Source organism: Sphingomonas sp. LC-1, from assembly GCF_025371035.1.
Taxonomy (GTDB): domain Bacteria; phylum Pseudomonadota; class Alphaproteobacteria; order Sphingomonadales; family Sphingomonadaceae; genus Sphingomonas; species Sphingomonas sanguinis_E.
Genome location: NZ_JANZXB010000015.1, coordinates 1 through 56,848, shown reverse-complemented (window position 1 = coordinate 56,848; position 56,848 = coordinate 1). Strand labels below are relative to the sequence as shown.

General features: G+C 65.2%; 50 protein-coding genes and 1 tRNA gene (1 of these 51 cut by a window edge). 22 read left to right on the top strand and 29 right to left on the bottom strand.

Annotation, left to right across the window (positions count from 1 at the left end; all coding sequences use genetic code 11):
* Positions 1-598, bottom strand: the 5' portion of a protein-coding gene (locus NZL82_RS17570; RefSeq protein WP_261271043.1) for a fumarylacetoacetate hydrolase family protein. It extends 548 nt beyond the left edge of the window; 598 of the gene's 1,146 nt are visible here — the first part of the coding sequence; it begins with the start codon at positions 596-598; its stop codon lies off the left edge, out of view.
* Positions 599-802: 204 nt separating this feature from the next.
* Between NZL82_RS17570 and NZL82_RS17565 the strand changes: the two genes are divergently transcribed.
* Positions 803-1,186, top strand: a complete 384-nt coding sequence (locus tag NZL82_RS17565; RefSeq protein WP_261271042.1) for a hypothetical protein — start codon at positions 803-805, stop codon at positions 1,184-1,186.
* Positions 1,187-1,254: 68 nt separating this feature from the next.
* Here the strand turns inward: NZL82_RS17565 and NZL82_RS17560 are convergent, their stop codons facing one another.
* Both NZL82_RS17560 and NZL82_RS17555 read right to left on the bottom strand, forming a co-directional pair.
* Positions 1,255-3,045: an IlvD/Edd family dehydratase gene (locus NZL82_RS17560; protein ID WP_261271041.1), complete on the bottom strand. Its 1,791-nt coding sequence runs from the start codon at positions 3,043-3,045 to the stop codon at positions 1,255-1,257.
* A 13-nt stretch (positions 3,046-3,058) separates the two neighbouring features.
* A complete protein-coding gene (locus tag NZL82_RS17555) occupies positions 3,059-4,153 on the bottom strand; it encodes an aldose epimerase family protein (protein WP_261271040.1) in 1,095 nt (364 codons plus the stop codon).
* A 183-nt stretch (positions 4,154-4,336) separates the two neighbouring features.
* Here NZL82_RS17555 and NZL82_RS17550 point away from each other — a divergent pair, with 183 nt between their 5' ends.
* From NZL82_RS17550 to NZL82_RS17540, 3 genes are all read left to right on the top strand, one after another.
* Positions 4,337-5,647, top strand: a complete 1,311-nt coding sequence (locus NZL82_RS17550) for a sugar MFS transporter (protein WP_261271039.1) — start codon at positions 4,337-4,339, stop codon at positions 5,645-5,647.
* A 149-nt stretch (positions 5,648-5,796) separates the two neighbouring features.
* Positions 5,797-6,411, top strand: a complete 615-nt coding sequence (locus NZL82_RS17545) for a DUF1826 domain-containing protein (protein WP_261271038.1) — start codon at positions 5,797-5,799, stop codon at positions 6,409-6,411.
* Positions 6,408-7,589 (top strand): DUF1624 domain-containing protein, encoded by a 1,182-nt coding sequence (locus NZL82_RS17540; protein WP_261271037.1) that lies wholly within the window; start codon positions 6,408-6,410, stop codon positions 7,587-7,589. The genes NZL82_RS17545 and NZL82_RS17540 overlap by 4 nt, the downstream gene beginning before the upstream one ends.
* Here the strand turns inward: NZL82_RS17540 and NZL82_RS17535 are convergent.
* The 7 genes from NZL82_RS17535 to cpdR all read right to left on the bottom strand — a co-directional run bounded on the left by NZL82_RS17535 (position 7,586) and on the right by cpdR (position 12,784).
* Positions 7,586-8,953, bottom strand: a complete 1,368-nt coding sequence (locus tag NZL82_RS17535; RefSeq protein WP_261271036.1) for a copper resistance protein B — start codon at positions 8,951-8,953, stop codon at positions 7,586-7,588. The genes NZL82_RS17540 and NZL82_RS17535 overlap by 4 nt on opposite strands.
* Positions 8,950-10,758, bottom strand: coding sequence for a copper resistance system multicopper oxidase (locus NZL82_RS17530; RefSeq protein WP_261271035.1), 1,809 nt, complete (start codon positions 10,756-10,758; stop codon positions 8,950-8,952). The genes NZL82_RS17535 and NZL82_RS17530 overlap by 4 nt, the downstream gene beginning before the upstream one ends.
* A 48-nt stretch (positions 10,759-10,806) precedes the next feature.
* Positions 10,807-11,367, bottom strand: coding sequence for an RNA polymerase sigma factor (locus tag NZL82_RS17525; protein ID WP_261271034.1), 561 nt, complete (start codon positions 11,365-11,367; stop codon positions 10,807-10,809).
* Positions 11,368-11,377: 10 nt separating this feature from the next.
* Positions 11,378-11,809 carry a periplasmic heavy metal sensor gene (locus NZL82_RS17520; protein WP_261271033.1) on the bottom strand — a complete coding sequence of 144 codons (432 nt, stop codon included), beginning with the start codon at positions 11,807-11,809 and terminating at the stop codon, positions 11,378-11,380.
* On the bottom strand, positions 11,809-12,093 hold the full coding sequence (locus tag NZL82_RS17515; RefSeq protein WP_261271032.1) for a hypothetical protein: 285 nt from the start codon (positions 12,091-12,093) through the stop codon (positions 11,809-11,811). Before NZL82_RS17515 ends, NZL82_RS17520 begins: the two co-directional genes overlap by 1 nt.
* Positions 12,094-12,287: 194 nt before the next feature.
* A tRNA-Val gene (locus NZL82_RS17510) sits at positions 12,288-12,362 on the bottom strand.
* Positions 12,363-12,406: 44 nt separating this feature from the next.
* The gene (gene cpdR, locus NZL82_RS17505; protein ID WP_261271031.1) at positions 12,407-12,784 is read right to left on the bottom strand and encodes a cell cycle two-component system response regulator CpdR; all 378 of its coding nucleotides are present in this window, start codon (positions 12,782-12,784) and stop codon (positions 12,407-12,409) included.
* 100 nt (positions 12,785-12,884) lie between these two features.
* Between cpdR and NZL82_RS17500 the strand changes: the two genes are divergently transcribed.
* Both NZL82_RS17500 and NZL82_RS17495 read left to right on the top strand, forming a co-directional pair.
* Positions 12,885-13,739: an N-formylglutamate amidohydrolase gene (locus tag NZL82_RS17500; protein ID WP_261271030.1), complete on the top strand. Its 855-nt coding sequence runs from the start codon at positions 12,885-12,887 to the stop codon at positions 13,737-13,739.
* A gap of 348 nt (positions 13,740-14,087) precedes the next feature.
* Positions 14,088-14,342 carry a hypothetical protein gene (locus NZL82_RS17495; RefSeq protein WP_261271029.1) on the top strand — a complete coding sequence of 85 codons (255 nt, stop codon included), beginning with the start codon at positions 14,088-14,090 and terminating at the stop codon, positions 14,340-14,342.
* 16 nt (positions 14,343-14,358) lie between these two features.
* Here NZL82_RS17495 and NZL82_RS17490 read toward each other — a convergent pair whose 3' ends face one another.
* The 4 genes from NZL82_RS17490 to NZL82_RS17475 all read right to left on the bottom strand — a co-directional run bounded on the left by NZL82_RS17490 (position 14,359) and on the right by NZL82_RS17475 (position 18,006).
* Entirely contained in the window at positions 14,359-14,985 is a 627-nt protein-coding gene (locus NZL82_RS17490; RefSeq protein WP_261271028.1) for a hypothetical protein, read from the bottom strand.
* A gap of 203 nt (positions 14,986-15,188) precedes the next feature.
* Positions 15,189-15,728: a cytochrome b gene (locus NZL82_RS17485; protein WP_261271027.1), complete on the bottom strand. Its 540-nt coding sequence runs from the start codon at positions 15,726-15,728 to the stop codon at positions 15,189-15,191.
* A gap of 4 nt (positions 15,729-15,732) precedes the next feature.
* Positions 15,733-16,506, bottom strand: a complete 774-nt coding sequence (locus NZL82_RS17480) for a SapC family protein (RefSeq protein WP_261271026.1) — start codon at positions 16,504-16,506, stop codon at positions 15,733-15,735.
* 75 nt (positions 16,507-16,581) lie between these two features.
* Positions 16,582-18,006 carry an FAD-binding oxidoreductase gene (locus tag NZL82_RS17475; RefSeq protein ID WP_261271025.1) on the bottom strand — a complete coding sequence of 475 codons (1,425 nt, stop codon included), beginning with the start codon at positions 18,004-18,006 and terminating at the stop codon, positions 16,582-16,584.
* A gap of 67 nt (positions 18,007-18,073) precedes the next feature.
* Between NZL82_RS17475 and NZL82_RS17470 the strand changes: the two genes are divergently transcribed.
* The 3 genes from NZL82_RS17470 (at position 18,074) to NZL82_RS17460 (ending at position 20,286) form a co-directional block, all read left to right on the top strand.
* Positions 18,074-18,520 carry a hypothetical protein gene (locus NZL82_RS17470; protein WP_261271024.1) on the top strand — a complete coding sequence of 149 codons (447 nt, stop codon included), beginning with the start codon at positions 18,074-18,076 and terminating at the stop codon, positions 18,518-18,520.
* A gap of 121 nt (positions 18,521-18,641) precedes the next feature.
* On the top strand, positions 18,642-20,057 hold the full coding sequence (locus NZL82_RS17465) for a DEAD/DEAH box helicase (protein WP_261271023.1): 1,416 nt from the start codon (positions 18,642-18,644) through the stop codon (positions 20,055-20,057).
* A gap of 7 nt (positions 20,058-20,064) precedes the next feature.
* The gene (locus NZL82_RS17460) at positions 20,065-20,286 is read left to right on the top strand and encodes a DUF1289 domain-containing protein (protein ID WP_261271022.1); all 222 of its coding nucleotides are present in this window, start codon (positions 20,065-20,067) and stop codon (positions 20,284-20,286) included.
* A gap of 97 nt (positions 20,287-20,383) precedes the next feature.
* On the opposite strand, the gene NZL82_RS17455 is transcribed toward NZL82_RS17460, so the two are convergent.
* A complete protein-coding gene (locus NZL82_RS17455) occupies positions 20,384-21,151 on the bottom strand; it encodes an enoyl-CoA hydratase/isomerase family protein (RefSeq protein ID WP_261271021.1) in 768 nt (255 codons plus the stop codon).
* 513 nt (positions 21,152-21,664) lie between these two features.
* Here NZL82_RS17455 and NZL82_RS17445 point away from each other — a divergent pair.
* On the top strand, positions 21,665-22,444 hold the full coding sequence (locus tag NZL82_RS17445) for an SDR family oxidoreductase (RefSeq protein WP_261271020.1): 780 nt from the start codon (positions 21,665-21,667) through the stop codon (positions 22,442-22,444).
* A gap of 69 nt (positions 22,445-22,513) precedes the next feature.
* Here NZL82_RS17445 and rarD read toward each other — a convergent pair whose 3' ends face one another.
* The 7 genes from rarD to NZL82_RS17410 form a co-directional block, all read right to left on the bottom strand.
* Positions 22,514-23,407, bottom strand: coding sequence for an EamA family transporter RarD (gene rarD / locus NZL82_RS17440; RefSeq protein ID WP_261271019.1), 894 nt, complete (start codon positions 23,405-23,407; stop codon positions 22,514-22,516).
* A gap of 45 nt (positions 23,408-23,452) precedes the next feature.
* The gene (locus NZL82_RS17435; RefSeq protein WP_261271018.1) at positions 23,453-23,683 is read right to left on the bottom strand and encodes a hypothetical protein; all 231 of its coding nucleotides are present in this window, start codon (positions 23,681-23,683) and stop codon (positions 23,453-23,455) included.
* Between the two features lie 139 nt (positions 23,684-23,822).
* Positions 23,823-25,136: a dihydrolipoamide acetyltransferase family protein gene (locus NZL82_RS17430; RefSeq protein WP_261271017.1), complete on the bottom strand. Its 1,314-nt coding sequence runs from the start codon at positions 25,134-25,136 to the stop codon at positions 23,823-23,825.
* 1 nt (position 25,137) lies between these two features.
* Entirely contained in the window at positions 25,138-26,145 is a 1,008-nt protein-coding gene (locus tag NZL82_RS17425; protein ID WP_261271050.1) for an alpha-ketoacid dehydrogenase subunit beta, read from the bottom strand.
* A gap of 178 nt (positions 26,146-26,323) precedes the next feature.
* A complete protein-coding gene (locus NZL82_RS17420; protein ID WP_261271016.1) occupies positions 26,324-27,619 on the bottom strand; it encodes a 3-methyl-2-oxobutanoate dehydrogenase (2-methylpropanoyl-transferring) subunit alpha in 1,296 nt (431 codons plus the stop codon).
* A 160-nt stretch (positions 27,620-27,779) separates the two neighbouring features.
* Positions 27,780-29,759 (bottom strand): sialate O-acetylesterase, encoded by a 1,980-nt coding sequence (locus NZL82_RS17415; protein ID WP_261271015.1) that lies wholly within the window; start codon positions 29,757-29,759, stop codon positions 27,780-27,782.
* Positions 29,760-29,852: 93 nt separating this feature from the next.
* The gene (locus tag NZL82_RS17410) at positions 29,853-30,710 is read right to left on the bottom strand and encodes an endonuclease/exonuclease/phosphatase family protein (RefSeq protein WP_261271014.1); all 858 of its coding nucleotides are present in this window, start codon (positions 30,708-30,710) and stop codon (positions 29,853-29,855) included.
* A gap of 182 nt (positions 30,711-30,892) precedes the next feature.
* Here NZL82_RS17410 and NZL82_RS17405 point away from each other — a divergent pair, with 182 nt between their 5' ends.
* Positions 30,893-33,001, top strand: coding sequence for a TonB-dependent siderophore receptor (locus NZL82_RS17405; protein WP_261271013.1), 2,109 nt, complete (start codon positions 30,893-30,895; stop codon positions 32,999-33,001).
* Between the two features lie 13 nt (positions 33,002-33,014).
* Here NZL82_RS17405 and NZL82_RS17400 read toward each other — a convergent pair whose 3' ends face one another.
* Together NZL82_RS17400 and NZL82_RS17395 are read right to left on the bottom strand one after the other, a co-directional pair.
* Positions 33,015-33,698 (bottom strand): Fe2+-dependent dioxygenase, encoded by a 684-nt coding sequence (locus NZL82_RS17400; protein ID WP_261271012.1) that lies wholly within the window; start codon positions 33,696-33,698, stop codon positions 33,015-33,017.
* A gap of 18 nt (positions 33,699-33,716) precedes the next feature.
* The gene (locus NZL82_RS17395; RefSeq protein WP_261271011.1) at positions 33,717-36,122 is read right to left on the bottom strand and encodes a TonB-dependent siderophore receptor; all 2,406 of its coding nucleotides are present in this window, start codon (positions 36,120-36,122) and stop codon (positions 33,717-33,719) included.
* Positions 36,123-36,149: 27 nt separating this feature from the next.
* Between NZL82_RS17395 and NZL82_RS17390 the strand changes: the two genes are divergently transcribed.
* The 4 genes from NZL82_RS17390 to NZL82_RS17375 all read left to right on the top strand — a co-directional run bounded on the left by NZL82_RS17390 (position 36,150) and on the right by NZL82_RS17375 (position 40,210).
* On the top strand, positions 36,150-37,655 hold the full coding sequence (locus NZL82_RS17390; RefSeq protein WP_314732900.1) for an HD-GYP domain-containing protein: 1,506 nt from the start codon (positions 36,150-36,152) through the stop codon (positions 37,653-37,655).
* Positions 37,656-37,689: 34 nt separating this feature from the next.
* Complete coding sequence (locus NZL82_RS17385) at positions 37,690-38,154, top strand: GNAT family N-acetyltransferase (RefSeq protein ID WP_261271009.1); 465 nt, start codon at positions 37,690-37,692, stop codon at positions 38,152-38,154.
* A 77-nt stretch (positions 38,155-38,231) separates the two neighbouring features.
* On the top strand, positions 38,232-39,851 hold the full coding sequence (locus NZL82_RS17380) for an NAD(P)/FAD-dependent oxidoreductase (protein WP_261271008.1): 1,620 nt from the start codon (positions 38,232-38,234) through the stop codon (positions 39,849-39,851).
* Positions 39,848-40,210, top strand: coding sequence for a reverse transcriptase-like protein (locus NZL82_RS17375; RefSeq protein WP_261271007.1), 363 nt, complete (start codon positions 39,848-39,850; stop codon positions 40,208-40,210). The genes NZL82_RS17380 and NZL82_RS17375 overlap by 4 nt, the downstream gene beginning before the upstream one ends.
* Positions 40,211-40,303: 93 nt before the next feature.
* Here the strand turns inward: NZL82_RS17375 and NZL82_RS17370 are convergent, their stop codons facing one another.
* The 3 genes from NZL82_RS17370 to NZL82_RS17360 all read right to left on the bottom strand — a co-directional run bounded on the left by NZL82_RS17370 (position 40,304) and on the right by NZL82_RS17360 (position 43,231).
* Positions 40,304-41,665 (bottom strand): chloride channel protein, encoded by a 1,362-nt coding sequence (locus tag NZL82_RS17370; protein ID WP_261271006.1) that lies wholly within the window; start codon positions 41,663-41,665, stop codon positions 40,304-40,306.
* Positions 41,666-41,743: 78 nt separating this feature from the next.
* Positions 41,744-42,439 (bottom strand): aspartate/glutamate racemase family protein, encoded by a 696-nt coding sequence (locus NZL82_RS17365; protein ID WP_261271005.1) that lies wholly within the window; start codon positions 42,437-42,439, stop codon positions 41,744-41,746.
* Positions 42,440-42,661: 222 nt separating this feature from the next.
* Complete coding sequence (locus NZL82_RS17360; RefSeq protein WP_261271004.1) at positions 42,662-43,231, bottom strand: Dps family protein; 570 nt, start codon at positions 43,229-43,231, stop codon at positions 42,662-42,664.
* 195 nt (positions 43,232-43,426) lie between these two features.
* Here NZL82_RS17360 and NZL82_RS17355 point away from each other — a divergent pair, with 195 nt between their 5' ends.
* A complete protein-coding gene (locus NZL82_RS17355) occupies positions 43,427-44,806 on the top strand; it encodes an alpha/beta fold hydrolase (RefSeq protein ID WP_261271003.1) in 1,380 nt (459 codons plus the stop codon).
* Positions 44,803-46,341 (top strand): GMC family oxidoreductase, encoded by a 1,539-nt coding sequence (locus NZL82_RS17350; protein ID WP_261271002.1) that lies wholly within the window; start codon positions 44,803-44,805, stop codon positions 46,339-46,341. The genes NZL82_RS17355 and NZL82_RS17350 overlap by 4 nt, the downstream gene beginning before the upstream one ends.
* 19 nt (positions 46,342-46,360) lie before the next feature.
* Here NZL82_RS17350 and NZL82_RS17345 read toward each other — a convergent pair whose 3' ends face one another.
* Positions 46,361-48,841 carry a glycoside hydrolase family 95 protein gene (locus tag NZL82_RS17345; protein ID WP_261271001.1) on the bottom strand — a complete coding sequence of 827 codons (2,481 nt, stop codon included), beginning with the start codon at positions 48,839-48,841 and terminating at the stop codon, positions 46,361-46,363.
* Positions 48,842-49,408: 567 nt separating this feature from the next.
* Here NZL82_RS17345 and NZL82_RS17340 point away from each other — a divergent pair.
* Positions 49,409-49,576, top strand: coding sequence for a hypothetical protein (locus tag NZL82_RS17340; protein WP_261271000.1), 168 nt, complete (start codon positions 49,409-49,411; stop codon positions 49,574-49,576).
* Here NZL82_RS17340 and NZL82_RS17335 read toward each other — a convergent pair.
* Positions 49,547-50,200 (bottom strand): PAS domain-containing protein, encoded by a 654-nt coding sequence (locus NZL82_RS17335; protein ID WP_261270999.1) that lies wholly within the window; start codon positions 50,198-50,200, stop codon positions 49,547-49,549. The two genes, NZL82_RS17340 and NZL82_RS17335, sit on opposite strands and share 30 nt — an antisense overlap.
* A 577-nt stretch (positions 50,201-50,777) precedes the next feature.
* Here NZL82_RS17335 and NZL82_RS17330 point away from each other — a divergent pair.
* The 4 genes from NZL82_RS17330 (at position 50,778) to NZL82_RS17315 (ending at position 56,772) form a co-directional block, all read left to right on the top strand.
* Positions 50,778-52,784, top strand: coding sequence for an AAA family ATPase (locus tag NZL82_RS17330; protein ID WP_207588954.1), 2,007 nt, complete (start codon positions 50,778-50,780; stop codon positions 52,782-52,784).
* A 38-nt stretch (positions 52,785-52,822) separates the two neighbouring features.
* Positions 52,823-54,148: an SIR2 family protein gene (locus tag NZL82_RS17325; protein WP_207588952.1), complete on the top strand. Its 1,326-nt coding sequence runs from the start codon at positions 52,823-52,825 to the stop codon at positions 54,146-54,148.
* Positions 54,145-56,340 (top strand): ATP-binding protein, encoded by a 2,196-nt coding sequence (locus tag NZL82_RS17320; RefSeq protein ID WP_207588950.1) that lies wholly within the window; start codon positions 54,145-54,147, stop codon positions 56,338-56,340. The genes NZL82_RS17325 and NZL82_RS17320 overlap by 4 nt, the downstream gene beginning before the upstream one ends.
* A gap of 192 nt (positions 56,341-56,532) precedes the next feature.
* The gene (locus NZL82_RS17315; RefSeq protein ID WP_261270998.1) at positions 56,533-56,772 is read left to right on the top strand and encodes an antirestriction protein ArdA; all 240 of its coding nucleotides are present in this window, start codon (positions 56,533-56,535) and stop codon (positions 56,770-56,772) included.
* The last annotated feature ends 76 nt before the right edge of the window (positions 56,773-56,848 follow it).

Genomic DNA, 56,848 nt, shown 5'->3' with positions numbered 1-56,848 from the left:
TGTTCCAGGTCGAGTCGGAGCGGACGCCGACCGGCATGCCCCAGCCTACGGTCGAGAGCACCGGCGACTTGGTAAAGATCTCCGCGTCCGGGCCGATCGCGACCTCCAGATATTGCGACCACAGCCCCTCGGCGATCAGCGCATCCTTGAGCTGCGCGGCTTCGGGCGAACCGGGCACCACCGAGCGGATATTGCCGCCCAGCGCCTGTTCCAGCGTCGCGCGGAGTTCGGCCGCCTTGCCATAATCGCCGCGCGCGCGCTCCTCGATCACCCGCTCCAGCGCGGAGACGGCGAAGGTCACGCCCGCCGCCTTCACGCATTGCAGATCGATCGGCGAGAGCAGGCGATGGGCCGCACCCTGTTCGGGTGACAGGTTCAGTTCGGTCAGTTCGCCCAGCGCCTCGCCCTGCGATGCATCGACCGTGCCGCCCGCCAGCAGCGCGGAGACGGTCGGTGCGACACGGCTCATGTCATAGGCCTTGCCGCCCTTGACCAATATGGGACAGGGACCTTCGCCCCGGTCGATCCGACCGACAAAACGCCCCTCGCGCCAGTCTTCCGGCAGCGCACTGATCAGGTCGGTGAATTCGATCGGCATATATCCTCTCCGCATACTTTGTTAGCGGTATCGATTGGTGTGGTTCGCAGGTCAAGGTCTCGTTCGAAACAGTCGCGGGCTTTGCCTTGGCTGTACCAAAGCCGGCAACATGGTTTGGCCTTACGCGGCGATTCGCATATGGTCGGTTTTGGTATTAATCCTGTCATCGCCCGGAATGCGATGGAAATGCGTCGGGAGAGCCGGATGACACCGGAAAAGGTCGAGGACGCCGCATTCGAGATCGCGATGGGCGATCATCACATCATCCATGTCCGGGCGCGCGGCATTTGGACGCCGGACATTGCGGACCGTTACTGGCCCGCCTTCCACCCTTTCCTGATCGAGTCTCGGGCGCATCTCGGCCATGCCAAGGCGCTGATCGACCGGCGGGGCGCACCGATCATGCCGATGGCGATGGTCGAGAAGATGCGCGAGGGCATCGTCATCTATTATGTCCCCGGCGACCGCCTTGCCCTGGTCGTCGATTCCAGTCCGCTCAAGTCGCAGGTGCGCCAAAGCTATCCGCTGGAAAATCTCGACGCCTTCCTGTCCTATGACGCCGCCCTGGCCTGGCTGGAGAATAGCTGACCGCTCAGTCAGGCCCGAGCGGACCGAGCGTTGGGGTATTCACTCGATCCGCTCGTTCTTGCCTGCTCTTAGTGGTTGTCGCGCGGAAGGCCTTGGGTCTGGGCGATACGCTGATACTTCTCAGCGCCCTCCAGGATTGCGCCGGTCGACATCTGGCCGACCACCGAGCGCTGGATTTCCTGCCACGGGGTCTGCGACGCGGGGTATTTATACCCGCCCGCCGCCGCCAGCACCTTACGACGCTCGGCCAGTTCCTCGTCGGAGATGAGGATGTTGGCGGTGCCCTTGTTCAGGTCGATCCGCACCCGGTCGCCGGTCTCGATTAGCGCCAGGCCGCCCATCGCCGCCGCTTCCGGGCTGGCGTTCAGGATCGAGGGGGACCCCGACGTTCCCGACTGACGCCCGTCGCCGATGCAGGGCAGCGAGTGCACGCCCTCGGTGATCAGATAGGCGGGCGGGCGCATGTTGACGACTTCCGCCGCACCCGGATAGCCGATCGGCCCCGCGCCGCGCATGAACAGCAGCGTCTGCGGCGTGATGCCGGTCGCGGGATCGTCGATCCGGTGGTGATAATCCTCCGGCCCGTCGAACACGACCGCCGGACCTTCAAAGGCATCGGGATCGTCGGGGTTGGACAGATAGCGCTCGCGGAATTCCTCCGAGATCACGCTGGTCTTCATCACGGCGGCGTCGAACAGATTGCCCGACAGGACGATGAAGCCCGCTTCTTCCTTGAGCGGCTGGGCGAAGGGGCGGATGACCTTTTCGTCCTCGATCGCCTTGCCACGGCAATTCTCGCCCATGGTCTTGCCGTTGACGGTCATCGCGCCCTCGTGGATCAGCCCCTGCTCGATCAGCTGGTTGACCACGGCGGGCACGCCGCCTGCACGGTAATAATCCTCGCCCAGATATTCGCCCGCCGGTTGCAGGTTCACCAGCAGCGGGATCTTGTGCCCCTCGGTCTCCCAGTCCTGCACGGGCAGGTCGACGCCGATATGGCGCGCGATGGCGGCCAGGTGGATCGGCGCGTTGGTCGAGCCGCCGATCGCCGAGTTCACCTTGATCGCGTTGTGGAACGCCTCCTTGGTCAGGATGTCGGAGGGCTTGAGGTCCTCGTTCACCATCTCGACGATGCGCTTGCCGGTCAGGTACGCGACTTCCTGGCGATCGCGATAGGGCGCGGGGATCGCGGCCGAGCCGGGCAGCGACATGCCCAGCGCCTCGGCCAGCGAGTTCATCGTGGTCGCGGTGCCCATGGTGTTGCAATAGCCGGTCGACGGCGCCGACGAGGCGACCAGGCGGATGAACTCCGCATCGTCGATCTCGCCCGCCGCCAGCATCTGGCGCGCCTTCCAGACGATGGTGCCAGAGCCGGTCCGCTCACCCTTGTGCCAGCCGTTAAGCATCGGCCCAACCGACAGTGCGATCGCGGGGATGTTGACGGTGGCAGCGGCCATCAGCGCGGCCGGGGTCGTCTTGTCGCACCCGATGGTCAGCACCACCGCGTCGAGCGGATAGCCGTACAGCACCTCGACCAGGCCCAGATAGGCCAGGTTGCGGTCGAGGCCCGCGGTCGGGCGCTTGCCGGTTTCCTGGATCGGGTGGACCGGGAATTCCAGGACGATGCCGCCCGCCTCGCGCACGCCCTCGCGCACCCGCTCGGCCAGCACCAGGTGGTGGCGGTTGCAGGGCGAGAGGTCGGAGCCGGTCTGCGCGATGCCGATGATCGGCTTGCCCGACTGAAGCTCCTCCAGCGACAGGCCGAAGTTCAGATACCGCTCCAGATAGAGCGCGGTCATGTCGATATTCTCGGGATTGTCGAACCAGGCGCGGCTGCGCAGTTTGGGCGTGTCGGTCATGTCAGGCTTTCGGTCAGCGAACGGTGGAGAAGCGGTAGATCATGGTATGCCGGTAGGGCTTGCCGGGATCGACGCGCGGCGAGACGAAATCGGGCTTGTTGGGCGAGTCGGGGAATTTCTGCGGCTCCAGCGCGATGCCGTCGCCCATGCGGTACAGATGGCCCTTCTTGCCGACATAGGTGCCGTCGAGGAAATTGCCCGTATAGAATTGCACGCCCGGTTCGGTCGACAACACTTCGAGCACGCGGCCCGACGCCGGGTCCTCGAGGCGCGCGGCCAGTTGCGGCGTGGCGGTCAGTCCCTTGTCGAGCGCGAAATTATGGTCATAGCCCTGGCCGTAGCGGATCTGCTGGTCATTGCCGTCGCGGATGCCGTCGGCGACGACGCGGGGCGCACGGAAATCGAACACCGTGCCCTGCACCGGCTTGCGCTCACCGGTCGGGATCAGCTTGGCATCGACCGGGGTATAGGCGGCGGCGGGAATGGTCAGCTTGTGGAAGGTCGCACCCAGGGCCGAGCCTTCGCCGTTCAGGTTGAAGATCGCGTGGTTCGTCATGTTGACGATGGTCGGCTTGTCGGTCTTCGCCTCGAACGCGATGGTCAGCGACCCCGCCTCGTCCAGCGAATAGGTGACGGTGGCATCGACCTTGCCCGGATAACCCTGATCGCCATCGGGGCTGGTCAGCGCCATGACGACGTTGGCGGTCGGGCCGTCCTTCATCGACACGATCCGCCACAGATGCTTGTCGAAGCCCTTGGTCCCGCCATGCAGCGAATTGACCTTGTCGTTCAGCGTCAGCTGATAGGGGCGCCCGTCGAGCGTGAAACGGCCACCGCCGATCCGGTTGGCGAAGCGCCCCACCGTCACGCCGAAGAAGTTCGGATGGTTCACATAATCCTCGGCCTTGTCATAGCCGAGCAGCACGTCGGCCAGCTTGCCCTCGCGATCGGGCGCCATCACCGACTGGAGCGTCGCACCATAGGTCAGCACGCGCGCCGACAGCCCGGCCTTGTTGGTCAGCGTCACCGACTCGACGCCCGTCCCCTCGACCGAATAGCCGGCGGGCGCACGCTTTGCCTCGCTCGCCAGAGCGGCCGTAGAAGTCATTGCGGAGGTTACCGCTACCAAAGTAAGAAAGCTCTTGATTGACGCCATCGACATGCCTCATCCCTCCGTCGCCCGACGCCATTGACGCGCCTTAGGCATCACTATAGTCAGACAAAATATCAGGAGCAAGCCGGTCGACGAACATCTTTTGATGATGATCACCGGTCCGTAGGAGAGGAATGCATGGCCGCACCCGTCACGTCCCGCGCCACCGGCGCACAGCCTGTCGGAGGAGGGACGACCAATTACGGGTCGGCATTGACCCTGCTGGCCAGCCTGTTCTTCATGTGGGGCTTCATCACCGTCATCAACGGGACGCTGCTGCCGCATCTGCGCAGCGTGTTCGAGCTGAGCTATTTCCAGGCTTCGCTGATCGAGAGCGTGTGGTTCATCGCCTATTTCTTCGCCTCCATCCCTTCGGCCAAGCTGATCGAGCGGATCGGGTATCAGAAGTCGCTGGTGACCGGCCTGCTCATCATGGCGGCGGGTGCGGTCGGCATGATGCTGGCGGCGTCGCTGCCCTCTTACGGCGTCACGCTGCTGATGCTGTTCGTGATCGCCAGCGGCATCACGCTGCTGCAGGTCGCGGCCAACCCCTATGTCGCCGTGCTGGGCCCGGCGGACACCGCGTCGTCGCGCCTTAATCTGGTCCAGGCGATGAACTCGATGGGCACGATGCTGGCCCCGCTGTTCGGCGCCTATCTGATCCTCGGCCGGTCGAAGGGCGGCACGGCCGAAGCCGGTAGCGCCGCGCTGACCCAGGCCGAACGCCTGGCCGACGCCCATGCCGTGGTCCTGCCCTATGGGCTGGTCGCGGTCGTGCTGGTCGTCCTCGCCCTTGTCATCGCCCGCTTCCCCCTGCCCGCCATGGGCTCGGCGACCAGCCGCGTCGCCAAGGAGGATCGCCAGAATCACTCGCTGTGGAAGCATCGCAATCTGGTGTTCGGCATCGGCGCGATCTTCATCTATCTGATCGCCGAGATCGGCGTGGGCAATTTGTTCGTGAACTTCGTCAGCCGCCCCGACATCGGCAACATGACCACCGAGGCCGCGGGCCGTTACCTGACCCTGCTCTGGGGCGGGATGATGGTCGGTCGCTTCGTCGGCTCGGCGATCATGCAGAAGGTGCCCGCCGGGACCGTGCTGGCCGTCTTCTCGATCGGCGCATTCATCGTGATGCTGGCGACCGTCTTCACCACCGGCACCGTCGCCATGTGGTCGCTGATCCTCGTCGGCCTGTTCCACTCGATCATGTTCCCGACCATCTTCACGCTCGGCATCCGTGGCCTGGGTCCGCTGACCGAGGAGGGTTCGGGCCTACTGATCATGGCGATCGCGGGCGGCGCGCTGGTCGCGGTGCATGGCTGGCTGGCCGATCATTACGGCCTGCAGGAGTCGTTCCTGCTGACGGCGGTGTGCGAACTCTACATCCTGTTCTACGCACTTTGGGGGTCGAAGCCGACCAACGCCTTCCCCGACGAAGACGCGGGCTGATCCGCGTCGCTTCGGCAGACGGACGGATGGGGCGGTGCCGAAAGGTGCCGCCCTTTTCCTTATGGACGTGCCCTTCCCTGACGGTCTTTCGCTCTCTGACGCCATCTGGTAATGTTACACCGTAACACTGATGACTGATGATGGCAGGCGTGATCCAGACCATAGAATTCGAAGCTCCCCGCACGGCCCCCATTTCGCCCGATCATGTGCGTATCGGCGGTGACGCCTCGATCCTCGGCAGGATCGACGATCCGGCCGTGACCCTCGCCATCTGGCAACGCGCCTCCCCGCTGACCCGCCCGACGCTGGAAGACTTTCCGGCCCTGCGTTTCGCCTGTGACATGCGATCGGTCGCGCACCGGATCGCGGAGGCGCTCGCGCCGCTGCCGCCGCGCGATTGGCATCACCTGCTCGCCGCCGACGCGCAGCATCTGGCCCTGCTTTATGCCGCGCTCACCGGGCAGGACCGGGTGGATGTCCGTGTCGAGCGGGTAACGGGCAATGGCTGCTGGAAATTCCATGCCGACTATGTCGCGCTTCGCCTGATCACCACCTATTGCGGACAGGCGACCCAGTGGCTGCCCCAGGGCGCGACGGCCGGCGCCGAGCCCCGTGCGCTGTCGGCCGGAGACGTCGGGCTGTTCAAGGGGTGCGAGCGCGCCGGCGACCAGGCGATCATCCATCGCTCGCCGCCGATCGCGGGGTCGGGCGAGGATCGGCTGCTGCTGGTCATCGATGCCGAATGGCCGGAGCGGGAGGGGTGACCAGCCTGACCATTCCCCATGACGCGGCCCGGACGGTCGCGCGCCCCGCCGCCGCGACCGCTCGGCTGACCGGCATCGATGCTGTGCGCGGGCTGGTCATGGTCATCATGCTGCTCGACCATGTGCGTGACACCTTCTGCACCCATTGGCAGGTCGGTGACCCGATGGACGCGCGGATCGTTGCCCCTGCCCTCTTTTTCAGCCGGACGCTGGCGTCGCTCTGCGCTCCGACCTTCATCGCGCTGACCGGCCTATCGGCGTGGCTCTACGGCCAGACGCACAGCCGCGCGGAGACGAGCCGCTTCCTGCTGACGCGCGGCCTGTTCCTGATGCTGCTGGAGGTGACCCTGGTCAGCTTCGCCTGGTCGGGGCGGTTGCCGCCGCAGACCCTGTGGTTGCAGGTCATCTGGGCGATCGGCGTGTGCATGATCGCGCTGGCGGGGCTGATCCATCTGCCGCGCATCGCGATCGCCATGATCGGGGGCGTGATCGTCGCGGGGCATAACCTGCTCGACCCCATCGTCTTGACCCCCGGCAGCCCCTGGTTCGAACCCTGGGCGATGATCCACCAGCGCTCCGCATTCGCCTTCATGGGGATTACGATCAAGACGAGCTATCCGGTCCTTCCCTGGATCGGCGTCATCGCGCTCGGTTATGCGATCGGCCCCTGGTTCCAACGCACTGCCGAAGAGCGGCGGCGCTGGTTGGCTTCGCTGGGCTTCGCCTTGATCCTTGCCTTCGTTCTGCTTCGGACGATCAACGGCTATGGCGATGTCCCCTGGGCGCCGGTGCCGGGGGATACGCTGCGCAGCGTCATGAGCTTTATGGCGCTGACCAAATATCCGCCATCGCTTCTGTTCCTGCTACCCACGCTGGGCGTCGCCGCGCTGCTGCTCGCATCGTTCGAGGGGCGTAAGGGCCCGGTGACGCAGACGCTGGCGATAATGGGCGGGGCGCCGATGTTCTTCTATCTGCTCCATCTCTACGTCCTGCGCATCCTGTATACCGGCGCGATCGCGATTTGGGGGCCCAATCACGGGGAGGTGTTCGGCCTTCCATCGGTCGGGGCGATGTGGCTGATGTACCTGCTGCTGATCGTACCGCTTTACGTCCCGACCAAATGGTTCGCCGAGTTGAAGCGCCGCCGCCGCGACCTGCACTGGCTCCGCTATCTCTAGAACCAGCTACGGACACCGAGCACCAGCGCTGCACCGCCCCCGCCGCCCGCGCCGTAGCGCCGCTCCCAGTTGACGCCGACATAGGGCGCGAATTCGCGTGCGACCTCGTAGCGGAGGCGCAGGCCCAGTTCGAGGCTGGAGACGCCCGCCGTGATCCGCTGCTCGGGGACGTCCTGTGCGGCCAGATTCACCTCGGCGCGAGGCTGCAGGATGGCGCGCTGGGTGATGCGCTGATCGATCCATGCCTCAGCCCGGCCATGGAGTTCGCCCTTGTCGGACAGGAACAGCGTGGCTTCGACGTCGAACCAATAAGGGGCAAGCCCTTCGACGCCCAGCACCGCATAGGTCCGCCGCGCACCGACGCCCACATCCTGCCGGACGCCCGCCTGTACGTTCCAATAGGGGTCGATCGCGCGGGAATAGAGCCCCTGCACCTCCGCGGCGCCGATCCGTCCGCCCAGCGTGCCCTCCCCCTCTGTCTTGACGACCAGCCGGTCGACATCGCCGCCGAACCAGCCCTCGCCATCCCAGCGATAGCCGTCGCGGCCGTCGCGCCATTGCACCTCGGCCAGATTGAAGAGAATTTGCGAAAAGCGCATGCCGCCATGCTCCATCCGCATCTGCCGATCGGCGGCCGCCATCGTGGCGGGATCGTAGAAGCGATCGGCCGCCCGGTCCCCGGGCGGTGCTGGCGGCGGCGCATGGCCAATGGCCTGCTGCGCGTCGGTCATGCCGGGCATGGCGCCGTGATCCATGACAATCTCAATGCCCATGGCGGCGCCCGGCTGGCAATGTCCCATCGCCGCATGCTCGGGAGGGCAGGCAGGCGCGGCGGCGGGCGCCATGCCCGGCATCGCGCCATGGTCTTGGCCCGACATTCCCCCCGCAGCGTCCGCCCCCGGCTGGCAATGCCCCATCGCCGCATGCTCGGGAGGACAGGCAGGCGCGGCGGCGGGCGCCATGCCCGGCATCGCGCCATGGTCTTGGCCCGACATTCCCCCCGCGGCGTCCACCCCCGGTCGGCAATGCCCCATCGCCGCATGCTCCGCCGAGCAAGCGGGTGCTGGCGATGGCATGGTCATGGGTGGCATCGCGCCGTGAGCCATGTCGTCATGCTCCCCGGTCGGGGTGGCCGCAGTCGGGCGGCAATGCCCCATCGCTGCGTGCTCCGCCGAACATGATTCGGTCCGGGCGGGCCGAACCCCACCGGGCTTGCCTCGCTTGGCCGGCGTCGGCGAACCACCGCGCCAGGGCTTGGGAGTGGCCACAGGCTTTGGCTTTGCCATGGGCATCGTCATGCCGGGCATGGCCATGCCCTGATGCTGCATCGTCGGATCGGCGAGCATCAGCATCAGCGCGATCATGCCGCCGCCTCCCCGTCGGCGTCCGGTCGCACGGTGACGACCTGCATCATTCCCGCATGCATGTGATACAGCAGATGGCAGTGAAAGGCCCAGTCGCCCTCGGCATCCGCCGTCAGGTCGAAGCTGGCCGTGCCGCCGGGCGCGACATTGACGGTATGCTTGCGCGGAGCATGATCGCCATGTCCCGTCACCAGCTCGAAGAAATGGCCATGAAGATGGATGGGGTGCGCCATCATCGTATCATTGACCAACGTCACGCGGACCCGCTCGCCCAGCCGGAACGGGATGGGGGCGGTCACCGCGTTCAGCTTCACCCCGTCGAACGCCCACATATAGCGTTCCATATTGCCGGTTAGGTGGATGGTCAGCGCGCGGGACGGCACCCGTCGATCGGGATTGGGGGCAAGGCTCACGAGATCGCGATAGGTCAGCACGCGGTGCCCGACATCGGCCAGCCCTTGCGGCGGCTCGCCCGTCCGGTCGACCGGCATCGGCGACACCGTCTGGACGACGGGCGTGCGCGGCAGGCCGGGCGCATTGGCGAAGTCGCGCATGTCGTGCTTCATCGCGCCGTGGTCCATCGTAGGCGCGGCGCCGGGCTGGCAATGCCCCATGGCGGCATGCTCGGGAGCGCAGCCGCCGCCCCCTCCGCCATGGTCCATCGTGGCCATATCCCCCATCCCCATATCCTTCATCGTCGCCAGCGGACGCGGGCGGAGCGCGGGCACGGCGGCGACCATGCCGGGGCGCGGGGCCAGAGTTCCGCGCACCATGCCCGAACGGTCCCACGCCTCCGCCACCAGCGTATAGGCGCGGTCCTCGGTCGGCGTGACGATCAGGTCATAGGTTTCGGCGACCGCGATCTGGAGTTCGTCGACCGCGACGGGCCGGACATTCTGCCCATCGGCCTGCACCACCTGAAGCGACAGGCCCGGTATCCGCAGGTTGAAGTTGGTCATGGCCGAGGCATTGACCACCCGCAGCCGCACCCGCTCGCCCGCCGCGAACAGGCCGGTCCAATTGTCCGCCGGACCATGGCCGTTGATCAGGTAGCGATAGGTCGAACCCGTCACATCCGACACGTCGCTGGGATCCATCCGCATCGCGCCCCAGCGCAACCGCTCCGCCAGCGGCTGGTCCCGCCCCGCCAGCAGGCCCGACGCCGTCTGCTTCTGATAGTTGAAATAGCCGCCCTGCAGCTTCAACCGCCGAAAGATCGCATGGGGGTGGAGCGGGCTGTGATCCGACAGGACGATGACATGCTCCCGATCGGACAGGATCGGATCGGGACCGGCGGGATCGATGACAATGGGGCCGTAATGCCCCTCCTGCTCCTGCAAGCCCGAATGGCTGTGATACCAATAGGTCCCCGCCTGCACGACCGGAAATTCATAGGTGAAGCGCCCGCCTGCCGGAATACCGGGAAAGCTGATTCCCGGCACTCCGTCCATCTGGAACGGCAGGAGCAGCCCGTGCCAGTGGATCGACGTCTCTTCATCCAGCGTGTTGACGACCGTGATCCGCGCCTTTTGCCCCTCACGCAGACGGATCAACGGCGCGGGCGTCGCTCCGTTGATCCCGATCGCATGATAGGGTTTGCCGTCGATCCGCATCATCTGCCGCGCGACGGTCAGGGTCACGTCCGGACCGGTCAGCATCTCACGCGGGTTCGTCATGGCGGCCGGTCCATGCGCCAGCCCGCCGCCATGGCTCTGTGCCCAGGCGGGCAGTGCCGCCAGGGCACTCAGCCCCATGCCGCCAGCCAGAATCTCACGGCGGCGGATCGAAATCGCGGTGTCGGTCATGCCCCTTATACGCGCGGGCTGGGCCGCCCCCTCACCCATGGCGGAAATTCAGGGAATGGCATCGCGCAACGCCGCGCGCGCACGGCGAATGCGAAGCTCGATCGCCTTGACGCTCAGGCCCAGCGCTTCGGCCGCCTCCATCTGGCTTAGCCCCTCGATCGCGCAGAGGATCAGCGGCACCCGCAACGCCTCGGGCAGGTCGTCCAGCGCCGCCAGCGTCCGCGCCAGCGAATCGCGCTCGATCGCCGCCGCTTCGGCTCCGATCCGGTCATCGGCAACCGCCGCGGCCGCCTCGACCGGCAAGACACGCGACAGCATCGCGCGCACCCGCCGCCGCCGGGCCCAGTCCCGGCATTTGTTGAGCGCGATCCGGCTGAGCCAGGCGCGGAGCGAGCGCGTCTCGTCGAAGCGTGCCAGCGCGTCATGCGCCGCGACGAAGCTCTCCTGCACCAGATCCAGCGCCTCGTCGGCGTCGCGGACATGCGCCAGGATCAGACGGTAGAGCGCCGCCTTCTGCCGCGTGACGATCGCCGCATAGGCGCCGGGGCGGCCGCTCCGTGCCAACGCCACCAGATCGCCATCGGCCAGTCCCGCCAGATCGCGGCTCACCCCGCCCGGCTCAATGGTCGCTATCGGTCAGCTTGGCCACGACCAGCCGATCGAAGGTCGCCGCCTGATCCGGGCGCAACTGCGCGCGCATGGCAAAGACATGCGCCAGCGTCGCCTTTTGCAGATCGCCCATGCTGTGATGGACCGCGTCGATCGCCTGGGTGACGCGCGGACCGTCGCGATGCTCGGCCTCAATCGCTGCCGCCAGCCGGGCATTGTCACCACGCAACCGCGCCTCCAGCGTCGCACGGGTGGCGGCGAACCGCGCCTCCAACCGGTCGAGCGCGACATTCTGTGCCGGATCGAGCGGGATCTCGTGATGAACCAGCGTGTGGAGATCGCTGGCCTGCGGCTCGGCGGGCATCAAAACCCGGCACCCGATCGCCACCCCCGCCAGCGCGGCGACAAAGGCGATGACCAACGTCAGGAGATTCTGTCGCATCACCGCCCCAGCAGCAATGTCGAGGGCGCCAGCCCCGCATCCAGCGCGACAAGTGCGACGGGCCGCTCCCGCGCCTCGATCCGCCCCGCCATCACCCCGCCCCCGGCCAGCCCCAGCAGCAACGCCGCGCTACCCGCGACGGCCATGCCCCGCAGGGAGGATGACCGGCCGGCCGGCACGTCCGCCCCGATGGCGGACGCCACCCGGTCCTCCAGCCCATACAGGGAATCCGGCGGCGCAAGGCTGGCCAACCGGGCAAGATCACGGTCGAAGGGATCGGTCATGATCCCATTATACGCAAAATCCCGCCAATCCCCTCATCCGCGTTTCGCGCAAGGGCGATCGCTCGTTGCCTTCGCACCGCTCCGGGGCTCAATGGATGCCATAAGACGGCAAGATACCGAAACCCGCCAATCGAAGCGGCCAGCTCGCCAACAACAAAAACCCCGCTAAGCCGTTGGCCTAGCGGGGTTTTCGATGGTGGGCGTGGCAAGGATTGAACTTGCGACCCCTGCGATGTCAACACAGTGCTCTACCACTGAGCTACACGCCCGCCGGAGGCCGGCCAATTAGCAGGTTGTTCAGGGCTGGCAACCCCTAAATTGCGCCATCGACCGAATCTGCGTGAAAAAGTCGGTCGACCTCCATCACCAGGTCGCGCAAGTGGAAGGGCTTGGAGAGGACGCGGGCGTTGGGCACGGCCTGACCGGCCTTCAGCGTGACGGCGGCAAAGCCAGTAATGAACATCACCCGCAGGTCGGGGACGATCGCGGCAGCGCGCTGGGCCAGTTCGATGCCGTCCATTTCGGGCATCACGATGTCGGTCAGCAACAGATCGAAGCGCTCATTCTCCAGCAGCGGCAAGGCCGCCGTCCCGCGATCGACCGCCGAAACCCGATAACCCGACCGGGTCAGCGCGCGGGTTAGATATTCGCGCATGACGTCGTCGTCTTCGGCCAGCAGGATGTGAAACATGTCGTGATTCCGATTCATCTTGGCGTCGAGCTTAGCGAAAAGCTGGTTAATATTTCCAGACCATTGCGCCCTTTCCCGGCCCGACCTACTGTCGCGCACAATGGCCAGCCAAAACCCCGGCGCATCTTTTCAAAGCCTTTGTGGACCGGTGGAGGGCCCGGTCGTGATTTCGGTGCCGCATGGCGGGCGCGATTATCCCCCCGCGCTGATCGAGGCGCTGCGCGTGCCGGTGTCGGCCGTGATGGGGCTGGAGGATCGATTGATCGATCGGGTCGCCCTGGCGGCACGTCGGCACGAACCGACGCTGGTCCAGAGGCTGCCCCGCGCCTGGATCGACCTCAACCGGGACGAGCAGGAACGCGATCCGGTCATTGACCTGGGGGCGAGAACACAGGGGCGCGCTTCGGCGAAGTTGCGCAGCGGCCTGGGGCTCGTGCCGCGCCGGGTCGCCGGGCATGGCGACATCTGGACCCGCCGCTTTACCGATGCGGAAATGATCGAGCGGATCGCCGCCGATCATCGCCCCTATCACCAGGCGCTCTCGGATGCCCTGGCGGAGGCCAAGGCGCAGTTCGGCGTGGCGGTGCTGCTCGACCTTCACTCGATGCCACCGCTGGGGGCCGCCGACCTCATGCCACGGATCGTCATCGGCGATCGTCACGGGTTGACGGCGGACACGCGCTTTGTCCGGCGGATCGAGGCCGAGGCGCGCGCGGCGGGCGTCCCGGCGACGCGCAATGCGCCCTATGCCGGGGGCCATATCGTACAGCGCCATGGTGCCCCGCGTCGGGGAATCCATGCGATCCAGCTGGAACTCGATCGTTCGCTCTATCTGGACGAAGCGCTCGAGGCGCCGGGGGCGGGCTTCGACGCGACGGTTACGCTGGTGCGCAATATATTGTCCGCCGTCAATGCCGAGGCGCTGGGCCAGCCAGTCGCGCTGGCGGCGGAATAGCCCAGATAAAAAAACCACCTCGCGCAAAGGGGGAGGAGCGCGAGGTGGCCAAGGTTCAGGGAGGAGACACGCTGAAAGCGTGTCATACGACATCGCGAAAGGGGGGACACGACGTCGTACAGGATATAAATAAGAAGGGGCCTATTTGGTTCAACCCCGCATCGCACAATTCGTCATTTTTTCGTCACGGGTGATGGCGGAGCCGGCGCGCGGCTTCCCTACATGAGGCGAGCGCCGGCGAATTCGGTCCGGAAAATCCGGAAGCTGCCCGTCTGCCGACGTCCATTGCTTGCCGCTCCCGGACGGGATTCGCTTGCTGCCGAATGGCCGATTCCCCAGTGTCAACCAATGCCGAATGACAGCGCTTACCAGGGTAGCGGAACCGCGGGAGGAAAGCTCGGCTGCGCGGTGGCAGCCATCACCGGCCTCCCCCTTCTTGGTGCCGCATTTATCTATGCTTCGATGGGGCATTGCATCCCGGAAGCGGATTGCATCGATGGCTGGAAGATGATCGCAGCCGCCGCAGCCATATCCGGGATCATTGGCGTCGCCGCGAGAGGCACGATCAATGCCTTCCTTCGCTATCGACAACGCGACCGTTGACGCCCAGAGGCGGTCGTTAGAATGCAGGCGGTTCAAGCGCCACCAGCTTCAATCTCGCGCGCTCCTCTGCGACGTTTATGTTCACCGCGCTACTGAAGGCGTCCAGCCTCCCGATTAGAGGGAGAAGGTTCGCGGCTCGGCTCACAACCCGATCATCGGTAAGTCCGCGCAAGAAGCGACTGGACTCGTCAACTCGACCGAGCAGTCCAGCGGCAACCCCGGCCTCGTAGCCCCACCAACTCAGCCCCAAGCGTTCGGGAGAACTCTCGGCGCGCTCGATCACGAACTCGGCAATGGCTTGGAACGACGGAAAGCGCTCGTCCATCAGGCAGGCGTTGATCTGTGCGGCCTGCGCGATCTCCCGCGCCGCCCCCTCAAACTGCTCTTCGGTCTCAAACTCCACGTGTAATTGCGACGGAACCGCCTCGTTCAAACTCATGAAGCCAGCGCCTATCCACAGCCAGTGAGCGGCGTTCATCAGTGACACGCTCTTTGACCATCTACTCGGGGTGAACTCCACGACGTTCAGCCACGAACCACGGTCTGCGAACCAGAGGCGAGATCGCCCCTGCTGGCGAAAGCCCAGCGGGGCTAACTGCTTCTTGGCAGCCGCCGCCATGATCCTGCTGTGGGTGTCGCCCATGCAGATGATGGTAGGCGGATGAGCGCCGCCGTTTCAACACCGAACAGACTAAAGTTCCCGTTCCGCAAACTACCACGAATGGACGTTCCGCTTACGCCCAAATCCGGCCATTTGGGCTGCTCCTGAGCAACGGATCATGGAGCGATGGTTCCCGACCACCCGATCCGTCGGGGACGCCGCCTCGTAAAGCCGGGTAAAGCAGCTCAGCCTATGCGAAAACCCATACGCGCCAGAAGACCGTCGCGCAGCAGATAGTGATGGCGCAGCGCCGCCGCGACATGGATCGCCACCAGCGCCAGCATCACCCAGCCCAATATCTCATGCGCTTCGTGACCGAACCCGGCGGCGGCCTTGCCGATCGGCAGGGGCGGCACGTCGAACAGGCCGAACCAGCTGACGGGACGCGGTACGTCGCGGCCGGACCCCATCGCCCAGCCGGTCATCGGCATGGCGATCATCAGGAAATAGAGCGTGGCGTGGAGCGCATGGGCGCTGCCCCGCGCCCAGACGGGAATCTCTGCGGGCAAGGGCGGCGGGCGGTGTCCCAGCCGCCAGACGATCCGCGCGGCGGTCAACGCCAGCACGGTCAACCCGATCGCCTTGTGCAGTGGAATCGTCCCCTGCAACAGGCTCTCATGGAGAAGCCCGATGGCCAGATTGGCCACGACCAGCGCCGCGATCGTCCAGTGAAAGACGATCGCGACCTGGCTGTAGCGCGGACTGGCGGCGACCGGTCCGCGCATCGGATCAGCCGACCGGCTGAAGCTGCGGCTGCGGCATCTTGCCCAGCTGCGCCTGACGGGCGAAGATGTCGCGCATCAGCGACAGCGAGAAGAGATGCGCATAGAGCAGCGGGAGCATGCCCGACTGGCTCATCTTGCGCAGCTGGTCACCGCGCAGGTCGACCAGCTTTTCCTCGTTGATCATCTGGAAGCCGCGATAGACGAAGGGCTGATCCGCGCCATCCGGCTGGATCGAGACTTCACCGTCCATCAGCAGACCCATTTCGGTCAGCTCGGTCATGAAGTTCTGGGTGCGGGCGCCCGCCTGTTCGAACGATTCGTTGAACGACAGGATGTTCTTGGTCAGCTCGCTGGGCTGGTTGCCGTCGAACAGGGCATCGCCCTCGTCGAACGCACCGATGGTCGGCGAGGTCGGATCGAAGCACAGCGACAGCTCTTCCGCTTCGGGACGCAGCCTGGCCAGCATATAGGGATAGCGGCGGATATAGGCCGGGACGTAGAAGTTCGTCTCGGTCAGGCGACCTTCGTCGTCGACAAAGACGTTGACGCCTTCGTTCAGGCCCATCAGCGCCAGCGGGATCGGCTGCTCACCGACCGAGAAGACGATCGGCATGAAACGCTGCACCAGCGGGAATTCGTCGACGGTGACGGGAATCGCGTGCTGACCGACGAGGAAGGGCGCCGTCTCCTGCGGACGAACCTTGTAATTGGCGTGCGCCTCGCTCGAAAGCGGCTCCAGGCCATTGTAGAAAAGGGGAAGGGACGGCGCGCTGGCCATGATGATCTCCAAAAACTCAAGTCACGCGAGCCCCCCGGCCGCGCGTCCTGGCCCCGTGTCTATGGGGCCGGAGCCTTATGCGCAAGCAATCAGCTTGCCCGGATTGAACAGGCCGTGCGGATCGAGCGCCGTCTTGATCGCGCGGATCGCCGCAACCCGTTCGGGCGAAAGGCGGGCCAGTTCGTCGCGCTTCATCTGGCCGATGCCATGTTCGGCGGAGATCGTCCCCCCCGCCGCCATGACCAGATCATGGACGAAGCGGGTGATGGTCGCGGCCTGCTCGGCATAGAAGCGGTCGCGATCGGTGCCGGGGGCGGCGCGGACATGGAAATGGATATTGCCATCGCCGAGATGCCCGAAGCCCGAGGCATGGGTGCCGGCGAAGCGCGCATCGCATGCCGCCGCCGCCTCCACCATGAAACGCGGCATCGCCTCGACCGGCACGGCAATGTCGTGCTGCACCGCCGGGCCCAGCGCCCGCTCGGCATCGGACAACGAATGGCGGAGAAGCCAGAAAGCCTCGCTCTGCGCTTGCGATGCGGCGATCACCGCATCGGCGGCGATGCCGTCGGCCAGCGCCCTGCCCAATTGCGTCTCCAGCATCGTGGCCGGATCGACGTCGGGGTCGCCCGTCACGGCCTCGATCAGGACGTGCCAGGGATGGTCGGTTTCCAGCGGACGGCGCGCACCGGGCAGATGCGCGACGGCGGCGGCCAGGCTTTCGGCGGGCATGATCTCGAAGCTCTCGATCATGTCGCTCGCCGCCTGCAACCGGCGGAGCAGCGCCAGCCCGGCCGCGGGATCGGCTAGGCCGACCCAGGCGGTCGCGCTGGCCGCGATCCCCGGTGCCAGCCGCAGCGCCGCCGCCGTGACGATTCCCAGCGTCCCCTCCGCCCCGATCAGCAACTGCCCCAGATCGTAACCGCGATTGTCCTTCTTCAGCGCCGACAGGCCGTCATGGAGAGTCCCGTCGGGCAGCACCGCCTCGACCCCCAACGTCAGTCCGCGCATCGTGCCGAACCGCAGCACCTGCGTCCCGCCGGCATTGGTCGACACCAGCCCGCCCACAGTCGCATTGCCCTTCGCCCCCAGGGTCAACGGGAAGCGTGCCCCCTCCCCCTCGGCGGCGGCGTGCAGATCGGCCAGGATCACGCCGGCCTCGGCCACCACCATGCGGGCGTCGGCGTCGATGCGGCGAATTCGGTTCATCCGGCGGGTGGAGAGGATCACCGCCGATCCGTCGCCCGGCGGGGTCGCCCCGCCGACCATCGAGCTGTTCCCCCCTTGCGGGACCAATGGCACCCGATGCTCGGCTGCCGCGCGCAGTACCGCCTGAACCTGCCCGGTATCGGCGGGCGCGAGAATCGCAGGGGCGTGGCCCGAAAAGCGACGGCGCCAGTCGACTTCCCACGGCGCGATCAGCGCGGGGTCGGTGACGATCCCCTTTTCACCCAAAATAGGCGACAGGGCATGGATCAGGGCGGTCTGGGCGGGGTTCATGATGCATCCGCCTAGGCCAGGTTCATAAAGCGTTCAACGATGGGTCTTATGAAGGGCTCTTGCTGACATGTTGCGCCGCACACGAAACCTCGCCGCCATCGCGTCGATGACGCTGACGACGCCCGCTCTGCTGGGGGCGGCGGATGTGCCGGTGCGTGTGCAATATGCGCAGATGATCGTGCGCGAGCATGTCGTCATCCGCGTGCCCCGCACGCCGATCCGCCCCGCTGCCCCGATCCGCTGGAAGGAGCGCAAGGGCCCGCGCTGTATCCCCGCCCAGCAACTGGCCGGGGCCCTGCCCGGCGACGAGGGGACGATCGACATCGTCCTGACCGGTGGCAAGCGGGTGCGCGCCAAGCTGGCCCGTGCCTGTCGGCAGATCGATTATTATTCCAGCTTCTATATCCGCCCTGGGCTGGACGGACAGATTTGCGCCGACCGCGACCCCATTCGCACCCGAGCCGGACAGACCTGCGAGATTCAGCGCTTCCGCCTGCTGACGCCCATCCGCTGACCGGGCCGCAATGCTCCCGATTCGGGAGAAAACTTGACTTTTCCCGCCAAATCCGCAAGCGCCCGAAAGCTGCTGGGCGAGCGCGGGGCGATTCCCATCCCGCCATATCTCGGAAAACTGCATGAGCTTTGCCGATCTCGGCCTCTCCGACGAACTCCTGAAGACGGTGAACGACGCCGGCTATACCGAGCCGACGCCGATTCAGGCCTCCGCCATCCCGTCCGTCCTGATGATGCGCGACATCATCGGCATCGCCCAGACGGGCACGGGCAAGACCGCCTCCTTCGTGCTGCCGATGATCGACATATTGGCGCATGGACGCAGCCGCGCGCGCATGCCGCGCAGCCTGATCCTGGAGCCGACGCGCGAACTCGCCGCGCAGGTGGCCGAGAATTTCGAGAAATACGGCGCCAACCACAAGCTTTCCATGGCGCTCCTCATCGGCGGCGTGTCGATGGGCGACCAGATCAAGGCGCTGGAAAAGGGCGTCGACGTGCTGATCGCGACGCCGGGCCGGTTGATGGACCTGTTCCAGCGCGGCAATATCCTGCTGACCGGCTGTTCGATGCTGGTCATCGACGAGGCGGACCGGATGCTCGACATGGGGTTCATCCCCGACATCGAGGAAATCTGCACCAAGCTGCCCTCGCAGCGCCAGACCCTGCTCTTCTCCGCGACCATGCCGCCGCCGATCAAGAAGCTGGCCGACAAGTTCCTGGACAACCCCAAGACGATCGAGGTGGCCCGCCCCGCCTCGACCAATATCAACATCAAGCAATGGGTCGTACCCGTCGCGCCGCAGTCGTTCGAGAAGCGCAAGCGGCTGCGCCAGCTGCTCCAGCAGGACGAGGTCCGCACCGCGATCATCTTCTGCAACCGCAAGACGACCGTGCGCGAGTTGAACAAGTCGCTCAAGCAGCACGGCTTCCGCTCGGGCGAGATTCACGGCGACATGGAACAGCCGCAGCGTCTGGCCGAGCTGGAGCTGTTCAAGCGGGGTGAGGTGAATATCCTCGTCGCATCGGACGTTGCCGCGCGCGGGCTGGACGTCAAGGGCGTCAGCCATGTGTTCAACTTCGACGCGCCCTGGCATCCGGACGATTATGTCCATCGCATCGGCCGCACGGGTCGCGGCGGTGCGACGGGCGTCGCCTACACCTTCGTCGCGCCCGACGATGCCGAGAATCTCGACAATATCGAGAAGCTGACCGGACAGAAGATCGATCGCCTCGAACTCCCCGCCCCCGCCGAGGAAGAGCGCGCGCCGCGCCGGTCTCGCCGCGATCGCGGCGCACGTCAGGCCGAGGCGGAAGCGCCCGCTCCCCAGGCCGAGGACGCGCCTGTTCCCCAGGCCGAACAACCCCGCGCCCGGACGCCGCGTCCGCGCCGCGAGGAACCCCGGTTCGAGGAACCGCGCGCACCGCGTGCCGAAACCCCGCACCGCGACCGTCGTCGCTCGGGCGGCGATGAGGCGGCGGACGATAATGGCTGGAACGGCCCGATCCCGGACTTCCTGAAGGTTTCGTTCGGACTCTGACCGTCCCATGTCGCTCGACATCATCAGCTTCGTCGAACCGCAACCGGTGGACCTTGCCAGCCCGTGCGTCCTGGTCTGCACGATGGACAAGGCCACCGGCTGGTGCCTGGGCTGCGCGCGGACGATCCGTGAAATCTCTAACTGGAGCGCCAAGCCCGCCGAGGAACGCCGCGCGATCCTGGCCGCGCTGCCCGCGCGCCAGGCCGAACTGGCGGCGCGCAAAGGCTGAGGCCCAACCGCGACTCCGCTGCTGATCCGCGCTTGCCGACAATCCCCCACCGCCGTTCAGGCTGAACGACGGGTGGGGGCTTCGGTGAATTGCCGTATTACCGTCCCACGAACCGCCCCGGTCGCCGCTCGGCAACTGCGCGCACCCCTTCGGCGAAATCCTCGGTCCGCATCAGCTTCGCCTGTTCGGCCAGTTCGTGATCGGTCGCCGCCTCGACCAGCGCCCGCAGATCGCCGCGCAGCGTCCGGCGGGTGGCCGCCACCGCCAGCGGCGCGGCCGCTGCGATCTCCTGCGCCAGAGCCAGCGCCGTTTCGTCCAGCGCCTCGGCAGACACAAGCTGATCCACCAGACCCCAGCGCTCGGCTTCCTCGCCGCGAATGCGTCGGCCGGTCAACAGCATCATCGCGGCGCGTTGCCGCCCGATCACCCGCTCCAGCACCGCCGAAATCCCGAACCCCGGATGCAGCCCCAGCGCCACAAAGTTCGCCACAAACCGGGCCTCGGGCGTGGCGATGCGGAAGTCGGCGACCAGCGCGAGGCCCAGCCCCGCGCCGACCGCCGCCCCCTGCACCGCCGCGACGATCGGGGTCGCCACGCCGAACAACCGCGCCGCCGCCATGTAGAAGGGGCTGCGCTCGCCCTCCGGCAAAGGATCGGCGACCGGGTTGGCGTTGACCAGATCGGCCCCCGCACAAAAAACCCTACCCTCGGATCGAAGAAGAATTGCCCGAACCGCAGGATCGGCATCGGCGGCATCGAACGCATCCGCCAATTGCGAAATGGTTCCCAGTCCCAGATGATTATTTGGCGGATTCCGTAGCGTTATGATCGCGACAGGTCCGTCATGGCGAATTTCCACATTCATACAGTCCTCATAGCGCGATAGTCTGGCACGACGCCACCACCATACCCGTTGCTCGAAAGTCACACCCGCCGCGCTTCGTACCGGAACCTATCATCAGGTGCTTGAGTGGCCCGGCAGGTCGGGACTAGATGACCTCCATGTCATGATGATCGGCCGGCACAGGTCGACATCGGGCATCTGGAGCCTGCGGGCTCCGTGCCGGGAGAGGATGCCGGGCGGCCCGATGGCGGGCCGCCCCTTCCTGCCTCCCAACCGTCTCGCCCCGCACATCCTTCGCCAACGCGCCGCACGGGCCGTTGAAGCAAATGTGCATCGTCCCCGGTATCGGTAGGATCGACAAAGAGGATCCGGGCATCGATCAGGGACCCATGGTCGCGATGGCCGAGAATCACCGCATGGCCCGGTCTGGAGGACGATGCGGCGGAACCCGCACCTCCGGCGGGGATTGCAACGGGCAGGTTTTACCGGCGGCCGGCTGAACGATGAGCCGCCGCCCCTGTTGGGAGCGCGGCCATGACCGACACCATCCTGATCACCGGAGCCTCCGCCGGTCTGGGCGCGGACTTCGCACGGGCGCTGGCGAAGAAGCCTGTGACGTTGGTCCTGACCGCCCGACGGACCGAGCGGCTGACCGCGCTGGCCGACGAATTGGCGCAGCGGCCGGGGGTGGAGGTGCAAGTCATCTCCGCCGATCTGGGCCATGCCGAGGGGGTCGCGACGCTGCTCCACGCGGTGGCCGATCGCGGCCTGCATATCGACACGCTCATCAACAATGCGGGCTATGGCGCATTGGGCGACTTTGCCGATGGCGATCTGGCGACGCAGACCGGGATGATCGACCTGAACGTCCGGGCGCTGGTGACGCTGACCCATGCGCTGCTGCCGCCAATGCTGGCGCGCGGACGCGGCGCGGTGCTGAACGTGGCCTCGACCGCCGCCTTTCAGCCGGGGCCGTATATGGCGGTCTATTATGCCAGCAAGGCGTTCGTGCTGCATTTCTCCGAAGCACTACACGAAGAGGTGAAAGGGCGCGGCGTGACCGTCACCGCGCTGTGCCCGGGGCCGACCAGGACCGAATTCGCCGATGTCGCGGGGATGGGGGAGACGCCGCTCTTCACCCGCTTCGCATCGGACTCCCAACAGGTGGTGCGCGACGGCCTGGCGGCATTGGAGCGAGGGCAAGCGGTGATGGTATCCGGCCTGCTCAACCGCCTGACCGCCGCCAGCACGCGGGTGGCGCCGCGCGGCGTTCTTCGGCGGGCGGTCGCGAAATTGCAGAGCGGGCGGCGATAGGTTTTTGTTCGCGCAGAGGCGCGGAGCCGCTTGATCGTCGAGATGGGCAGCCTGTGGCTGGGTCCGAACCTATTCGGCCGGCGCCGGCGTTCGACTCCCTCGCACGCTATCGACAGCGTAGAGCACACACCCCGTCCAGATCAGCGCGAACGTGACGATATGGACGGGCCTGAGCGGCTCGCCGAACAGCAGCACGGCCTGCGCGAATTGCAGCGTCGGCGCGAGATATTGCAGCAGCCCCAGCGTTGCATAGCGCATCCGCCGCGCCGCCGCCGCGAACATCAGCAGGGGCACCGCCGTCACCGCTCCCGCCAGGATCAGCAGCAGGTCGAGATGCCGGTCCGTTCCGAAGGCGGCCGTACCGCTGGCGCTCGCATGGACCAGCACCGCCAATGCGGGCCCGGCGAGCAGCGCGGTTTCGACCGTCAGCCCGCCCAGTGCATCGATCGCGGCGATCTTGCGGACGAAACCGTAAAAGCCGAACGACAGCGCCAGCGCCAGAGAGATCCAGATCGCGCCGCCCCCGCTGACAGCCAGTATCGCGACGCCGAGCGCGGCGATCCCGACCGCGACCGCCTGTCCCCGCCGAATTCGCTCGCCGAGCAGCGCGACACCCAGCGCGACATTGATCAGCGGGTTGATGAAGTAACCGAGACTGGCCTCCAGCACATGATCATGCTGCACCGACCAGATATAGATCAGCCAGTTGACCGCGATCAGCGCGGCACTCGCGCACAGCAACAGCAGGGTCCGCCCCCGCGCCGCCGCCCGAATCGCGGGCCCTCGCCGGGCGATCAGCACGACCACGGCCAGCAGCAACAGCGACCACAATATCCGATGGGCCAGCACCTGAAGTGCGGGCACGCCCTTCAAGAGCTTGAGATACAGGGGCAAGATACCCCAGGAGACATAGGCCCCGATGCCGAGCAACAGGCCGGTGCGCGCGGTGCGGTCGGTCGTCATGCCGCACTCTGTCGACGCTCGGGACGCGGATGGCAAGCCGGGGCGTTACCCGGCGACCATGCCCCTCACCTCGACCGCACCGCCCCGATTGACGACCCGGCCCGACACCATGCCTGTGATCCGCACCGATGCGCCGCGCTCGACGATGACGTCGCCCGCGACCATGCCTTTGATCGTGGCATGGACGCCCGGCGCGACGACGACATCCCCGCCGACCATTCCACGTACCGTAGCGTCCGACGTCATTTCCAGCGATCCCGCCGTCATTCCGCGCATGGCATCCTCCTGCTCTGGGGAAAGACGCGCTCTCGGCGGATAGGTTCACGCGTGCGCTTCGACTTCGCTCAGCGCAAACGGAATGGTGACCCCCCACCCCGTTCAGCCTGGGCATAGCCGAAGGCCAAGGGAAACGTCCTCAATCCGCGAACAGCATCACCGGCGTTTCCAGCAACTGCTTCAACGCCTGGACATAGCTCGCCGCGTCATAGCCATCGACCACCCGGTGGTCGCAACTGATCGACAGGTTCATCAGCTTGGCCCGTGCGATCGTTTCGCCCCCGCGTCCGTCGGAGCGGAAGACCGGCCGCTCGACGATCCGGTTGGGGCCAATGATCGCCACCTCGGGCCGGTTGATGACCGGCGTCGTCGCGATCCCGCCGAGCGGCCCGAGCGAGGTCAGCGTGATGGTGCCGCCGCCCATGTCGGTGCTGGCAATGCTGCCCGCGCGGGCGGCGTCGGCCAGACGGCCGATCTCGGTCGCGAGCTGCCAGACATTGCGGTTCTCGGCATTGCGGATGACGGGGACCATCAGCCCGGCAGGGGTCTGGGTCGCCATGCCCATATGCACCGCGCCCGAGCGGTTCACCACGCCCGCCTCGTCATCATAGCGCGCGTTGAGCATCGGGAAGTCGGGCAGCGTCTTGCAGATCGCGACGATCAACAGGGGAAGCAGCGTCAGCTTGGGCCGATTGCCCCGGCCTGCGTTCAACTGCGCGCGCGTGTCCTCCAGTGCGGTGACGTCGATTTCCTCGACATAGGTGAAGTGCGGGATGGCCCGCTTGGAGGCGGCCATGTTCTCTGCGATGCGGCGGCGCATGCCGATGACGCGGACCTGCTCGTCGGCGCGGGGCGGGCGGGCGGGGGTATAGCCCTGCCCCGAACCGTAGCGCAGGAAGGCGTCGAGGTCCGAATGGCGGACGCGGTCGCCCTCGGCGGGTTTCACGCTCGACAGGTCCACCCCCAAATCCTGCGCCCGCGCGCGGACGGCGGGCGAGGCCAGCACCTTCTTCTCCTGCTCCCTCTCCCCTCCGGGGAGAGGGCCGGGGTGAGGGGCAACGGCAGGCGATTCGTCGGAGGTTTCAGCTTGCGGCATCCCCTCACCCCGACCCTCTCCCCGGAGGGGAGAAAGAGATTGCGCTTCTTCGACGCCGGGGTTCTCGGCTTCGAGCACCGCCTCTTCCGTCGCGGGCGAGGCAGCCTCCTCGACCGCATCGGTCTCGATCACCATCAGCGCCGATCCGATCGGCACTTGGTCGCCGACCTCACCCGCCAGCTCGACCACCGTGCCGGACACCGGCGATTCCATCTCGACCGTCGCCTTGTCGGTCATCATGTCGGCGACCGACTGATCCTCCTCCACCCGATCACCGAGCTTGACGTGCCAGGCGACGATCTCGGCCTCGGAGATGCCTTCGCCGATATCGGGCAGACGGAAGGTGAAACGAGCCATGTCAGGCGTCCTTCAACAGGGTCTTGAGCGCCTGGCCGATACGGACCGGGCCGGGGAAATAGGCCCATTCCAGGCTGTGGGGATAAGGCGTGTCGAAGCCGGTCACGCGCGCGATCGGCGCTTCGAGGTGGTAGAAGCAGCGTTCCTGCACCAGCGCCGACAATTCCGCGCCGAAGCCCGCCGTCCGCGTCGCCTCATGCACGATCATGCAGCGGCCGGTCTTCTTCACCGACTCCTCGATCGCCGCGATGTCGAGCGGGATCAGCGTGCGCAGGTCGAGGATCTCGGCATCGACGCCCATCTCCGCGACCACGGCGGCGCAAACATGGACCATCGTGCCATAGCAGAGGATCGTCACCGCCTCGCCCGCGCGCACCGTCGCCGCCTTGCCCAGCGGGATGCGGTAATAGCCGGTCGGGACTTCGCCTCCGGGATGCTTGGACCAGTTCTCGGCCGGGCGATCCCAATGGCCGTTGAACGGGCCGTTATAGATGCGCTTGGGCTCGAAGAAGAGGACGGGGTCATTGTCCTCGATCGCGGCGATCAGCAGGCCCTTGGCATCGTACGGCGTCGCCGGGATCACCGTCTTGATGCCCGAGACATGGGTGAAGATGCCCTCGGGCGACTGGCTGTGCGTCTGGCCGCCGAAAATGCCACCGCCGAACGGCGAGCGCACCGTGATCGGCGCGGTGAACTCGCCCGCCGAGCGATAGCGCAGCCGCGCCGCCTCGCTGACCAGCTGGTCGAGCGCGGGGTAGATGTAATCGGCGAACTGAATCTCCGGCACCGGACGCAGGCCATAGGCACCCATGCCGACCGCGACACCGATGATGCCGCATTCGGTGATCGGCGTGTCGAACACGCGGGTCTTGCCATATTTCTTCTGAAGGCCCGCCGTCGCGCGGAAGACGCCGCCGAAATAGCCGACGTCCTCGCCCATCACGACCACATCCGGATCGCGCGCCATGACCACGTCCATGGCGGAGTTGATCGCCTGGATCATGTTCATGCGGGTGGTTTCGCCCGCTTCGGGGGCAGTTTCGGTGATAAGATCGCTCATCGATTATCTTCCACCCCGGCGAAGGCCGGGATCCAGTTACAAGACGAGTGGAGGCGCGCGATGCCCTGCGGTCGCGGGGACGTGGCGTCTGTACCCCGGCCTTCGCCGGGGTGGTGCCGCAAGGGGGTCACTTGCGCGCCCATGGCCGCCCGCTTGCCTGTTCCTCGTCGAGCATCTGCTGGCGCTGCTCGCGCAAATGCCAGGGCATCTCCTCAAACACGCCGTCGAACAGGCTGTCGAGCGGCTGGTGCAGGCCGTGGCCGAGAATCCCGTTCGCCTCGGCCGCCTTTTGCGCGGCGCGCACTTCCTCGGCGACTTCGCGGTCCTGGGTCGCGTGGCGTTCCTCGTCCCACTCGCACAGCGCGATCAGATGGTCCTTCAGCCGCCGGATCGGATCGCCCAGCGGCCAGGCGGTCGGCTCGCCCGCCGAGCGATATTGCGTGGGATCGTCCGAGGTCGAATGGCCCTCGGTGCGATAGGTGAAATGCTCGATCAGCGTCGCGCCCTGATTGGTCCGCGCACGCTCGGCGGCCCATTGGGTGGCGGCATAGACCGCCAGCGCGTCATTGCCGTCGACCCTGAGGCCCGCAATGCCATAGCCGATCGCGCGCGCCGCAAAGGTCGTCGCCTCCGCGCCCGCGAAACCGGAGAAGCTGGAAATCGCCCATTGGTTGTTGACGACGTTCATCACGACCGGCGCGCGATAGACGGCGGCGAAGGTGCAGGCCGAGTGGAAGTCGCCCTCCGCCGTCGAGCCCTCGCCGCACCACACGGCGGCAATGCGGGTATCGCCCTTGGCGGCCGAGGCCATCGCCCAGCCCACGGCCTGCGGATATTGGGTGGTGAGGTTGCCCGAGATCGAGAAGAACCCGGCCTCTTTCGCCGAATACATGATGGGCAGCTGCTTGCCGCCCAGCCGGTCCGCGCTGTTGGAGTAGATCTGGTTCATCATGTCGACCAGCGGCCAGTCGCGCGCGATCAACAGCCCCTGCTGGCGATAGGAGGGGAAGCACATATCCTCATAGTCGAGCGCATGGGCGGCGGCGACGGCGACCGCTTCCTCGCCCAGCGCCTTCATGTAGAAGCTGGTCTTGCCCTGGCGCTGCGCGCGGAACATGCGCTCGTCGAACGCGCGGAGCAACACCATGTGACGCAGCATCCGGCGAAGGCGCTCTGGCGAGAGTTTGGGGTCCCAGGGGCCGACTGCGCGGTCCTCGTCATCTAGCACGCGGACCAGCGTGTAGGCCAGTTCGTGGAAGCTGTCGGCAGGCGCGGCGGTGTCCGGGCGGCGTTGCGCTCCGGCGGGGGGAACCTCGACACCGGCGAAGTCGACGGCATCACCCGGCCGGAATTTCGGCTCGGGCACATGCAGTTGCAACGGGGCCAGATTGGCGCGCGAAATGGCTTCCGGCGGCACGGCCATGCTCTCTCCTCAACGCTTCGCCCGATTCCACCGGGTCGTTGCTATCTTTCAACCCGATGGAATTTTATTTCAAGCGCCTTTTGGTGCGCTTCGTCCGATGGATCGCGTCGAGTGATGGCGTTTTCTTCGCGTCCTCCCTTGGAAGGAGAGGAAGAGCAGGTCAGTTCCCCGCGATCGCCGCCTCGAACGGAACCACCGGATGCGGTGCTTCGTCATAAAGATTGACCACCGGCGCATCGGCCCAGGCATAGCGCACCCGCACATCGCCCGGCTTGGCATCGGCCAGCCGCACCTCGGCTCCGTTCACCAGGGCATTGGCGTAGCGGCAGGCGGTGGCGTCGCACAGCTCGAACCCGATCGGCGCCGCCGCACTCCAGGCATGAAGCGCCCCCTGAACCCCGGTGAAGCGCAGCACCACCTCGCCTTGGCCTCGCGTCGCCGAGGCGATCATCGGGCCGGACGCATTGGCACGGTCGCCCGCCTCCAGATGCGCTTGCGCAAAGACCAACCGCTTGGCCAGTTCGTTCTTGTCAGCCGGGTGGATGTCGTTCCGCACGCCGATGTCCACCGTCGTGGCGAGCGCCGCCTGGGGATCGCGCAGCACCGCCAGCCGCTGCGCCTCGCGCAACGCCGCCCAGCTGCTATCCTCGATCCTGATCGGCGGCGCGCCGAAATTGGCGAGCTGGACGATGAGGAAGGGCAGGTTGGGATTGCCGAACTGCCGCCGCCATCCGGTCATCAGCGCGGCCAGCCGGTCGCCATAGCTGGCGAGACCGACATCCGATTCTCCCTGATACCAGGCGACGCCCTTCAACCCGATCGGCCCCAGCGGCGCGATCATGCCGTTGTACAGCGTCCCCAGCCCCGCATGGCTTTCCCAAGGGCTGCGCGGATAGCTCTGGTCGTTCGCCTTATAGATGGAATAGCGCCATCCCGACCCGAGCGGGATGGGCTGCCCCCCGGCGGGAGTGAATTGGATTTTGTCGCCCGGGCCGAACATACCGCCCGGACCATAGGTGTCACCCAGTCCGACGACGATTTCGTTATGCCCCTTCTTCAACGCCGCGCGCGGCACGGTGTAGCGCCGCCAGTCGCCCCAGCCGAAGGTCGCGCCGACCACCACGCCGTTGACCCATACCGTGTCGAGTTCGTCGATCCCCGCCAGCTCGATCACCCCGTCGCCGCTCGGAGCGGTGGGAAGCTCGAAGCCCTGCCGGAACCAGACCAGCCCGTTATAATCGGCGAGCGCGGGCACGCCCCATTCCTCCCAGGGGCTGAACTTGGGAACGGGAGCCCAGGTCAGGCGATCGGGTGCGTTCCACGGCTCCTGTCCGCGCCTGGTCCCGCTCGCCTTGCGCCACCATTCGCCCCAGCGATCCCCGAAGCTGCGCAGCCCCGCCGCATGATCGCGGGCATAGAGCGCCAGCAGATCGGCATCGGCGGCAAGGCCCGGCAGCTTGCGCGCATCGCTGCCCGCGACCCAGGGAAGAATCTTGGTGCCGCCCCAACTCGAATCGATCGCGCCCATCGGCACGTTGGACTTGGCGGCCATGTCCTTGACCATCAGATAGCAGGCGGCCGAAAAATTGGCGACGCTGGTCGGGCCCGCCGCCGCCCAGACGGGGCGTTTCTCCAACATCTCGTCGGCGGACAATCCGACATGATGCGCTATATCGAGCAGGCGGATGCGATCATTGGCCGACATGGCGACCAGCCCCTCACCATTCAGCGCCTGCTTGGTGGGATATTCCATGTTGGACTGGCCCGAACACAGCCAGACATCGCCGATCAGCAGATCGTCCATCGTGTCGACGGCACCGTCCTTGCCGGTCGCGGTCAGGGTCAGCGGGGTGGCCATTGCCGCCATGGCGGGCAGGGTCGCGCGCCAACGGCCCTGACGGTCGGCGGTGGCATCGGCGCTCTGGTCGCCCAGTGTCACCGTCACCCGTTCGCCCGCATCGCCCATGCCCTCGACGGTGATCGGAGCCCCGCGTTGCAGGACGGCGTGCGCGCTCATCGGGGTCAGGATGCGGGGCCGGGCCTCGGCCATGACGGGCCATGCCGCCGCCGCGCCCCATGCCAGCGTCAGAATCGCGTAACGCCCCGAGCCCGAACGCCATTGCCCCTTTCGCATCCTCATCCCTCTCCTATGTCCGTCAGGCCACCCGTTCGCGGCCATCGGCTGTTTCGCCGATCATAGGATCGCGGAAATGATAACGCTATCGCAAAGACGTTACCGGCCGCCGGGATCCGCGAAGGACAGGGTCGCGCGGACGGGGAAATGGTCAGAGGGATAGGTCGTGCCGCGATGCCAGCGATCGACGGCGATCGCCTCCGCCCGGAAGCCGCGCACGAAGAGATAATCGATCCGCCGGTCCGCCGTGCCGGTAAAGTCGTGGAAGGTCTTGTCCGGCCCTTCCCGCTTGGCCGCGCTGGTCCAGGCATCGGTCAGGGCGGCGGCCAGCGTCCGATAGGCCGCGCTTTCGGGACGCGCATTCATGTCGCCCGCCACGATGATCGGCATATCCCGTGCCAGCGCGGGCAGACGCGACAGGATCAGCCTGGCGGCGCGGTCGCGCGCCTCCGCATCCTCGTCGCGATGCGGCAAATGGGTGTCGAGGAACAGGAACTGGCGTCGCTCCGCGCCCTTGGTCTCGAACACCGCCCAATTCGCCATGCGTGGCAGGTCGGTGCCCCAGCTCTGACTGCCCACTCTGTCTGGCGTGTCGGACAGCCAGAAATCGCCATGCCGGATCAGGGTCAGACGGTCGGCCCGATAGAGGATCCCCATATGCTCATTATCATGCCCCCCGCGCCGGTCGCGCCCGAACCAGCGATAGCCGGGAAGCGCCCGCACGATGTCGTCGCCCTGCCGCTGAAGCAGTTCCTGCGTCCCGATCACGTCGGGCGCGGCGCGACGGAGCAGTTCGACCATGACAGGCCGCCGTACCGCCCAACGCTGCTCCCCTTCGTCCGAGGCATAGCGGACGTTGAACGTCATGACCTTGAGCGATTGGGCTCCGGCCGCCACCGGGGCGAGCAGCGCCGCCACCAGCGCCATGCCATTTCGTACACACCGCCACGCCTTCATGATCGCCATCCTTACGCAAATGGGGCCGCCCGCATCGGAAATGGCCATGGCCGCCCCTGGCAGCCTCACATGGCAGAGGCATGACATGACAGGCAATTCCAATCGGCCTATTTTAAGATTGCGAGTTATTATCACTATCGATACTGCGCCGCCGAAATCGATTGATTCGGGGGTTGTTGAACATGTCGAAGGCGATTTGGCGCGCCATGCTGCTGGCCGGGGCGACGCTTGCACAAGCGGCGCATGCGCAAGCCGTAAATGGTATCGGCCAGCCCGATAGGGATGAGCGGGTCGAGGATCGGGGCGACGTGGTCGTCATCGGCCTGCGCGACGCCAATGCCAGCATCACGGGCACCGACACGCCGCCGACACGCTATCCGCAATCGCTGCGCGTCATCGACCGGTCGCTGATCGATCGGGTGGGGGCGACCCGACTGGACGACACGATCGATCTGGCGGGCGGGGTCGCGCGGCAGAACGACTTTGGCGGACTGTGGGACAAATATTCGATCCGCGGCTTTGCCGGGAACGAGAATAGCGGCCCCGACATCCTCATCAATCGCTTCAACAGCAATCTCGGCTTCAACGCGCCGGTGGATGTCGCCACGGTCGAGCGGTTCGAGTTTTTGAAAGGCGCCGCCGCCGCGCTGTCGGGTTTGGGGGAACCGGGCGGATCGCTCAACATCGTCACCAAGACCCCGACCACCACTTTCCAAGGCGAAACCTCGCTCAGCTATGGCAGCTGGAACCGGGTGCGCGCGACCGGCGACATCAGCGGGCCCATCACCGACACCCTGTCCGCCCGGCTGATCGGCGTATCGGAGGAAGGCGACAGCTTCCGCAACTATGTCCATACCGACCGGCTGCTGCTCGCGCCGTCGCTGTCGTTCACGCCGATCGAGAGCCTGCGCTTTCTCTATCAGGCCGAATTCATGCGCAACCGCGCACCGGTCGACCGCGGCGTGGCGGCGATCAAGGGCGATGCGCGGGCGATGGACCGCGACACCTTCCTGGGCGAGCCCGCCGATGGCCGGATGACGCAGCGCATGTTGTGGCAGCAGGGCAGCGTCTTCGCCGCACTGTCCGACCGGGTCTCGCTGGAGGCCGGACTGTCCAGCCGTGACGGTTTCCTGAGCGGTTTCGCAACCCAGCCGGACTTCGGCGGGCGCGGGGTTCAGGCGAATGGGCGGACCATCGGTCGTTCGCGCCGGTTCCATGACTTCCGCTGGCAAGACCTGACCGCGCGCGCCGAGCTGACCGCCAAGCTCGACTGGCTGGGCATGTCGCACGATCTGCGCTTCGGCGTGGACCGGGTGCGGCACGGCATGGACTTCCGCATGGACCAGGCTCGCGGACGCCCTGGCGCGCCGATCCTGACCATCGACGCCTTCGATCCCGTCTATGGCCAGCCGCTGCCCGTGCCCGCCCCCTTCGCGCACCGCTACTCCTCGTTTCGCAGCGAGAGCGTCTATGCGCAGGACCTGATCCGCTTCGGCGCGTTCACCGCGTTGGTCGGCGCGCGGTGGAACAGCTTTCGCGAGACGATGACCAACTATCTGCGCGGCGATTTGCGACTCGACACGGTCGATCGCGGCATCACTCCGCGCGCCGCGCTGACCTGGGCGGCCAGCCCGCAATTCTCACTGTTCACCAGCTGGGGCCAGTCGCTGCGCCTCAACCCTTCGGACGGGATCAGCAGCTTCGACGCCGAGCGCAGCAATTCGACCGAGGTCGGCGCGAAATATGCCCTGTTCGGCGGCGCGCTGACCGGCCAGACCGCGCTGTTCACCATGACCAAGCGCAACGTGCTGAACCCCAATGCCACCGACGTCTTCACCAAGACCCAGATCGGCCGCCAGCGGTCGCGCGGGGTCGAGACGGTGGCCGATCTGCGGCTGGCCGGCGGGCTGACCGGCACGGCGACCTATACCTACACCGATGCCACGGTGCGCAACGACAAGAACGCCGCGCTGATCGGCACGACGCTGTCCAATGTCCCGAAGCATCTCGCCGCACTCGACTTGCATCAGCGGGTGGGTGTGGTGACGGTCGGCGGCGGCGTCACCCATGTCGGCGCGCGCAACGGCGATCCCTTTGCCAGCGGTTATCGCCTGCCCGGCTATACGATCGTGCGGGCCGATGCGACCTGGGCGGTCAACCCGCGCTTCGACGTGCGGCTCGACCTCGAGAATCTGTTCGACACCTATTACATCAGCAGCAGCTATGCCGATGTGTGGACGATGCCGGGTGCGCCCCGCAATGTCCGGGTGACGCTGCGCGGGCGGTTCTGACGCCGTCGGGCCGTCAGGCGTCGGCCCAGCGGCGTAGCAGATTGTGATAGACGCCGGTCAATTCGACCACCGAACGATCGCCCTGCCCCTTCTCGACCCCGACCCGCTGGATTGCGCGGTCGAGGTCGAACAGGATGCGCCGCTCGCCATCGTCGCGGACCATCGACTGGATCCATAGGAAGGATGCCACCCGCGTGCCGCGCGTCACCGGCTCGACCCGGTGGAGGCTGGAGGCCGGGTAGAGCACCGCGCTGCCCGCCGACAGCTTGACCCGCTGCTCGCCATACAGATCCTCGACCACCAGCTCGCCGCCATCATAGGCGTCGGGATCTTCCAGGAAGAGGGTCAGCGACAGGTCCGAACGCATCCGAAAGTCGCTACCCCGCTTCAGCCGGACGGCATTGTCGACATGGGTGTCGAAGGCCTGCCCCCCGGCATAGCGGTTGAACAGCGGCGGATAGACCTTGAGCGGCAAGGCGGCCGCCACGAACAGCGGCGAACGCCCCAGCGCGTCCAGGACTATCCGTCCCGCCTCGATCGCGGCCCCCGAATCCTCCGGCAACTGGTCGTTGCGCTTGGCCAGCGCCGCCTGCGGGCCGGAGGTCGCATTGCCGTCCGCCCAGGGGCCCGCGTCGATGACGGCGCGGAGCCCGGCGACTCCCGCCGGATCGAGAATGTCGGGAAGGACGATCAGCATGGGGTCAGCCTAGCCTGCTCAGAAATTGTAGAACAGGCTCAGCGTTGCCTGCCGCCGGTCGCCGGGCACCGCCCAGCCGCCGGTGACGATGCCGGTCGTCGCGTTCACATTGTTGCGCACGCCCGTCACATATTTCTCGTCGGTGAAGTTCTGGACGTTGAGCTGCAAGGTCCAGCGCTGCGCGAGGGTATAAGCCAGGAAGGCGCGGTGGATCAGATAATCGTCCACATGGAACTGGACCGGATTGGCCGCGACCGGCGCATTGGTCGCGAACGATCCCTGATAGGTCAGGCCATAGCCCAGCTCCAGACCGAAGGGCAGCTTGTAAGTGGTGAACAGGCTGCCCGAATGCTTGGGCGTCTGGAAGAGCTGGGTGCCCGCCTGAGGATCGACCACGCCCGCCGCCTTGTCGCGGTTGGAAATGCTTTGAAGCACCTTGCCGTCGAGATAGGTGTAGTTGGCGAAGATCGTCCATGCATGGGTGATCGCCCCCGACGCCCCCAGCGCGATGCCGTCCACCCGGCTGCGTCCGTCGAGCACCTGCAGATTGGCGGGCAGCGAGGGATCGTTGGAGGGGACGCGGTAATTGGTCCGCTCGTTGCGGAAGACGGCGGCGGTCAACTCCAGATGGCGGTCGAACAGCCCGGCCTTGATCCCCGCCTCGTAATTCTTGGCGATTTCGGGCGCGACGGCGCACGGATCGGCCGCCGTCGCGGTCGCGGGCACGCCGCACCCCAGACGAACGGTCGTGGACGAGGGCGACTTGGCATTGCCATAGCCCGCATAGACGCTGACATTCTCCACCGGGTGGAACACGGCCCCGACCCGCCAGGAAAAGAGCCGTTCGCTGCTCAGCTGGGGTCGAGCCTGGAGCGCGGTCAACTGGGTCGAGCCCGGCGGCACGACGGTCAGCGGCAGGGCGCGGAAATTCGCGTCCTGCGTTTCCCAGCGCACGCCACCGTTCACTTCGAAGAAGCGATTCAGCTCCAGCGTGTCGAAGGCATAGACGGCCAGGTTGCGCGTCTCGCTGCGCGACTGGCCGGTGATCGTGAAGTTGACCGGCCCGGTATAGTTGGTGTTCGGGTTGGCGATCGAAATCAGGGGCAAGGGTGATACCGCGCTGCCATTCGCATTGCGCAGCAGCGACCCCTGGGTGAGCCGGTAATTCTCGATCATGCCCGACAGGCCGACATTCAGGACATTGTGCAGGCCGCCCTTGGCCCCCGCCTCATGCCGAAGATCGGTCTGGTTGTAGAGCATCTGATTTTCCTGGTTCCGCACCAGCCCGCGCGGGCCGGAGGGCAGATAGAAACCAGCCGGGACGGTGGTGGGACAGGCCTGGCCGACCGTCGTTCCTGCCGCCGTCGTCACCGGCTGAAGCCCGGTCGAGGCCAGACAGAACGTCCCCTGCGGCGCGGAGGTGACGCTGTTCTGCTTCACCTGTTGCCAGCGGGTCAGGTTGCGCACGCTCAGGTGATCGTCGATCGCGTGGCGGAAGGTCGCGGTCAACCGATCGACGGTGATGTCCTGGTGGTCGAGATTGGCGATCCCGAAATAGGCGCTGCGGCTCGCGCCCGGCACGAAGCCGTCGATCATGCCGTTGTCGAAATAGGGCACGCCGTAGACCGGCGTGTTGCGATCCTCCTGATGGACATAGGCCAAGGTCAGGCTGGTCGGGCCATCCATGCCGATCGTAACCGAGGGCGCGATGCCCCAACGCTCCATCTTCTCGACATCGCGGCCCGGCACGTCGTTATGGTGATAGGCCCCGTTCAGCCGCACCGCGACCAGATCGGACACGCGCACATTGCTGTCGATCGCGCCGCGATAATAATTGTCGGTGCCGACCGAGCCCTGCATGATGGTCAGCGTCTCGCGCGTCGGCACCTTGGAGACGAGGTTGATCGTGCCGCCGACCGATCCCGATCCGTTGAAGACGCTGTTCGCGCCGTTATAGACCTCGACCTGTTGCAGGTTGAACGGGTCGGTGCGGCTATATTGGGCACTGTCGCGAACGCCGTCGATCGTGACGTCGTTGTTCGCCGAATAGCCGCGCAGATTGATCGAGTCGCCATAACCGCCGCCGCCTTCGCCTGCGCCGAAGGTGATGCCCGGAATCGTCTGGAGCACGTCGCGCAGCGTCTGGAGATTCTGCTTTCGGATGGTCTGTTCGCTGACCACGGTGATGGTCTGCGGCGTGTCGAGCAGCGGCGCGGTCGCCTTGGGGCTTTCCAGCGTCGCCGCGCCCGTAGCGCGCTGGCCGGTGACGACGACGATGTCGCGCTGGCCGGTCGAGTCCTGGCCACGCGCGGCCGAAGCATGGGCGCTCGACGGATCGGCACGACCGTCCGCTTCTGCGGCGGCGATATTCGGTGCGGTCGCCAGAAAGCCCACGCACGACAAGGCGATGAACGTTTGTGACATGGATATTCCCCTTCAGCGCGGCCGCTAATGAGAAACACTCTCATCGTCAATGCAATTGATAGCTATTCGCATAACCGCATGAATGGCGGCTCGGGTCGGCATCTGCCCAGCACCCCTCTTTCGACCTTTCGCCCCAACCATTGCCCATTTCGGACAGGATTCAGGTTTTCAGGCCGTTCAGAAAAAATCAGGCGGTTTGACGAAGGTGCTTCGGCAACCAAGTCTTCACAACCCTTTGGTACCTGTGGCTTCATGACAAAACGGCCACACAAGGTCCGATACGTCCGTATCGAAGGGGCACAGGTTGAGTTGGGAATGTATGTCCACACTCTTCACTGTTCGTGGCTAAACAGCCCATTTTGGCGAAAATCGTTCCTGCTAACCGACCCAGAGGATCGTGCGAAAATTCGGGATTCGGTGCCGCATGTCACGATCGATCTCACCAGAGGTCGCGGGCTGAAAGAACCCAAAGCCGGCAACATGGTCGGACGGATCGATCCGCCTGCTGTGGAAGCCTACACCTCCCCCGTTCCCACGAGCGCGCCGACCAAGGTTCGGCGGCGTAAGTCGCCAACGGAATGGGAATTGGTCGGCATCGTCGCCGAACGCGCGACCGCCGCCGTCAGCCGATTGTACGGCGAGGCGCGGCTCGGTAGGGTCATCTACGCCGCCGACCTGGTCCCGATCGTCGAGGAGATCGCGCAGACCATATCGAAGGGTAGCGTCGCCATGGTGGCGGTGACCCGACTGAGGGACAGGGATCATTATACCTATATCCACTCGGTCGCGGTCGCCACGTTGATGATGGGGCTGGCGCGGCATCTGCGCTGGAGCGAGGAGGATGTCCGCGTCGCGGGCATGGCGGGATTGCTGCACGACATCGGCAAGATGCAGGTTGCGGCGGGCATCGTCGAGAAACCTGGCCGCCTCGACCCCGAGGAGCTGGCCCAGATGCGCCAGCATCCCGGCATAGGCCACAGCATCCTGCTCGACATGGAGGGGCTCGACCCGCGCATCCTGGATGTGTGCCGCCATCATCATGAGCGGATCGATGGCGCGGGCTATCCCGACGGGTTGAAGGGCGATGAACTCAGCCCGCTCGTCCGGCTGTCAGCGGTATGCGACGTCTATGACGCGGTCACCTCGATCCGGCCCTATAAGCGCGCCTGGTCGCCGCATGAGGCGTTGGCGCAGATGCTCGAATGGGACGGCCATTTCGATATGGAGATGGTCCACGCCCTGATCGCCAGCCTGGGTATCCAGCCCCTGGGTGCGCTGGTGCGGCTGACCTCCAACCGGCTGGGCATCGTGGTGCGGGAAGGCGAAAGCCCGACAATGCCGGTCGTCCGCACCTTTTTCGACGTGCCGGAGCAAAGGATGCTGCCCGTCGAGGACGTCGCGACCGCGCATGACGCGATCCTTCGCGTCGAACGCGGGGAATATTGGTTCGGCACGCATTGGCCTGCACTTCAGGCGGAGATCATGGCACAGACCGAAATGCCGGAACCCCCGCATCACCGTCTTGCCGGATGATCCGGTCCCCCCTCATGACCGAAGACGCCCCGCCATGCTGATCCGCCCCGCCATCGAAACGGACGCCCCGGCGATGAGCCGGGTCCTGCTCGACATCATCGCGCAGACCGGCCGCATGCGTCCGCACGACCCGGACTTCGTCCTGTCCCATTATATCACCAACCGAGACAGCGTGCGGTGCAGCGTCGCGCTGGATGCGGATGGCGCGATCTTGGGCTTTCAGTCGCTGGTCCGCGCCGTCCCGCGCAACCGCTATGACGTTCCCGAGGGTTGGGGGATCATCGGCACGCACATCAGTCCGCACGCGCATCGCAAGGGCGTGGGCACCACTTTGTTCACCGCGACCAGACAGGCGGCGGTCGCGGCGGGCCTGCCCAAGATCGACGCCTATATCGGTGCCGACAATGCGATGGGCCTGCGCTATTATGAGGCAATGGGCTTTCGCACCTATCGCGAGGGCGACGGCATCGTCCAGAAACTGCTGACGCTCGGCGCCTGACGGGGCCCGCGCCGTTTCCTTGTCGCAATGGCGGCCCACAATGGCGGGACACGCGACAAATCTGTATGGCGCGGGGCATGATCCGCCTCAGCGAACTGAAACTGCCTCTCCACCATGCGGACGAGGCCCTGCCCGCCGCCATCTGTCGCCGGTTGCGCGTGACGCCGCGCGACCTGATCCGCTTCACCGTCGCCCGGCGCGGCCATGACGCGCGCGACAAGAACAATATCCAACTCGTCTATTCGGTCGACATCAACCTGAAGAACGAGGCCGCCGTGCTGGAGCGGTTCCGCCGCGACCGCGATGTGCAGCGGACGCCGGACACGCGCTATCACCTGCCCTCCGCCCCGCCGGCGGGTGCGCGGCGGCCCGTGGTGATCGGGGCCGGCCCCTGCGGCCTGTTCGCCGCGCTCATCCTGGCGCAGGCAGGCTATCGCCCGATCATCCTGGAGCGCGGCAAGGTGGTGCGTGAGCGGACCCAGGACACCTGGGGCCTGTGGCGGCGCAGCGTCCTCAACCCCGAATCCAACGTGCAATATGGCGAAGGGGGCGCAGGCACCTTTTCGGACGGCAAGCTCTATAGCCGGATCAAGGACCCACGCCATCTGAACCGCAAGGTGCTGACCGAGTTCGTCAAGGCGGGCGCGCCGCCCGAAATCCTGACCGAGGCGCACCCGCATATCGGCACCTTCCGCCTGGTGACGATGGTGGAGAGCATCCGCGCGACGATCGAGGAATTGGGCGGCGAGTACCGATTCTCCACCCGCGTCGACGGGCTGGACGTCGAGACCGACGGATCGGGCACGCGGCGGGTGCGCGGGCTTCACCTGAACGGCGGCGGCTATCTGGAGGCCGATCATGTCGTCCTCGCCATCGGGCATAGCGCGCGCGACAGCTTTGCAATGCTTCAGGCGGCCGGCGTCCATGTCGAGGCCAAGCCCTTTTCGATTGGCGTCCGTATCGAGCATCCGCAAGGCTGGATCGACCGGGCCCGCTTCGGACATCAGGCGGGGCATCCGATCCTGGGCGCGGCGGAATATCACATCTCGCACCACTGCCGGAACGGGCGCACCGTCTACAGCTTCTGCATGTGTCCGGGCGGCACGGTGGTCGCCGCGACCAGCGAAGAAGGGCGCGTGGCGACCAACGGCATGAGCCAATATTCGCGCAATGAGCGCAACGCCAATTCGGGCTTCGTCGTCGCCATCGATCCCGAACGCGACTATCCGGGCGACCCGCTGGCGGGCCTCACGCTACAACGCCATTGGGAGGAACGGGCGTTCGTCGCAGGCGGATCGAACTACAAGGCCCCGGCACAGCGGGTCGGCGACTTCCTGGCGGGGCGTCCCTCGACCAGCCTGGGGTCGGTCACCCCATCCTATCGCCCCGGCGTGACGCCGACCGACCTGTCCGAATGCCTGCCCGATTTCGTGGTCGAGGCGATGCGCGAGGCGATCCCGGCCTTTGGTCGCCAGATCGCGGGATATGATCATCCCGATGTGGTGATGACCGGCGTCGAAACCCGCACCTCCTCGCCGGTCCGCTTCACGCGTGGCGAGGACGGACAAAGCCTGAACACCCCGGGCCTGTTCCCGGCGGGCGAGGGCGCGGGCTATGCGGGGGGCATCCTGTCGGCGGCGGTCGACGGCATCAAGACGGCGGAGGCGGTCGCACGCAGCATCGCGGCGGGGGCGTGAAGATCTTCTTCGACGGCGGCCACCGCCCCTCCGGCATGGAATGGGCGGTGGTGCTGGGCGGACATGCCTATGTCGAGCGAGTGCCGGGGCCGGGGTCGGCGATGGAGGCCGAATGGCTGGCGCTGATCGCCGCCACCCGCCTGGCGCATGAGCGGGGCATCGCCGATGCAATCCTGCTCGGTGATGCGCTGGCCGTCATCGCACAGGCGAATGGCACGGTGCGCGTGCCGCCACTCTGTCGCCCCTATCGGGATCGCTGGTCCGCCCTGCCCCGCCCGCCGGGTCGGTTCCGCCTGCGCCACGTCAAGCGGACGCAGAATCTGGCGGGGATCGCGCTGGCCCGATTGCAATCGACTTAGGTCGGACGTCACGAACAAGGCAAACCGGCTATCCATGCCGAACGACGGGCTGAATTATCGGCCGGTATTCAGCAAGACGAAATGGCGTCGAACCTACCCGGCATGTTGGTCTTTCTGGACATCCCTCGCCTGCTCCGCCGGCCGTATCGCAAAGGTGCGGGACAGGCCGTGGTACAGCTTTTCGCGGCACACCAACTGGCTGACCCCATCGGCGATGAAGGCGGTGGCGAACATAGGGAGCATCAGGCCACGGCTGGCGGTCGTTTCCGACAGGATGATGACGGCGGTCAGCGGCGCGCGGACCACGCCCGCGAAATAGCCCACCATGCCCAGGATCACGATGGCCGAGGCGGGGGAATCGGGAAAGACCGAGCGCAGCAGATTGCCCACGCCCGCCCCGACCGCCAGCGACGGCGCGAAGATACCACCCGGCAGGCCCGCCACCGCCGTGGCCAGCGTGGCGAGGAACTTGGCCGGGCCGAACCACAAGGGCGCATCGACCCCGACGATCATCGCTCGCGCCGCGCCATAGCCGGTGCCCCAGGTCAGCCCGGTGCCCACGCCCAAGCCCGCGACGATAGCCCCGCACAGCGCGGCGAACAGGATCGGCCGCTGCTTGCTCCACATAGTGACGCGGTTGGTGCCCGTCGCCATCATCAGCATCAATCGGGCGAAGCCGCCGCCAGCCAGTCCGCCGACGATGCCCGCCAGCGGGGCGGCCACCAGCGCGGTGACGATCGGCATATGCGCACCGATCAGCCCGAAATAGACGTAATCGCCCTGCACCGACTGCGCGATCATCCCGGCGATGGCGATGGCGGCGATCACCAGCAAGGTCACCTTTTGCTCATAAGCGGAGGCCAGTTCCTCGATCGCGAATAGCAGGCCTGCCAGCGGGGTATTGAACGCCGCCGCCACGCCCGCCGCGCCGCCCGCGATCAGCACCGCGCCGCGAAGCGGAACGCCCAGGATACGATGGGTCAGGCCCATGATCGCGGCGGCGATCTGAACCGTCGGCCCTTCGCGCCCGACCGACGCGCCGCCCAGAACCGCCGCCAGCGTCAGGCCTGCCTTGCCGATGACCGTTCGCATCGACACCAGCCCCTGGGTCGCATGGTCGGGATCGGCCTGCGCCGCCATCACCTGCGGAATGCCCGATCCGCGTGCCAGCGGCACGAAGCGCCGCGTGATCCAGACCAGGGCCGCGAACAGGAGCGGGGTCACGACCAGCGGCGCCCAATGCCAGCGCGCGGCGAAATGGCCGAAAATCTCCCCCGCCAGGTCGGCGGCCTGGGCAAAGGCGCTGGCGGCCAGGCCCACCGCGACCGCGCCGATCAGGATGGCCAGCCGTGTGCGAAACCGAACCGACTTCGGCCCCTGCGCCCGCAACAGCGCGCGGTAACGGGCGGGCGTCCATTTCCGGGCGCCGACATTGTCCGATCGGGGGTCTGCCATGCGCCCATCCCTACACCCGGACCGCCAGGAAAAACCAGCCGAAGCACGGCCGCTTTCCCGCACACGAACGATGGCGCTTCAGTCGGCCAGGGCGATCTCGACCGCGGCGGCGGCGTGGAGTGCGGTCGTATCGAACAGCGGCACGCCGCTGTCGTCCGGGCGGACCAGCAACATGATCTCGGTACAGCCCAGAATCACCGCCTCCGCACCCGCCGCGACCAACCGGGCGATGACCGCACGATAGGCTTCGCGTGATGCGGCGGTCACCTGCCCCGCGACCAGTTCCTCATAGATCACCCGGTGCACCTCCGCCCGGTCCTCCGCACCGGGCACGATCACGTTCAGGCCATGCCGTTCCGCCAGACGCCCCTTGTAGAAGTCATGCTCCATGGTGAAGGCGGTGCCGAGCAGCCCGACCGTCCGAATGCCCGCCGCACGGATGCGCTCCGCCGTCGGATCGGCGATATGGAGAAGCGGGATCGCCACCGCCTGCTGCACCGCGGCCGCCATCCGATGCATGGTATTGGTACAGATCAGCAGCAGTTCGGCACCGCCCGCCTGCAGCCGCCGTGCGGCGTCCACCATACGCGCGGTCAGCGCCTCCCAGTCGCCGTGATGCTGCAACGCCTCGATCTCGGCGAAGTTGAACGACCATAACAGGCAGGACGCCGACGCCGTGGGGCCCAGCCGGTCGCGAACGCCCTCGTTGAGGATGCGGTAATATTCCGCCGAGCTTTCCCAGCTCATTCCCCCGATCAAGCCGATCGTCCGCATTCCGTCGTCTCCCGTCCGCCCATCTCTGCTTATCGCATCAGGGGATCAGACGGGAGCCCGGCGATAGGAGCGAAGTTCGCTCCATCGAAAACATGGTTTGCTTTGGCGCAGGATCAGCACCGGGCAAGGATAACCCACCAGACCCGGCGCTGCGCCCTATTCGTACCTGAACCGCTTCAGACAGGCGAGGAATGGTCAAGCTTCCCCGCCAAATCTTCCGGATCAATCCGCGCGTTGCAGCGCGGTGGCGGCCAGATGCTCGCCGATGAACCAGACCTGCGGCTCGTTGGAGCGGATGATGTCGCTGACCAACAGGTCGTTGGTGCCGTCATCGCCCGACTCGTCGGCGACCTTGGCGCCTTCATGCGCCTCTTCCAGCACGATCTTGTGCGCTTCCAGCAGGCGGGCGAGCATGGTCGGCACATCTTCGCGACCACGCGGCGGGCGTGCGATCTTCGTCATCTCGGCCACGTCGTGCGGCGTCGCGATACTGATCCCGCCCAGCGACTGGATACGCTCCGCCACCATGTCGACCAGTTCGGCCTGCTTCTCATAATGGGTGTCGAGCAGCAGATGGAGTTGATAGAAGGTGGCGCCCGACATCTGCCAGTGATGCTTCTTGTACAGGTCGCGCAACATCATCGTGTCGGCTAGCACCTGATTGAGGATCGACACGCTCTGCTTGCGGGCATTGTCCGACAGCCCGAGCGGCAAGTCTTTCAGCGTGTTGAATGCCTGGATTTCGCGATATTCGATCTTGTATTGCGGCTGCGCTTGGTCGGTATCGGCCATGACGTCACTCCTATGATGGATGCAGTTCGTGCCGAAGCGCTTTTCGGGCGGACAGGGTTCCATGAAATTATCGACGGAAAAGCGGGAACCAAATCATCCCACTTATAATCCAAATTAATTTTTGATCGTCGGTCGGGACGGGGAACGGTCCCGCTTTTGTAACGTCCAGCATGGGATTTACTCGGGCGAGACGATATGACCCAACCGACATTGGTTTTTCTTCATGCGCTGGGCGCTAGCGGGCGCGAATGGGATCGGGTGCGTGAGCGGCTTGCCCCCATGCCCGGCATCGCGCTCGACCTGCCCGGTTTCGGTGAGCATGCGGACCAAGGCTATGCGGATGTCACCGCCATGGCGGACGGGTTGGCCGATGAAATCCGCAAGCGGCGACTGACCGCCTGCCTGTTGGTCGGCCACAGCATGGGTGGCAAGATCGCCACCCTCGTCGCGGCGCGCGCTGTCGCGGGCGAGGCCGGGCTGGCAGGCGTGGTCGGCGTGGTGCTGGTCGCGGCCTCCCCACCCTCGCCCGAACCGATGGAAGAGGATCGCCGCGCGCCGATGATCGGCTGGGTCGAAAATGGCCCGATCCGCCGGGAGGATGCCGAGACCTTTGTCGACGCCAATACGGCCGCGCCGCTGCCCGAACCTTTGCGCGACAAGGCGATAGAGGATGTGCGTCGCTCCAGCCGCGAGGCGTGGCTGGGCTGGCTGGAGCGCGGCAGCCGCGAGGATTGGCGCGCGACGGCCGGTCGGATCTCCATTCCCGCGCTCATCGTCGCCGGGGCGGAAGACGGCGATCTGGGGGAGGACGCCCAGCGCCGCCTGAACCTGCCGCATTATCGCCATGCCGACATCCGCGTCGTCAAAGGCGCCGCGCACCTCATCCCCTATGAACAGCCCGACGCGCTGGCCGATCTGATCGCCGAGCATGCCGCCTCGGTCGCCGCCGCGATCCTGCCCGCCGGGTTCGTGCACGTCCTCGATTCCAACCGGGTCAGCCGCCGAACCCGCGCGGCAATGCTGGAGCGGACACGTCCGGCGGAGCGGCCGGAAACCGGCTGGTCGGACCATCAATGCGCGCTTGTCGCCACGCTGATCGCGCATATCCTGCCCGACCGGGGCGCCGATCATGATCTGGCGCGCCATATCGAAGCCGCCATCGTCGCAGGGCCCGGCGATGGCTGGCGTTTTGCCGACCTTCCCCCCGATCCGATCGCCTGGACGCGCGGATTGGCGACGCTGGACGCCCTGACGGGCGGCTTCGCCTTGCTGGAAAGGTCGGTGCAGGCCGACTGGCTGACGCAGATGGCGGCGGGCGGGGCGGGTATCGCCGGTGACGACGCCTGCCTGTCCCCCGAGCAGATGGCGCTGTGGTTCACCGATGTCCGTGCCGAGATCGTCCGCCAGTGGATCGCATCGCCGTCCGCCATGGCCGCCATCGGCTATGACGGCTTCGCGGTCGGTGGCGATGGCCCGCGCAAACAGGGTTATGCCCTCACCGCCGCCAATGATCGCGAGGCGTGGCAGCACAGGGCAGAGAGTGCAACGGAAATCGGGATGGGGATCGGCGCATGAGCCGCCCTCCCTATGACGGCCGGGATGTGGTCGACGCCGTGGTCATCGGCACCGGCGCGGGCGGGGCACCGCTGCTGGCGCGGCTGGCGAAGGCGGGACTGTCGGTCGTGGCGCTGGAGGCCGGGCGCGCCTTTCGTCCCAACGACCATGTCGCCGACGAAGTGGCCGCCGACATTTATTGGATGGAGGAACGGCTGAGCGGCGGTGCGGACCCCACCGCGTTCGGATCGAACAATTCGGGCATGGGCGTCGGCGGATCGACGCTGCATTGGGGCGCTTTCTGTCCACGGCCCGACCCGCGCGACCTGATGCTGAAGACGTTGACCGGCCAGGGCGCGGACTGGCCCATCCCCCATGCCGAGCTGACCGCCTATATCGAGGAGGTCGAGGATTTCACCGGCGTCTCCGGGCCCGCTCATTATCCTTGGGACGACACGCGCCGCTATGCCTATCCCCCCGTGGCACGCAACGCATCGGCCGATGCGATGGCGCGGGGCTGCGCGGCGCTGGGCATCACTGCGACCGACGCGCCCGCCGCACTGGTTTCCCGCGACCGCGACCAGCCGCATTGGGGGCAGCGTCAGGCGTGCGTGAACTGCGGCACCTGTCACCAGGGATGTCGGAATGCGTCCAAGACCAGCATGGATACCAGTTACCTCCCCTATGCCGTGGCGCACGGGGCGGAGGTCCGGTCCGAATGCCGTGTCCTCTCCCTCGATCGCGACCATGCCGGGCGGATCGATGCCGTGATCTATCACCAGGCGGGCGAGGAACGCCGCCAGCGATGCCGCGCTGTATTCCTGTGTGCGGGCGGCGTGGAAACGCCGCGCCTGCTGCTCAATCTCGATCTCGCCAATTCCAGTGGGCAGGTGGGGCGCAACTTCATGGCGCATGTCGCCACCCAGGTCTGGGGTCGGTTCGACGACGATATGCGGATGAACCGGGGCTATCCGTCTTCGCTGATTACCGAGGACATGATGCGTCCCGCCGAAGCGGGATGTGCCGGTGGGTATCTGATCCAGAGCCTGGGCGTTTTGCCGGTCAACCTCGCGACAGGGCTGGCGCGCGGGGCGGGGCTCTGGGGGGAGCGGCTACAGCATCTGCTCTACGGCTATAACCGCATGGCCGGGATCGGCATCAACGGCGAATGCCTCCCCCATGACGACAATCGCCTGACCCTGTCGGATGAGCGGGATGGCTTCGGTCATCGCAAGGCACGGATCGACTTCAGCTATCATGACAATGAACGGGCGATCGATGCGCATTCCCGCCGGACGATGACCGCGATCTGGGCGGCGGCGGGGGCGCAGGACATTTTCGCGGTCGATCGTTCGGCGCACACCATCGGCACATGCCGCATGGGGGAGAAGGGCGACGAAGCGGTCGTCGATGCCGATGGGCGCAGCTTCGACATTCCCAACCTGCTGATCTGCGACAATTCGATCTTCCCCAGCGCGCTGGCCGCCAACCCTGCGCTGACCATCATGGCCCTGTCGTTGCGCACTGCGGATCGCTTTCTGGCATCGGGGCAATAGCTGCGGCGTGACGTGACGCTCAGGCGGCACCGATGATCAGCGTGATCCGATCCCCCGCCCGTGCCGTGAAGCGCAGGCCGTCCGCCTCGCTACGCGTCGCGACGGCCACCCCGCCCCGGGTCGCGGCACGCAGGCGACGACCGGCGGGCAGGCGCACCCGAAACTCTCCGCCGTGCGCGGACAGCAGGTCCGCCTGCTCCAGCATCCCCGCCGCCCAGCGCTGATCGACGGTCACCCCGCCCCGCGCGCGCAAGCCACGGACGCTTCCGTCCCGCCAGGCCGGGGGCAGTGCGGGCAACAGCGCGATCGCGCCGTCATGGCTTTGCAACAGCATCTCGGCGATGGCGGCGGTGATACCGAAATTGCCGTCGATTTGGAAGATCGGCCCCTTGTTCGACGGGTGGGTGTCGAACAGATTGTCGAGCGTACTTCCCTTGAAAAAGGCGTCGATCGACCCGCCGGAGCGGCCCGCATCCCCCATCCGCGCCCAGATGCAGGTCGCCCAGGCGCGGCTCCAGCCCGTTTGCGCCCCGCCATTGTCCTCGCGACGCTGCATCGAGGTCGCCACCGCCCTGGCCCATTGCGGCGTGTGGCGGGGCGTGAACTCATCGCCGGGATAAAGCGGATAGAGGTGCGAGATATGGCGATGGCCAGGCTCGGCCTCGGCGAATTCGTGCGACCATTCGAGCAACTGCCCCTGGCTGCCGATCCGATAGGGCTCCAGCCGCCTGACCAGCCCGCGTAGTCGGGCCGCGAAGGCCGCGTCGGTGTTCAACAAATCGGCGGTCGCGATGCAATTGGCGAACAGCTCGCGGGTCAAAGCCAGGTCCATCGTGCAACCCGCGCTGATCGACGCCTTCTTGCCGTCGGGGGCCAGAAACTCATTCTCGGGCGAGATGGACGGCGCGGTGGTCAACCGACCGCTCGCCGGATCGGCGACCAGCCAGGCGGCGCAGAACTCGGCAGCGCCACGCATCAGCGGCCAGGCCCGTTCCCGCAAGAAGGTCAGGTCGCCACCGAAACGATAATGCTGCCACAGATGCTGCATCAGCCATGGCCCACCCATCGGCCAATTGGCCCAGACCGGCGTCGCATCGCCCTCGCCGACCGGGTTCGCCATCGCCCAGATGTCGCTGTTATGGTGCAGGCACCAGCCGGGCATGCCGTAATAGCTTTGCGCGACGCGGCGACCGCGCACCGCGACATGCTCGATCCAGTCGAACAGCGCGCCATGGCAATCGGCGAGATTGGCGACCTCGGCGGGCCAATAGTTCATCTCGGTATTGATGTTGGTAGTGTGATTGCTGCTCCAGGGCGGCCGCACCTCGGCATTCCAGATGCCCTGAAGGTTGGCGGGCTGGGTGCCGGGGCGCGAGCTGGCGATCAACAGGTATCGGCCGAAATGGAACAGCAGCGCGGCCAGCCCCGGATCGCTGACCCGCTCATTTGCCGCGCGGCGCTGTGCGGTGGTGCCCTCCGCCTCGCCCGCCAGCCGAAGCTCGGCACGGCGATAAAGCGCGCGATGGTCCGCGACATGCGCCGCGCGAAGGGCGGCATAGCTCTTGCCCCGCGCTGCCGCCAGGGCGGCGACCGCCTTCGCCTCGATGGTCGCGATCGGCAGGTCGGGTGGCTGGTCGAAACGGCGAAAGCCGGTGGCGGCGGCGATGCGGATCTCGACGCTGCGCGCGCCGCGCACCGCGATGGTCTCGCCCGATGGGCTGGCACGCCCGCCCTCCGTCGCGATTTCGGCCAACGCCGCGAACATCATGCCGCGTCCGGCCGCATCGTCATACCGGATCGGATCGGCCACTTGCTGGTAATTGGGCGCGGCATAGGCCGGGGCCTTGCCATGCAGGATCAACCGATGGCCCTCGGCCCGCGCTGATCCGCGCAACAGGGTGGACAGCGACAGGTCCGCATCGATCGTCCCACCCTCCGCCGTCAGCCGCACGACGACCAGTTGCGCGGGATGCGACACGAACACCTCGCGCCTGTGGCGCGTCCGGCCGGCGGTATAGGCGACACCGATCACCGCCTGGTCGAGGTCGAGCTCGCGCCGATACTCGTTCACCGCCCCGCCCCCCGGCAGCGCGATCACCAGATCACCGAGCGGCGCATAGCTGTTGGAATAGGGGCCTTGCAGCCGCTTCGCCCGTTCGTCGGCGGCGTGATAATCGCCCGCCAGCGTGGCTTGGCGAACGCCCGGCAGCGCGGCCTGGCCCTCGGAACTGGTGTCGGGAGTCGGATAGCCCGACCACAAGCTGTCCTCGTTCAGCGACACGATCTCGCGATCCGTCCCGCCGCGGACCATCGCGCCCAGCCGTCCGTTACCGACCGGAAGACCCTCCACCCAGCGAGTCGCGGGGGCATCGAACCACAGGCGATGCGAGTCGTCGGCGGCCACTGGCTGCGCGAGCAACGGCAGGTTGCCGAGCCCACCCGCGGCAGCCGCAAACGCCCCTGCCCCCAGCACGCCCCGCCGCGTCAGATCGGTCGACATCCCGCCCCCTCAATCGCCTGTATGAGATTCACTGTTCGTCGATGACGGTGACCCATTTAACGCCATGAAGAAAGAACGAATTTTTGTCATGTCTCAGGCGACAGATGCATCATGAGCAGGCGGCCAACGGCCATGATCGGGGACCCGATCATCGTTCGGCATTTCACCGGGGATCATCGGGCGGCTCGCCGTCCCCTGTTTCAATCTGGCCTTGCCTTCTGTTAATGACAGATGTTCAAAAGGACCCTATTGGGGCCGAGTCGGGCGCAACTCCCTAACGGCGTTCGACCGCAGGGCCTGCTTCTTCTCCCAACTGGCAGGCCCTGCATTCTCCTATTGCTCCGCAACCGATACCGAATGGAACGAAGCCTGCCGCAAGGCCGTCGTGATGCCAGGTCGCGCCGTTCGGATTCATCGATCACCCCCGGGCGGCGCGGCTCGCAAAGAATGGCGCCCGGTCCGAAGCGTTTCGCGGCGGATGGTTGGCGGCTTGCCAAATTTCCCATTTACGCCGCGATTCCATCGGCTAAACTTTCGAAGGAAACCCATTGATGATGGAGCCAGCCAATGCGGACCTCTCCTGACCAAGCGCGGCTGGCGCAGATAGAGGCGCTGCTTCAAGAGGCTCTGGCGCTCTTGGATGAGCAAGGCCTGTCGGTCGCTGCCGCGCATCTCGACGGGGTCATCCAGATGGTCGAGGCCGCGTCAGTCGGAAACGGGCACATCATACGCTGAGGCGAGCATCCGCTCCATCTTCGATATGCCAAGATGGGTGAATTGCACGTTCCGGCCCATCTTCGAGCCGGGTTCGAGCACACCCTGATCGGTCAGGTGGTTCACCCACCGCGTGACGATATGGGGCGGCAATTTGCTTTCGGCGGAAATCTCCGGACTGCCAACGATGCGCCCTTCCGCCTCCGCCAGATAGATGCAGTTCAGAATATCGCCGAGCGGGCTGATCGCGACATCGACGCCGAATTCCTCCCGTCGCACTTCGCGCAACCGACGCACGCGCAGCGCCATTTCCCATAAGCGCGCCGGGGGAAGTTCACGCCCGACCTCGTTCCAGAACAAGGTGCTGACCAGCCGATCGGGATTGTCGAAGCGCGAGACGTAGAGATTGGCCGCGATCAACGAGCCATCGGGCCGGATATAGCGCTTCTGCAACCGCACCGGGGCCGCCCGCTTGATCAGCGACGCGAGCATCGCGCCACTGCGATCGAGATCGTCAGGGTGGGTTATATCCTTGTAGGACATACCCAATATCTCGTCCTCGCGGCGCCCGACAAGGTCCAGAAAGCCCCTGTCCGCCTCCAGAATGAAGCCGTCGATCGTAGAGACACAATGCGCCGTCGGCATATCAAGAAGGTCCCCGCATCGCTGCAGATGACATGCCGAATTTTTCTGCGTCAATGATCCAGGTCAGTAACCGGCGCGTTTCCTTACGATGACGTGGCGGCAGGACGATCGGCTAGGAAATTGACCGACCATGCGCCGGTCGAAAGTCGGTCGCCGACAACCGGACCCGCGCGAAATGCGTGTCGCCGGGAGATGTGGAAGCCAGGGTTCGAAAACGCTGAAATATCAAAAAGCTAATGACTTGAGCAAAATTTGGCGGGCCGAAGCCGAAGAAACAGAGAACTACACCTACGCTATAGCCCTCCCAAATGACCCGTGAGGCTTTGGTTGATTGTGTTCCGCGCCCCTTGCTCCCCCCGTTTCACTTTCGGTCACTGTACTTGAGGATCACTTGTGGCTTTTAGCTGATAATTGAGGAACGCCCCAACGCCCTTTAGTGCACGGACGCTATGCCACAGCCAGTCCGAGGGATGCGGTCATGCTCCAGCAGCTTCGTTGCTGGTCTTGATGACACATACTGTATTGAGAGAGGCTCATGAACCGCCTATCCTCGTGCTTCAAGGGGGGGGGGTGTCGAATGCAGCTCAAGTCTTTTCGCGTAAGGAATTTTCGATCCATCAACGATAGCGGTGAAGTTGATGTTTCTCGTATCACGGCGTTACTAGGTCGAAACGAGAGCGGCAAGTCGAACGTCTTGCGGGCGCTTCATAGTCTAAACCCAGCAGACGGCTTCAAGGCGCTCAATCCCATCAAGGATTTTCCGAGACATCGGAAGCTTTCAGAATGTAACGACCACACCCCGGTTGTAGACTCCACATGGCAATTGAGCGAGTACGAACAGCGACGCCTAGCTGAGATTTGGCCGGCCGCTGAAGGTGTGTCTGAGGTCACTGTTGGCCGTCGATATGGCGACAAGCGGTATGTTGGCATCGACGCCCCGGAAACCCCTTTCGACCTCGCTGCGATTAAAGCCGAAGCGCGTAAGATTGACGCGGCGGTCAAGGCAAAAGCCTCGAAGTTGACGGGCGAAGCAAAGGCCGAGTTGGAGCGGGCTTCAGACGCATTCGTGGTTGCCATCGGTGCCGGAGTGACTGCCGCGAAATGGGCTGCAACGGCGACCTCGGCGCTTGCCGCGCTTCGGCAGGCGCTTGCAGCAGCGGACATCGAACTTACAGACGCCCAAGACCAAAAAATTGTGTCCTTGGAAGAGATGGCCGAAGCCATCCCGGGAAGCGAAGAAGCACACTCGAAGGCGCGCGGTTGGATTATCGAACGCTTGCCAAAGTTCATGTATCTTGAAGACTACCCCGAAATACGAGGTCATCAAGATATTGCTCGCTTCCTCAAGCGTAAAAATGAAGGGCAGCAGACAGCCGCCGACGTAAATTTTGAAAAGCTTTGTAAGGTTGCCGGGCTTAGCCCTGAAAAGCTCAACGAACTGTCGCAAAGCGATGACCAAGAAACACGTGGGCAATTAGCCAACCGTGCTGGTGCCGTCGTCACGACCGCCATTCGCAAGCGGTGGAAGGACCGCGAACTGAAGGTACGCTTCAACCTCGACGCACACCATTTCGACACGCTGATTTCCGATCCTAACAGTACGTATGACGTTGAAGTGAACCTTGATGAAAGAAGCCGTGGCTTCCAATGGTTTTTCGCGTTCTATGTCGTGTTCGCGGCAGATACCGAAGACGGCGAAGCCGATGGCGCGATTTTGCTGTTGGACGAACCGGGTCTCTATCTCCACGCGCGGTCGCAAGGTGATTTGCTTCGACACCTCGAAGACGATTTCACCAACCAAATCGTCTATACGACACACTCACCGTTCATGGTCCCAACGCACCAATTGGATTGGGTACGAACGGTCAATATTGCCGAAGAAGAAGGCACGACCGTTTCCAACGACCCGAACGGTGACGCCCGCACCCTGTTTCCGTTGCAAGCCGCGCTTGGATACGACCTTGCCCAAAGCCTGTTTATCGGGCCGAACAACCTGGTTGTTGAAGGCGTCACCGACTTTTGGATTCTTTCGGCGGTTTCGGCATATCTGAATGAGCAAGGAAAAGTTGGCCTCGATGACCGGTTGACCATAACGCCAGCCGGCGGCGCGCAAAAAGTTCACTACATGGTAGCGCTGCTAACGTCTGAACAACTGAACGTGCTTGTCCTATTCGATGACGAAAAGGACGCCAAGGCAACGCGCGACGATTTGGTGAAAGGCAAGCTTATCCGGTCGGATAACATCGTTTTCGTAAGCGAAGCATTCGAAGCTCCCCCCACTGAAGCCGACATTGAAGATATACTGGACTCGGCTGTTTACGAAGCACTTGTGCACGAAGCCTACGCCAAGGAACTGAAGGGCAAAACGTTGGAATTGAATGCCCGCATTCCTCGCATAGCCCGCCGCTTCGAGGCGGCGTTTGATGCACTTACTATTGCGTTTCACAAAACACGGCCAACGCGGCTGTTCCTACAAAAAATGGCCAGCGACCCGTCGTCGGTTTTGCCCGCCGCAAGTGAAGGCCGGTTCGAGCGCCTATTCAAGGCAACTAATGCTGCTCTTGAAAAACACCTTTCAGGGTGATCGAGCCTCAGGGCGTGTAGGGTGTGTTCGGGGGAAATATGAATCTTGATGATAAGCATGCGTATCGCGTTGGGAGCCATTCCGAGTCATGGAGCGATCTACCTGCGGATGACGATACGCTAGATAAATTCATCGCGTCAGCGCGAAAGCGGATCGAGCCTTGGCTATCCGCTGTTTTTCAAGCCGAACACTTGAATCTTTTGATAGGTAGCGGCTTCACGACCGCCGTGGGATATATGGCCGGAGCCAATGCTACAGGCATGGGCAAGGTTGTGTTCGGGAGCGAGTTCGACAAGCAGATCGACGACTTCGCTGCGAACGAGGCGGCACGCATGGGGCGTGGTGCGGCCAATATCGAGGATCAGTTCCGGGCAGCCCTTTCGGTTTATGAGGGGTTGAAGATCATTGATATGGCTAAAGCCGCCACCCTTAAATCCGCGATGGATGTACAGCTCCGTGGTTTCCTTGAATCACTTCTCAAAACTGAAGCCGGTCTGATCAGCGGCGATCCGGCAAAGCGAGTCATTGCAGAAGGGGCAGTTCAGTCGTTCCTACTCAGCTTCGCCAGTCGCGCGGCTTCGCGCGAGAGGCTGCATGTCTTCACTACGAACTACGACAGGTTGATTGAGCACGGTTGCGACCTCGCCGGGCTTCGTATTATCGACCGTTTTGTTGGAGCGCTCACGCCTGTTTTCCGGTCAACCCGCGTCGAGGTTGATGTGCATTACAACCCGCCGGGCATTCGCGGGGAACCACGCTTCATGGAAGGCGTCATCCGCCTGACCAAACTTCATGGTTCTCTCGACTGGCTATTCAGCACGACAGATCGGAAGATTTTGCGGAAGGGAATACCCTTCGGTGCCCCCACCGATCACACCGATCTGCCCAAAAAGCCGGTCGATACGGTGATGATCTATCCGAACCCGGCGAAGGATGTCGAAACGACACAGTATCCGTACGCAGAGCTGTTTCGTGATTTTGCCGCCGCAACGTGCAGGCCCAATGCGGTTGTCGTCACTTACGGCTATGGCTTCGGGGACGATCACATCAACCGCGTGTTGCTCGACATGCTGACGATCCCATCAACCCATCTCGTGGTGCTCGCTTACTCGGCGGATGACCGCTTGAAAGGCTTTCTTTCACGGACTCGCGAGGCGCAGGTATCGCTGTTAATCGGTCCCCATTTCGGTGACCTCACAACGTTGATCGAAAACTACCTCCCGAAACCAACGCTTGATTACATCACCGGGCGCATGACCGAACTATTGAAGCACCGCCCGCCAGAGCATCCGTCCGCACCAGACGCTGCTGCTGCGACTACCGATGAGTTCGGCGAATTGTTAGGCGGCGGAACAACAGCATGACCACGCCCATAGAGTCCATTGCTGGCTTGGTTATCGGCGCGGTTGAGTCTGTTTCGCCTGATGAAATCCGCATCCTGCTCGAATTGGATGCACCGCAGGCAACGGCGCTGAACACAGGAACACCTGCCGCATTTCCTCGCCTCAATGGCTATGTCCTTATTCCTAACGAGGCCGGCGCGACGGTCGCCTACATATCATGGATCGGGATAGAGCGGTCGCCCTATCCCAAACGGTCGGGCTTGAAAGATTTCGGTCTGATCGACCTTCCGTTTCCACTGCGAAAGATGTGCGTCTCGCCTGTCGGCACACTCACGTCTCGGCGGGACCGAGCATCGAAGCAGACAGTGTATGAACTGTCGCGCGGCGTAGCCGCGTTTCCGTCAGTGGGCGATCAGGTACTCATGCCGACACCTGAACAGGTCGAGGCTATCGTTGGTGCGAAGGAGTCGGATCGGCGTGTCCGTATCGGGACTTCGGCCCTTGCATCGAGCGCCGAGATCAAGGTCGATCCCGACAAGCTATTCGGCAGACATCTCGCCGTGCTCGGCAATACGGGCAGTGGCAAGTCCTGTACGGTTGCCGGACTGATCCGCTGGTCGCTCGACGCAGGAGCAAAAGCGATGAGTGACGCGGGCCGAAAAGGCCATCCGAACGCGCGCTTCATCGTTCTAGATCCCAATGGCGAATATGCCAAAGCCTTTGCGGATCGAGGAGATCAACTCCGTCTGTTCCGAGTCCCACCAGTCGTTGGAACTGAAAGAGAGCTGGATGTTCCGGCATGGCTTTGGAGCGGCCATGAATGGACTGCCGTTGCCCATGCCCAGCCGGGTGCGCAACGTCCGCTTCTGTTGCGCGGGATACGAGAACTGAAGAGCGGCCATCATGAAGATGTACCGCGAGAAGCCACCATCAAGCGGCATCTGCTTGTTTCAAGTGGTCGCATTACCGCCATGCTCAATATGGGAAGCACCGCCTTCGCCGGAGCGGTCGGCCCCCGGTTTGATTGCGCGCGCTTGCTGGGCGGCATCGCCGAGGATTCCGCTCATTTTGCAGCATCGGTCGATGACCCAGCGACGACGCTATTGCAAACGCTTTCTGCCACAATCACTGAAATTGTTGACTCCCGGCGGTCGGGATTGACCTATTTTAACGACTTCTTGGTCGGCGATCTTGAATCGGCCCGTGACGCCATCGCTGTTGTTACAGATGCCCTACCGGATATTGTCGGCGCGGCCGCCGCAATCAGTGAAGACGCTCCAGTTCCATTCGATGTCACACTGCTTGCCGAACATCTGGATCATCTGGCTGCCGAGCAAGGCGGAAATTTCGCGGCGTTTATTAGCACGCTTGGCCTTCGTATTCGCAGCATGCTCGCGGATCAACGGCTTGGAAGCGTCATTGGAAAGGTACCGCCAACCAGCTTCGAGGAATGGCTAAAAAGTTATATCGGTGATGACGGCGCACGCAATGGCCCGCTAGCTGTCGTCGACCTTTCCTTGGTCCCCTCCGAGGTCGTTCACGTCGTTGTGGCCGTGCTGGCCCGGGTGATTTTTGAATCTCTGCAACGCTATCGGCGGCTCAATGCAGAGGGGCTATCACTGCCCACAGTCCTCGTGCTGGAAGAAGCTCACACCTTCATTCGACGCGGTAAGGACGACGAAGGCCCGGCGTCCAGTCCTAACCAGCTCTGCCGGGAAATTTTCGAGCGCATTGCCCGCGAGGGACGCAAATTCGGCTTAGGTCTGGTGCTGTCGTCGCAGCGACCATCAGAGCTTTCGCCGACCGTTTTGGCTCAGTGCAACACCTTCATTCTCCATCGTATAGTCAACGATTCCGACCAAAACCTTGTCGCGCGTCTTGTACCAGACAACGTGGGTGGGTTGCTGCGCGATCTGCCCAGCTTGCCATCAAAACAGGCGATCCTGTTGGGATGGGCGACGCCTATTCCCGTACTGGTCGAGATCGACGAGTTGGCAAAGGAGCATCAGCCTCAATCCGCCGACCCTGATTTTTGGGATGTTTGGACAGGTGCCAACAAGCGCGAAGTTGATTGGCATCGGATCGCCCGGCACTGGACAGCCCCTATCGCAGTTGACGCTCAAAGCACGGAACCGCCAACGGCATCTAGCGAGGGTGCGGTTCCCATGAACAATTCCACTTCTCCCGATCTGGATGACGAAATTCCTTTCTGAGGATTGAGACTTAGGGCTCTGCCCTCCGCGCACTTCAAGAGGCTTCCGCCCAGCTTCCTACGCGCGTGCCGCGCTCCGTGCAGCCGGTTCCCCGCGAAGCCTCCTTCCGTTTGCACACCCGGTCTCGGCGACGGCCAGAAGGTCAGGCGCGGCGTTCCGCTTCGCTGACCTTCCGACCCGAGGATCAGAGAAATGACCAACGTATCCGACAGCACCCCCCGCATCTATGTCGCCTGCCTTGCCGCCTACAATAACGGCTATTTGCATGGCACTTGGATCGACGCGGATCAGGACGCGGACCAGATCAGGGACGAGATTGCCGCGATGCTTGCCCGTTCCCCCGTCGAGGACGCGGAGGAATACGCCATTCACGACTATGAGGTAAGCGTGGCCGGTAGACCGTCTTGCTATTGGGCGCGGCTTTTCTGGTAGGCGAGTTTGCCGGCGTGTCGGCGGATGGCGATGGCGGCGACAGCGCGGCGGATGAAGCGTTCGTCGATGTCGTCGG

Excerpts from the sequence above, each read along its gene's own strand:
- NZL82_RS17565 (WP_261271042.1), top strand. The coding sequence starts at position 803 with ATGACACCGGAAAAGGTCGAGGACGCCGCATTCGAGATCGCGATGGGC.
- NZL82_RS17560 (WP_261271041.1), bottom strand. The coding sequence starts at position 3,045 with ATGACCGACACGCCCAAACTGCGCAGCCGCGCCTGGTTCGACAATCCC.
- NZL82_RS17555 (WP_261271040.1), bottom strand. The coding sequence starts at position 4,153 with ATGACTTCTACGGCCGCTCTGGCGAGCGAGGCAAAGCGTGCGCCCGCC.
- NZL82_RS17550 (WP_261271039.1), top strand. The coding sequence starts at position 4,337 with ATGGCCGCACCCGTCACGTCCCGCGCCACCGGCGCACAGCCTGTCGGA.
- NZL82_RS17535 (WP_261271036.1), bottom strand. The coding sequence starts at position 8,953 with ATGATCGCGCTGATGCTGATGCTCGCCGATCCGACGATGCAGCATCAG.
- NZL82_RS17530 (WP_261271035.1), bottom strand. The coding sequence starts at position 10,758 with ATGACCGACACCGCGATTTCGATCCGCCGCCGTGAGATTCTGGCTGGC.
- NZL82_RS17520 (WP_261271033.1), bottom strand. The coding sequence starts at position 11,809 with ATGCGACAGAATCTCCTGACGTTGGTCATCGCCTTTGTCGCCGCGCTG.
- NZL82_RS17515 (WP_261271032.1), bottom strand. The coding sequence starts at position 12,093 with ATGACCGATCCCTTCGACCGTGATCTTGCCCGGTTGGCCAGCCTTGCG.
- cpdR (WP_261271031.1), bottom strand. The coding sequence starts at position 12,784 with ATGTTTCACATCCTGCTGGCCGAAGACGACGACGTCATGCGCGAATAT.
- NZL82_RS17500 (WP_261271030.1), top strand. The coding sequence starts at position 12,885 with ATGGCCAGCCAAAACCCCGGCGCATCTTTTCAAAGCCTTTGTGGACCG.
- NZL82_RS17495 (WP_261271029.1), top strand. The coding sequence starts at position 14,088 with ATGCCGAATGACAGCGCTTACCAGGGTAGCGGAACCGCGGGAGGAAAG.
- NZL82_RS17490 (WP_261271028.1), bottom strand. The coding sequence starts at position 14,985 with ATGGGCGACACCCACAGCAGGATCATGGCGGCGGCTGCCAAGAAGCAG.
- NZL82_RS17485 (WP_261271027.1), bottom strand. The coding sequence starts at position 15,728 with ATGCGCGGACCGGTCGCCGCCAGTCCGCGCTACAGCCAGGTCGCGATC.
- NZL82_RS17480 (WP_261271026.1), bottom strand. The coding sequence starts at position 16,506 with ATGGCCAGCGCGCCGTCCCTTCCCCTTTTCTACAATGGCCTGGAGCCG.
- NZL82_RS17475 (WP_261271025.1), bottom strand. The coding sequence starts at position 18,006 with ATGAACCCCGCCCAGACCGCCCTGATCCATGCCCTGTCGCCTATTTTG.
- NZL82_RS17470 (WP_261271024.1), top strand. The coding sequence starts at position 18,074 with ATGTTGCGCCGCACACGAAACCTCGCCGCCATCGCGTCGATGACGCTG.
- NZL82_RS17465 (WP_261271023.1), top strand. The coding sequence starts at position 18,642 with ATGAGCTTTGCCGATCTCGGCCTCTCCGACGAACTCCTGAAGACGGTG.
- NZL82_RS17460 (WP_261271022.1), top strand. The coding sequence starts at position 20,065 with ATGTCGCTCGACATCATCAGCTTCGTCGAACCGCAACCGGTGGACCTT.
- NZL82_RS17455 (WP_261271021.1), bottom strand. The coding sequence starts at position 21,151 with ATGAATGTGGAAATTCGCCATGACGGACCTGTCGCGATCATAACGCTA.
- NZL82_RS17445 (WP_261271020.1), top strand. The coding sequence starts at position 21,665 with ATGACCGACACCATCCTGATCACCGGAGCCTCCGCCGGTCTGGGCGCG.
- rarD (WP_261271019.1), bottom strand. The coding sequence starts at position 23,407 with ATGACGACCGACCGCACCGCGCGCACCGGCCTGTTGCTCGGCATCGGG.
- NZL82_RS17435 (WP_261271018.1), bottom strand. The coding sequence starts at position 23,683 with ATGCGCGGAATGACGGCGGGATCGCTGGAAATGACGTCGGACGCTACG.
- NZL82_RS17430 (WP_261271017.1), bottom strand. The coding sequence starts at position 25,136 with ATGGCTCGTTTCACCTTCCGTCTGCCCGATATCGGCGAAGGCATCTCC.
- NZL82_RS17425 (WP_261271050.1), bottom strand. The coding sequence starts at position 26,145 with ATGAACATGATCCAGGCGATCAACTCCGCCATGGACGTGGTCATGGCG.
- NZL82_RS17420 (WP_261271016.1), bottom strand. The coding sequence starts at position 27,619 with ATGGCCGTGCCGCCGGAAGCCATTTCGCGCGCCAATCTGGCCCCGTTG.
- NZL82_RS17415 (WP_261271015.1), bottom strand. The coding sequence starts at position 29,759 with ATGAGGATGCGAAAGGGGCAATGGCGTTCGGGCTCGGGGCGTTACGCG.
- NZL82_RS17410 (WP_261271014.1), bottom strand. The coding sequence starts at position 30,710 with ATGAAGGCGTGGCGGTGTGTACGAAATGGCATGGCGCTGGTGGCGGCG.
- NZL82_RS17405 (WP_261271013.1), top strand. The coding sequence starts at position 30,893 with ATGTCGAAGGCGATTTGGCGCGCCATGCTGCTGGCCGGGGCGACGCTT.
- NZL82_RS17400 (WP_261271012.1), bottom strand. The coding sequence starts at position 33,698 with ATGCTGATCGTCCTTCCCGACATTCTCGATCCGGCGGGAGTCGCCGGG.
- NZL82_RS17395 (WP_261271011.1), bottom strand. The coding sequence starts at position 36,122 with ATGTCACAAACGTTCATCGCCTTGTCGTGCGTGGGCTTTCTGGCGACC.
- NZL82_RS17390 (WP_314732900.1), top strand. The coding sequence starts at position 36,150 with ATGAGAAACACTCTCATCGTCAATGCAATTGATAGCTATTCGCATAAC.
- NZL82_RS17385 (WP_261271009.1), top strand. The coding sequence starts at position 37,690 with ATGCTGATCCGCCCCGCCATCGAAACGGACGCCCCGGCGATGAGCCGG.
- NZL82_RS17380 (WP_261271008.1), top strand. The coding sequence starts at position 38,232 with ATGATCCGCCTCAGCGAACTGAAACTGCCTCTCCACCATGCGGACGAG.
- NZL82_RS17370 (WP_261271006.1), bottom strand. The coding sequence starts at position 41,665 with ATGGCAGACCCCCGATCGGACAATGTCGGCGCCCGGAAATGGACGCCC.
- NZL82_RS17365 (WP_261271005.1), bottom strand. The coding sequence starts at position 42,439 with ATGCGGACGATCGGCTTGATCGGGGGAATGAGCTGGGAAAGCTCGGCG.
- NZL82_RS17360 (WP_261271004.1), bottom strand. The coding sequence starts at position 43,231 with ATGGCCGATACCGACCAAGCGCAGCCGCAATACAAGATCGAATATCGC.
- NZL82_RS17355 (WP_261271003.1), top strand. The coding sequence starts at position 43,427 with ATGACCCAACCGACATTGGTTTTTCTTCATGCGCTGGGCGCTAGCGGG.
- NZL82_RS17350 (WP_261271002.1), top strand. The coding sequence starts at position 44,803 with ATGAGCCGCCCTCCCTATGACGGCCGGGATGTGGTCGACGCCGTGGTC.
- NZL82_RS17345 (WP_261271001.1), bottom strand. The coding sequence starts at position 48,841 with ATGTCGACCGATCTGACGCGGCGGGGCGTGCTGGGGGCAGGGGCGTTT.
- NZL82_RS17340 (WP_261271000.1), top strand. The coding sequence starts at position 49,409 with ATGCGGACCTCTCCTGACCAAGCGCGGCTGGCGCAGATAGAGGCGCTG.
- NZL82_RS17335 (WP_261270999.1), bottom strand. The coding sequence starts at position 50,200 with ATGCCGACGGCGCATTGTGTCTCTACGATCGACGGCTTCATTCTGGAG.
- NZL82_RS17330 (WP_207588954.1), top strand. The coding sequence starts at position 50,778 with ATGCAGCTCAAGTCTTTTCGCGTAAGGAATTTTCGATCCATCAACGAT.
- NZL82_RS17325 (WP_207588952.1), top strand. The coding sequence starts at position 52,823 with ATGAATCTTGATGATAAGCATGCGTATCGCGTTGGGAGCCATTCCGAG.
- NZL82_RS17320 (WP_207588950.1), top strand. The coding sequence starts at position 54,145 with ATGACCACGCCCATAGAGTCCATTGCTGGCTTGGTTATCGGCGCGGTT.
- NZL82_RS17315 (WP_261270998.1), top strand. The coding sequence starts at position 56,533 with ATGACCAACGTATCCGACAGCACCCCCCGCATCTATGTCGCCTGCCTT.